This window comes from Polycladomyces zharkentensis (genome assembly GCF_016938855.1).
In the GTDB taxonomy this organism is placed as follows: Bacteria; Bacillota; Bacilli; order Thermoactinomycetales; family JIR-001; genus Polycladomyces; species Polycladomyces zharkentensis.
The window spans coordinates 57,672-115,342 of the sequence record NZ_JAFHAP010000006.1; the positions used below are offsets into that span (position 1 = coordinate 57,672).

General features: G+C 53.8%; 57 protein-coding genes, 3 tRNA genes, 1 pseudogene and 2 other annotated features (2 of these 63 cut by a window edge). Of the genes and pseudogenes, 40 read left to right on the forward strand and 21 right to left on the reverse strand.

Going from position 1 to position 57,671, the window contains the following annotated elements; translation table 11 throughout:
• A protein-coding gene (locus JQC72_RS05725) for a UDP-N-acetylmuramoyl-tripeptide--D-alanyl-D-alanine ligase (RefSeq protein ID WP_205493662.1) crosses the window boundary here: on the reverse strand, positions 1-376 show its beginning. It extends 1,016 nt beyond the left edge of the window; only the first 376 of its 1,392 coding nucleotides appear in the window; its start codon is at positions 374-376; its stop codon lies beyond the left edge, outside the window.
• Positions 377-730: 354 nt separating this feature from the next.
• Between JQC72_RS05725 and JQC72_RS05730 the strand changes: the two genes are divergently transcribed.
• The gene (locus tag JQC72_RS05730; protein WP_205493664.1) at positions 731-943 is read left to right on the forward strand and encodes a hypothetical protein; all 213 of its coding nucleotides are present in this window, start codon (positions 731-733) and stop codon (positions 941-943) included.
• Positions 944-999: 56 nt separating this feature from the next.
• On the opposite strand, the gene JQC72_RS05735 is transcribed toward JQC72_RS05730, so the two are convergent.
• Positions 1,000-1,116 (reverse strand): sporulation protein YjcZ, encoded by a 117-nt coding sequence (locus JQC72_RS05735; protein ID WP_205493666.1) that lies wholly within the window; start codon positions 1,114-1,116, stop codon positions 1,000-1,002.
• Between the two features lie 402 nt (positions 1,117-1,518).
• On the opposite strand from JQC72_RS05735, the gene polA reads away from it, so the two are divergent.
• The 13 genes from polA (at position 1,519) to JQC72_RS05800 (ending at position 12,776) form a co-directional block, all read left to right on the forward strand.
• Complete coding sequence (polA, locus tag JQC72_RS05740) at positions 1,519-4,173, forward strand: DNA polymerase I (protein ID WP_205493668.1); 2,655 nt, start codon at positions 1,519-1,521, stop codon at positions 4,171-4,173.
• A 22-nt stretch (positions 4,174-4,195) separates the two neighbouring features.
• Positions 4,196-5,020 carry a DNA-formamidopyrimidine glycosylase gene (mutM, locus tag JQC72_RS05745; RefSeq protein WP_205493670.1) on the forward strand — a complete coding sequence of 275 codons (825 nt, stop codon included), beginning with the start codon at positions 4,196-4,198 and terminating at the stop codon, positions 5,018-5,020.
• A 75-nt stretch (positions 5,021-5,095) separates the two neighbouring features.
• On the forward strand, positions 5,096-5,743 hold the full coding sequence (gene ytaF / locus JQC72_RS05750; RefSeq protein WP_335342407.1) for a sporulation membrane protein YtaF: 648 nt from the start codon (positions 5,096-5,098) through the stop codon (positions 5,741-5,743).
• A gap of 253 nt (positions 5,744-5,996) precedes the next feature.
• The gene (gene coaE / locus JQC72_RS05755) at positions 5,997-6,611 is read left to right on the forward strand and encodes a dephospho-CoA kinase (protein WP_205493672.1); all 615 of its coding nucleotides are present in this window, start codon (positions 5,997-5,999) and stop codon (positions 6,609-6,611) included.
• Positions 6,569-7,180, forward strand: a complete 612-nt coding sequence (locus JQC72_RS05760; RefSeq protein WP_205493674.1) for a lytic transglycosylase domain-containing protein — start codon at positions 6,569-6,571, stop codon at positions 7,178-7,180. The genes coaE and JQC72_RS05760 overlap by 43 nt, the downstream gene beginning before the upstream one ends.
• Before the next feature lie 269 nt (positions 7,181-7,449).
• Complete coding sequence (locus JQC72_RS05765; RefSeq protein WP_205493676.1) at positions 7,450-8,490, forward strand: glyceraldehyde-3-phosphate dehydrogenase; 1,041 nt, start codon at positions 7,450-7,452, stop codon at positions 8,488-8,490.
• A gap of 200 nt (positions 8,491-8,690) precedes the next feature.
• The gene (gene nrdR / locus JQC72_RS05770) at positions 8,691-9,155 is read left to right on the forward strand and encodes a transcriptional regulator NrdR (protein WP_205493678.1); all 465 of its coding nucleotides are present in this window, start codon (positions 8,691-8,693) and stop codon (positions 9,153-9,155) included.
• Positions 9,156-9,257: 102 nt separating this feature from the next.
• The gene (locus tag JQC72_RS05775) at positions 9,258-10,742 is read left to right on the forward strand and encodes a replication initiation and membrane attachment family protein (protein ID WP_205493681.1); all 1,485 of its coding nucleotides are present in this window, start codon (positions 9,258-9,260) and stop codon (positions 10,740-10,742) included.
• Complete coding sequence (gene dnaI / locus JQC72_RS05780) at positions 10,739-11,686, forward strand: primosomal protein DnaI (protein WP_205493683.1); 948 nt, start codon at positions 10,739-10,741, stop codon at positions 11,684-11,686. Before JQC72_RS05775 ends, dnaI begins: the two co-directional genes overlap by 4 nt.
• Positions 11,687-11,772: 86 nt before the next feature.
• Positions 11,773-11,848 (forward strand) — tRNA-Phe (locus JQC72_RS05785).
• Between the two features lie 9 nt (positions 11,849-11,857).
• A tRNA-Gly gene (locus JQC72_RS05790) sits at positions 11,858-11,932 on the forward strand.
• A gap of 14 nt (positions 11,933-11,946) precedes the next feature.
• A tRNA-Leu gene (locus JQC72_RS05795) sits at positions 11,947-12,035 on the forward strand.
• Positions 12,036-12,185: 150 nt separating this feature from the next.
• Positions 12,186-12,776, forward strand: coding sequence for a nitroreductase family protein (locus JQC72_RS05800; protein ID WP_205493684.1), 591 nt, complete (start codon positions 12,186-12,188; stop codon positions 12,774-12,776).
• A 483-nt stretch (positions 12,777-13,259) separates the two neighbouring features.
• Here the strand turns inward: JQC72_RS05800 and JQC72_RS05805 are convergent, their stop codons facing one another.
• From JQC72_RS05805 to queD, 4 genes are all read right to left on the reverse strand, one after another.
• Positions 13,260-14,735: a thioredoxin-like domain-containing protein gene (locus JQC72_RS05805; protein ID WP_205493685.1), complete on the reverse strand. Its 1,476-nt coding sequence runs from the start codon at positions 14,733-14,735 to the stop codon at positions 13,260-13,262.
• Between the two features lie 421 nt (positions 14,736-15,156).
• Positions 15,157-15,843 carry a 7-cyano-7-deazaguanine synthase QueC gene (gene queC, locus JQC72_RS05810; RefSeq protein ID WP_205493695.1) on the reverse strand — a complete coding sequence of 229 codons (687 nt, stop codon included), beginning with the start codon at positions 15,841-15,843 and terminating at the stop codon, positions 15,157-15,159.
• A gap of 21 nt (positions 15,844-15,864) precedes the next feature.
• A complete protein-coding gene (locus JQC72_RS05815; protein WP_205493697.1) occupies positions 15,865-16,581 on the reverse strand; it encodes a 7-carboxy-7-deazaguanine synthase QueE in 717 nt (238 codons plus the stop codon).
• Positions 16,578-17,048 (reverse strand): 6-carboxytetrahydropterin synthase QueD, encoded by a 471-nt coding sequence (gene queD / locus JQC72_RS05820; protein ID WP_205493948.1) that lies wholly within the window; start codon positions 17,046-17,048, stop codon positions 16,578-16,580. Before queD ends, JQC72_RS05815 begins: the two co-directional genes overlap by 4 nt.
• A 792-nt stretch (positions 17,049-17,840) precedes the next feature.
• On the opposite strand from queD, the gene JQC72_RS05825 reads away from it, so the two are divergent.
• Together JQC72_RS05825 and JQC72_RS05830 are read left to right on the forward strand one after the other, a co-directional pair.
• Positions 17,841-18,539: a thermonuclease family protein gene (locus JQC72_RS05825; protein WP_335342408.1), complete on the forward strand. Its 699-nt coding sequence runs from the start codon at positions 17,841-17,843 to the stop codon at positions 18,537-18,539.
• A gap of 53 nt (positions 18,540-18,592) precedes the next feature.
• Complete coding sequence (locus JQC72_RS05830) at positions 18,593-19,513, forward strand: sporulation protein (RefSeq protein ID WP_205493700.1); 921 nt, start codon at positions 18,593-18,595, stop codon at positions 19,511-19,513.
• A 198-nt stretch (positions 19,514-19,711) separates the two neighbouring features.
• Here JQC72_RS05830 and JQC72_RS05835 read toward each other — a convergent pair whose 3' ends face one another.
• The 3 genes and pseudogenes from JQC72_RS05835 to JQC72_RS16470 all read right to left on the reverse strand — a co-directional run.
• On the reverse strand, positions 19,712-21,028 hold the full coding sequence (locus JQC72_RS05835) for a hemolysin family protein (protein ID WP_205493701.1): 1,317 nt from the start codon (positions 21,026-21,028) through the stop codon (positions 19,712-19,714).
• A gap of 188 nt (positions 21,029-21,216) precedes the next feature.
• Entirely contained in the window at positions 21,217-21,420 is a 204-nt protein-coding gene (locus tag JQC72_RS16465) for a TipAS antibiotic-recognition domain-containing protein (RefSeq protein WP_335342409.1), read from the reverse strand.
• 20 nt (positions 21,421-21,440) lie between these two features.
• A pseudogene (locus tag JQC72_RS16470) lies at positions 21,441-21,539 on the reverse strand (MerR family DNA-binding transcriptional regulator); the annotation flags it as partial.
• Positions 21,540-21,695: 156 nt separating this feature from the next.
• On the opposite strand from JQC72_RS16470, the gene mqnC reads away from it, so the two are divergent.
• The 3 genes from mqnC (at position 21,696) to JQC72_RS05855 (ending at position 23,916) form a co-directional block, all read left to right on the forward strand.
• Positions 21,696-22,805, forward strand: a complete 1,110-nt coding sequence (gene mqnC / locus JQC72_RS05845; protein ID WP_205493705.1) for a cyclic dehypoxanthinyl futalosine synthase — start codon at positions 21,696-21,698, stop codon at positions 22,803-22,805.
• A 117-nt stretch (positions 22,806-22,922) separates the two neighbouring features.
• Positions 22,923-23,594, forward strand: a complete 672-nt coding sequence (locus tag JQC72_RS05850; protein ID WP_205493708.1) for a metal-dependent hydrolase — start codon at positions 22,923-22,925, stop codon at positions 23,592-23,594.
• Positions 23,595-23,718: 124 nt separating this feature from the next.
• Positions 23,719-23,916 carry a CmcI family methyltransferase gene (locus tag JQC72_RS05855; RefSeq protein ID WP_335342413.1) on the forward strand — a complete coding sequence of 66 codons (198 nt, stop codon included), beginning with the start codon at positions 23,719-23,721 and terminating at the stop codon, positions 23,914-23,916.
• A gap of 207 nt (positions 23,917-24,123) precedes the next feature.
• Here JQC72_RS05855 and JQC72_RS05860 read toward each other — a convergent pair whose 3' ends face one another.
• A complete protein-coding gene (locus JQC72_RS05860; RefSeq protein WP_205493711.1) occupies positions 24,124-24,648 on the reverse strand; it encodes a PH domain-containing protein in 525 nt (174 codons plus the stop codon).
• A gap of 182 nt (positions 24,649-24,830) precedes the next feature.
• Between JQC72_RS05860 and ytxC the strand changes: the two genes are divergently transcribed.
• The 5 genes from ytxC to rplT all read left to right on the forward strand — a co-directional run bounded on the left by ytxC (position 24,831) and on the right by rplT (position 29,323).
• On the forward strand, positions 24,831-25,721 hold the full coding sequence (ytxC, locus tag JQC72_RS05865) for a putative sporulation protein YtxC (protein ID WP_205493712.1): 891 nt from the start codon (positions 24,831-24,833) through the stop codon (positions 25,719-25,721).
• 342 nt (positions 25,722-26,063) lie between these two features.
• On the forward strand, positions 26,064-27,992 hold the full coding sequence (thrS, locus tag JQC72_RS05870) for a threonine--tRNA ligase (protein WP_205493715.1): 1,929 nt from the start codon (positions 26,064-26,066) through the stop codon (positions 27,990-27,992).
• A 55-nt stretch (positions 27,993-28,047) separates the two neighbouring features.
• Positions 28,048-28,167 (forward strand) — a sequence feature (ribosomal protein L20 leader region).
• A 32-nt stretch (positions 28,168-28,199) separates the two neighbouring features.
• Positions 28,200-28,712 carry a translation initiation factor IF-3 gene (gene infC / locus JQC72_RS05875; protein WP_205493950.1) on the forward strand — a complete coding sequence of 171 codons (513 nt, stop codon included), beginning with the start codon at positions 28,200-28,202 and terminating at the stop codon, positions 28,710-28,712.
• Positions 28,713-28,724: 12 nt separating this feature from the next.
• Positions 28,725-28,922, forward strand: coding sequence for a 50S ribosomal protein L35 (gene rpmI / locus JQC72_RS05880; RefSeq protein WP_205493717.1), 198 nt, complete (start codon positions 28,725-28,727; stop codon positions 28,920-28,922).
• A gap of 41 nt (positions 28,923-28,963) precedes the next feature.
• On the forward strand, positions 28,964-29,323 hold the full coding sequence (rplT, locus tag JQC72_RS05885; RefSeq protein ID WP_205493719.1) for a 50S ribosomal protein L20: 360 nt from the start codon (positions 28,964-28,966) through the stop codon (positions 29,321-29,323).
• Between the two features lie 313 nt (positions 29,324-29,636).
• On the opposite strand, the gene JQC72_RS05890 is transcribed toward rplT, so the two are convergent.
• The 4 genes from JQC72_RS05890 to JQC72_RS05905 form a co-directional block, all read right to left on the reverse strand.
• Complete coding sequence (locus JQC72_RS05890; protein WP_205493721.1) at positions 29,637-30,941, reverse strand: ArsB/NhaD family transporter; 1,305 nt, start codon at positions 30,939-30,941, stop codon at positions 29,637-29,639.
• 183 nt (positions 30,942-31,124) lie between these two features.
• Positions 31,125-32,213, reverse strand: a complete 1,089-nt coding sequence (locus JQC72_RS05895; RefSeq protein ID WP_335342410.1) for a thermonuclease family protein — start codon at positions 32,211-32,213, stop codon at positions 31,125-31,127.
• 134 nt (positions 32,214-32,347) lie between these two features.
• Positions 32,348-33,976 (reverse strand): MDR family MFS transporter, encoded by a 1,629-nt coding sequence (locus tag JQC72_RS05900; RefSeq protein ID WP_205493723.1) that lies wholly within the window; start codon positions 33,974-33,976, stop codon positions 32,348-32,350.
• Between the two features lie 75 nt (positions 33,977-34,051).
• Positions 34,052-34,468, reverse strand: a complete 417-nt coding sequence (locus JQC72_RS05905) for a MarR family winged helix-turn-helix transcriptional regulator (protein ID WP_205493724.1) — start codon at positions 34,466-34,468, stop codon at positions 34,052-34,054.
• Positions 34,469-34,707: 239 nt separating this feature from the next.
• On the opposite strand from JQC72_RS05905, the gene JQC72_RS05910 reads away from it, so the two are divergent.
• Entirely contained in the window at positions 34,708-35,538 is an 831-nt protein-coding gene (locus JQC72_RS05910) for an aldo/keto reductase (RefSeq protein ID WP_205493725.1), read from the forward strand.
• A gap of 580 nt (positions 35,539-36,118) precedes the next feature.
• Here JQC72_RS05910 and JQC72_RS05915 read toward each other — a convergent pair.
• Together JQC72_RS05915 and JQC72_RS05920 are read right to left on the reverse strand one after the other, a co-directional pair.
• On the reverse strand, positions 36,119-36,778 hold the full coding sequence (locus tag JQC72_RS05915; RefSeq protein ID WP_302104550.1) for an SdpI family protein: 660 nt from the start codon (positions 36,776-36,778) through the stop codon (positions 36,119-36,121).
• 5 nt (positions 36,779-36,783) lie between these two features.
• Positions 36,784-37,056, reverse strand: coding sequence for an autorepressor SdpR family transcription factor (locus JQC72_RS05920; RefSeq protein ID WP_205493954.1), 273 nt, complete (start codon positions 37,054-37,056; stop codon positions 36,784-36,786).
• 165 nt (positions 37,057-37,221) lie between these two features.
• Here JQC72_RS05920 and ilvD point away from each other — a divergent pair, with 165 nt between their 5' ends.
• From ilvD to JQC72_RS05955, 7 genes are all read left to right on the forward strand, one after another.
• The gene (gene ilvD / locus JQC72_RS05925; RefSeq protein ID WP_205493727.1) at positions 37,222-38,892 is read left to right on the forward strand and encodes a dihydroxy-acid dehydratase; all 1,671 of its coding nucleotides are present in this window, start codon (positions 37,222-37,224) and stop codon (positions 38,890-38,892) included.
• A 738-nt stretch (positions 38,893-39,630) separates the two neighbouring features.
• Positions 39,631-41,346, forward strand: a complete 1,716-nt coding sequence (gene ilvB / locus JQC72_RS05930) for a biosynthetic-type acetolactate synthase large subunit (RefSeq protein ID WP_205493957.1) — start codon at positions 39,631-39,633, stop codon at positions 41,344-41,346.
• On the forward strand, positions 41,343-41,849 hold the full coding sequence (ilvN, locus tag JQC72_RS05935; RefSeq protein ID WP_205493733.1) for an acetolactate synthase small subunit: 507 nt from the start codon (positions 41,343-41,345) through the stop codon (positions 41,847-41,849). The genes ilvB and ilvN overlap by 4 nt, the downstream gene beginning before the upstream one ends.
• Positions 41,850-41,907: 58 nt before the next feature.
• A complete protein-coding gene (gene ilvC, locus JQC72_RS05940) occupies positions 41,908-42,921 on the forward strand; it encodes a ketol-acid reductoisomerase (RefSeq protein WP_205493735.1) in 1,014 nt (337 codons plus the stop codon).
• Between the two features lie 19 nt (positions 42,922-42,940).
• A complete protein-coding gene (locus JQC72_RS05945) occupies positions 42,941-44,491 on the forward strand; it encodes a 2-isopropylmalate synthase (RefSeq protein WP_205493737.1) in 1,551 nt (516 codons plus the stop codon).
• A 24-nt stretch (positions 44,492-44,515) separates the two neighbouring features.
• Positions 44,516-45,634 (forward strand): 3-isopropylmalate dehydrogenase, encoded by a 1,119-nt coding sequence (gene leuB / locus JQC72_RS05950; RefSeq protein WP_205493739.1) that lies wholly within the window; start codon positions 44,516-44,518, stop codon positions 45,632-45,634.
• Positions 45,635-45,790: 156 nt separating this feature from the next.
• The gene (locus tag JQC72_RS05955; protein WP_205493741.1) at positions 45,791-46,612 is read left to right on the forward strand and encodes an AAC(3) family N-acetyltransferase; all 822 of its coding nucleotides are present in this window, start codon (positions 45,791-45,793) and stop codon (positions 46,610-46,612) included.
• Between the two features lie 492 nt (positions 46,613-47,104).
• Here the strand turns inward: JQC72_RS05955 and JQC72_RS05960 are convergent, their stop codons facing one another.
• Positions 47,105-47,533: a hypothetical protein gene (locus JQC72_RS05960; RefSeq protein ID WP_205493743.1), complete on the reverse strand. Its 429-nt coding sequence runs from the start codon at positions 47,531-47,533 to the stop codon at positions 47,105-47,107.
• Between the two features lie 196 nt (positions 47,534-47,729).
• Between JQC72_RS05960 and JQC72_RS05965 the strand changes: the two genes are divergently transcribed.
• The gene (locus JQC72_RS05965) at positions 47,730-47,870 is read left to right on the forward strand and encodes a hypothetical protein (protein WP_205493745.1); all 141 of its coding nucleotides are present in this window, start codon (positions 47,730-47,732) and stop codon (positions 47,868-47,870) included.
• Between the two features lie 59 nt (positions 47,871-47,929).
• Here JQC72_RS05965 and JQC72_RS05970 read toward each other — a convergent pair whose 3' ends face one another.
• The 3 genes from JQC72_RS05970 to thiD form a co-directional block, all read right to left on the reverse strand.
• Positions 47,930-48,967: an aldo/keto reductase gene (locus tag JQC72_RS05970; protein WP_205493746.1), complete on the reverse strand. Its 1,038-nt coding sequence runs from the start codon at positions 48,965-48,967 to the stop codon at positions 47,930-47,932.
• 117 nt (positions 48,968-49,084) lie between these two features.
• Positions 49,085-49,738, reverse strand: a complete 654-nt coding sequence (thiE, locus tag JQC72_RS05975; RefSeq protein WP_205493748.1) for a thiamine phosphate synthase — start codon at positions 49,736-49,738, stop codon at positions 49,085-49,087.
• A 16-nt stretch (positions 49,739-49,754) separates the two neighbouring features.
• Positions 49,755-50,552 carry a bifunctional hydroxymethylpyrimidine kinase/phosphomethylpyrimidine kinase gene (gene thiD, locus JQC72_RS05980; RefSeq protein WP_205493750.1) on the reverse strand — a complete coding sequence of 266 codons (798 nt, stop codon included), beginning with the start codon at positions 50,550-50,552 and terminating at the stop codon, positions 49,755-49,757.
• Between the two features lie 483 nt (positions 50,553-51,035).
• Here thiD and JQC72_RS05985 point away from each other — a divergent pair, with 483 nt between their 5' ends.
• The 3 genes from JQC72_RS05985 (at position 51,036) to JQC72_RS05995 (ending at position 53,141) form a co-directional block, all read left to right on the forward strand.
• Entirely contained in the window at positions 51,036-51,185 is a 150-nt protein-coding gene (locus JQC72_RS05985) for a hypothetical protein (RefSeq protein WP_205493752.1), read from the forward strand.
• Positions 51,186-51,257: 72 nt separating this feature from the next.
• On the forward strand, positions 51,258-51,707 hold the full coding sequence (locus JQC72_RS05990) for an Hsp20/alpha crystallin family protein (RefSeq protein ID WP_205493754.1): 450 nt from the start codon (positions 51,258-51,260) through the stop codon (positions 51,705-51,707).
• Between the two features lie 375 nt (positions 51,708-52,082).
• On the forward strand, positions 52,083-53,141 hold the full coding sequence (locus tag JQC72_RS05995) for a M42 family metallopeptidase (protein ID WP_302104573.1): 1,059 nt from the start codon (positions 52,083-52,085) through the stop codon (positions 53,139-53,141).
• A gap of 82 nt (positions 53,142-53,223) precedes the next feature.
• On the opposite strand, the gene sspI is transcribed toward JQC72_RS05995, so the two are convergent.
• Entirely contained in the window at positions 53,224-53,457 is a 234-nt protein-coding gene (gene sspI, locus JQC72_RS06000; RefSeq protein WP_205493757.1) for a small acid-soluble spore protein SspI, read from the reverse strand.
• Between the two features lie 98 nt (positions 53,458-53,555).
• On the opposite strand from sspI, the gene JQC72_RS06005 reads away from it, so the two are divergent.
• The 4 genes from JQC72_RS06005 to pheT all read left to right on the forward strand — a co-directional run.
• Positions 53,556-54,212, forward strand: a complete 657-nt coding sequence (locus tag JQC72_RS06005) for a potassium channel family protein (RefSeq protein WP_205493758.1) — start codon at positions 53,556-53,558, stop codon at positions 54,210-54,212.
• Between the two features lies 1 nt (position 54,213).
• On the forward strand, positions 54,214-55,011 hold the full coding sequence (locus tag JQC72_RS06010) for a TrmH family RNA methyltransferase (RefSeq protein ID WP_205493760.1): 798 nt from the start codon (positions 54,214-54,216) through the stop codon (positions 55,009-55,011).
• A 58-nt stretch (positions 55,012-55,069) separates the two neighbouring features.
• Positions 55,070-55,345 (forward strand) — a binding site (T-box leader).
• Between the two features lie 48 nt (positions 55,346-55,393).
• Entirely contained in the window at positions 55,394-56,428 is a 1,035-nt protein-coding gene (gene pheS, locus JQC72_RS06015; RefSeq protein WP_205493762.1) for a phenylalanine--tRNA ligase subunit alpha, read from the forward strand.
• A gap of 15 nt (positions 56,429-56,443) precedes the next feature.
• Positions 56,444-57,671 carry the 5' portion of a phenylalanine--tRNA ligase subunit beta gene (pheT, locus tag JQC72_RS06020; RefSeq protein ID WP_205493763.1) on the forward strand. The gene runs 1,196 nt beyond the window's last position, so the window shows 1,228 of its 2,424 coding nt (coding positions 1-1,228); the start codon lies at positions 56,444-56,446; its stop codon lies off the right edge, out of view.

Below are 57,671 nucleotides of genomic sequence, written 5' to 3' on the forward strand. Positions count from 1 at the left end.
TGGTCGTCGATTTGCCGCAACTGCCGGTCACGCCGATTACCATCGGTTGATGACATTGTACGTATTGCCATTTGGCCAGTTTCAAGGCGGCCACAAACGGATCGGAAACGCGGATGACTGCATGCCCGGCGGGAATTCGGTGTTCCCAGCCCGCAGGGACGACGATACAGCCGGCCCGCGTGGCCCGCAAATTCCGCATCACCGCTGCCATATTTTTGATTTTCTTCGGGTCGAGAAAGAAGACAACGCCCGGACGGACATATTTGGAGCTGTACTGGATGGCGGAACGAATGGCTTTGCGCGGGGAGCCGCGGTAAATGCGTCCGCCGATGATGGCGGCCAATTGCTTCATCTGAATCGGATACAACTCCGTCACCCCAATAAATTCTTGTCCTGACACGTTATTGTATGGTGGTATCGTCCTTGTTGAATGGGGATAATGCCATACAATGACACAAATTAAACACAGGCCCAAGCGGATGTGTGAGCGCCGGCTTCAGACCTGGCGGGGATCTGTAACGGAGGTTATCGTTCTTTTTTCCGTCGCAACACCGCGTTGAAAACGGTGATGTGTTTTTCCCGCTCATCAGTGTTTCGATATCGGGATCGCAACAGGTTATTCAGCGAAGACAGCGATTCAAAGGAGTGTCATTTTGTAACCAATCTTCCCGGGGGGGATTATGATGGTAGAGAATGGGCAAACAGCGTCAAATGATCGGGGGACGTATGTATGAACATTCCTTTTATCGTCAAGGTGAACAACGTTTCGTCCCGAGGGGATGTGAATTTTGGCCTCAATCTTCTCTTGCAGCAGGATGCGTTTCAAAAAAACAATTCACCTGTTTCCAACTACGGTGACGGAACGCTGTTCTTCGTGTTCTCACCGGTAAACGATCCTGAAGCAATCGATACGCAAGTCAACCAGGTAAAGCTGTTTCCATGATCGAAAGAAGAAGCACCCCATGCGCATGCACGGGGTGCTTCTCGGTTGGAAGCAAATCAGTAACCGAAGCCCACTCCGGCAAAGACGAAGATGGTGGCGATCACCAACAGGAAGATCAGCAGACGGCGCAGACCGAATCCGAAGCCATATCCACCATATCCGAAACCGCTCATGGAATCCAACTCCTCTCTGTGCTTTCGTGTTAATGTATTAGGGAGAAGGAGGAAGGGGAACCGTATTTGTCCCGATTTGAATAAAATCGGGCGGGGATGTTTGGATGGACCAACACGGCCTGAAGCGAGTATGGTCAGAGTAACAGCGCCGAACGGGCGTTTCGCAGGCACAACGCAGTCCATCAAGAGAGTCTGTTTGTGCCCAACGGCCCACTCGGGGTACAATGGACATGTGCGCAAATGAACGGTCAGGTCGTGTCCGGGTCAGGGCGACATCGGGAACCATTTCCCGGGGAGCGACTTCACGTTCCCCATTGGACATGCTTGTACCCACGGATTGACCGACACGACCCAATAACAGTTGGATGACTACCGACCGAAAGATTGCGGGGGAACGGTTGTATGGACAAACTGGTATTGATCGACGGCAACAGCATCGCGTTCCGTGCGTTTTTCGCCCTGCCGCGCCTGACCAATTCGGCGGGCGTCTACACGAACGCGGTGTATGGTTTTACGATGATGTTGATGAAGGTGCTGGAAACGGAAGCACCTTCCCACATACTCGTGGCGTTTGACGCAGGCAAGACGACGTTTCGACACGACGATTATCAGGAATACAAAGGAAAGCGGGAAAAGACGCCGAGTGAGTTTTCCCAGCAGATCCCGCTGATCAAAGAGGTGTTGGATGCGTTCAGCATTCGCCATTTTGAGTTGGAAGGGTTTGAGGCCGACGACATCATCGGCACATTGGCCCGCCGGGCTGAACGTGCCGACCTCGATACACTGATCGTCACCGGAGACAAGGATTTGCTGCAACTGGTGACCGACAAGGTGCATCTGTTGCTGACGCGCAAGGGTGTTACCGAGACTGAGCGGTACGATGTCGAAGCGGTGAAGGAACGGTACGGCTTAAAGCCGGAACAGATCGTTGATTTGAAAGGGCTGATGGGTGACCCGTCGGACAATATCCCGGGTATTCCGGGAGTGGGGGAAAAAACGGCACTCAAACTGCTTCATCAATTCGGCTCCGTTGAAGCGGTGTTGGAGCATGTGGATGAACTGTCGGGCAAAAAGTTGCGGGAACGGGTGGCCGAACACCGGGAACAAGCCCGGCTCAGCAAAAAGCTGGCCACCATTCATTGCGATGTTCCCCTCCCGTTTGAACTGGAGGATATCAAATTTGTCCAATATGACCGACAACGGGTGTTGGAGCTGTTCAAGCGGTTGACCTTTCAATCGCTGATCGATCGGTTGGGGGGCGCGGGGGAGCCTGCCGAACGGGACGATGCGCAAGACGGTGCACAGGAGGTCGACGTCCGGATCGTACACGAATCGGATGCGCGGTTGGACGAGCTGCTCACACGGGATCGTCTCGCCTGTCACGTTGAATTGAGCGAGGCGAACTACCATCGCGCTGACATCATCGGTGTGGCGTTATCCGATGGAGAACGGCATGTTTACCTGCCATGGGAAACCGCCCGTCAACACGATGTGCTGCTGTCGTGGTTGGCCGATTCATCCAAGACGAAGATCGGGTATGATGTCAAGGCCGCCACCGTTGCCCTGCGACGGCACGGGGTACGAGCCGCCGGGTTTACTTTCGATATTTTGCTCGCATCCTACCTGCTCAACCCGTCGGAATCGACCCATGAACTTTCTGACGTGGTGCGGCGCAAACTGGACGGCAGTCTGCCGGACGACGAATCGTTCTACGGCAAAGGACAAAAGCGGCGCCAACCGGAACAAGACGAGTTGGCCCGCCATCTGGCGCGCAAAACGGCAGCGATGGTGCGTCTCCATCCCTTGCTGGTCGAGGAATTGGACGACGCTCAGATGATGTCGTTGTTTGCAGAGCTGGAGATGCCGCTCTCCCGCGTGCTGGCTGACATGGAATGCGTTGGGGTGAAAGTGGATCGGGAGCGGTTGGTGAGGCTGGGTGAGGAACTGAAAGAACAATTGGATTCCTTGACCCGAGAGATTTACGATTTGGCGGGCACCGAGTTCAACATCAATTCGCCCAAACAATTGGGTGAAATCTTGTTTGACAAATTGGGTCTGCCGGTATTGAAAAAAACCAAAACCGGTTATTCCACCAGTGCCGACGTGCTGGAAAAGCTGGCCCCCCAACATGAGATCGTGGAGAAGATCTTGCATTTCCGCCAGGTGGGCAAATTGATTTCCACCTATGTAGAGGGATTGCTGAAGGAGATCGACCCGGAGACAGGCAAAATCCACACCCGGTTCAACCAGACCATCACGGCGACGGGGCGCCTGTCCAGCACGGAACCCAATTTGCAAAACATCCCGATCCGCTTGGAAGAGGGACGCCGCATCCGTCAGGTGTTCGTGCCGTCCGAACCGGATTGGCTGATCCTGTCCGCCGATTATTCACAAATCGAGCTGCGCATATTGGCTCATCTGTCCGGAGACGAAAACCTGAAAGAAGCGTTTGTACGGGATATGGACATCCACACCAAAACGGCGATGGATGTGTTCGGTGTGTCAGAGGAGGAAGTGACACCGTTGATGCGCCGCCACGCCAAAGCGGTCAATTTTGGGATCGTCTACGGGATCAGTGATTACGGATTGTCGCAAAACCTGAACATCCCCCGTAAAAAAGCAGCGGAGTTCATCGAACGGTATTTTGCGAGCTATCCGGGTGTCAAAGCGTACATGGATCGTGTCGTGGAGCAGGCCAAACAAGACGGTTACGTTACCACGATGCTGAACCGGCGCCGCTATCTGCCGGACATCCGTTCGCGGAACTACAATCTGCGCAGTTTCGCCGAACGGACGGCGATGAACACCCCGATCCAGGGAACGGCGGCAGATATCATCAAGACGGCGATGGTACGCATGGATGAAGTGTTGAAGGCAAAGGGCGCTCAAAGCCGCATGTTGCTCCAGGTGCATGACGAGTTGATTTTTGAAGTGCCGACATCCGAGCTGGATTGGATGAAGGAAACGGTTCGGGAAGTGATGGAGGGGACGATGGCGTTGTCCGTTCCGCTTAAAGTGGATGTTCATCACGGTCCCACATGGTATCAAGCGAAGTAATGGATGCAGGAGGGGTTGAACGTTGCCGGAATTGCCCGAAGTGGAGACAGTGAGACAAACGCTGGAGCAATTGATCGTCGGAAAAACGGTGGCGGATGTCGCCGTTTTCCTGCCCAAAATCGTAAAGGAACCGCCGGATGTCGACCTGTTTGTCCAGCGGTTGATCGGGACTGAGGTGACCGGAGTGGGGCGCAGGGGCAAGTTTCTGCGCATCTTTTTCGGTGATTGGGTGCTCGTCTCCCACTTGCGCATGGAAGGCAGGTATTCGCTCGCACAACATGATGAGCCGGTGGAAAAGCACACGCATGTGATTTTCCGTTTTACCGACAAAACGGAGTTGCGGTACCGCGACGTGCGGCAGTTCGGTACGATGCATCTTTATCCGGCGGGGGAGGAGGAACAATACCCCCCGCTCAACAAACTGGGTCCGGAACCGCTGTCGGACGACTTTACGCTGGACGTGTTCCGCGCGCGGCTGGCCGGACGCAAAACCAAACTGAAAGCGCTCCTGCTCAACCAAGAGTTTCTGGTTGGTTTGGGCAACATCTATGTCGATGAAGCGCTTTTTTCCGCAGGACTGCATCCCGAGCGACCGGCAGATGCGTTGACCGAAGCGGAACAGAAGCGGTTGTACAAAAGCATCCGCTCCACCTTGGCCGAGGCGGTGCGGTTGGGCGGCTCGTCCGTTCGATCGTATGTCAACGGCAAGGGAGAGATGGGGATGTTTCAATTGCAAATTCAGGTATATGGACGCAAGGGCGAGCCCTGTATGCGCTGCGGGGAACCGATCACGCGGCTGGTCGTCGCCGGTCGGGGTACGCACGTTTGCTTAAAGTGCCAGCGGTGACGACGGGATAAGCACTTCCCATTCCCCTTTCCAATATGATAGGTTGGAATACCTGACGAGAAAGGGGAGAGCGAAGTGTGGTCAACTTTATCGATGTGGTTGCTGGCCTGTGCAGTCAGCTTTGACGGATTCGTGGCCGGCTTGACCTATGGTATGCGGAGAGTGAAGATTCCTGTTGTATCGGTCGGTGTCATAGCAGGGTTCTCCGGTGGATTGATGTTTCTCTCCCTGCATGCGGGACATTGGATCGCACATGGTTTCTCTCCGTTTTGGAGTCGATTGTCAGGTGCACTCATTTTGATCGGGATCGGCGTATGGACGTTGTTCAACAAAGGACAACGGGAGGAGGAACCGGTTCTGCGGCAGGCGGAGACGGGCAAGACCGTACTGTCCTTTGAAATCCGGATGCTCGGGCTGGTCGTACAGATTTTGAAAACACCGATGGCGGCAGATGTGGACCGGTCCGGTGTGATTTCTCCCATGGAAGCCGTATGGCTGGGATTGGCGCTCTCCTTGGACGCTTTCGGGGCCGGTTTGGGAGCGGCGATGGTGGGGTATCCGCCGTTCCCTCTCGCATTGGCGATCGCCGGAACCAGTGCCCTGTTTCTGTTGACCGGCATTCGGACAGGATGGAAAGTGTCGGGACGACGATGGGTGTCTTCGGTGGAGTACCTGCCCGGTTTGCTGATGATCGCCATCGGACTCTTTCGTCTGATTGACTAGGGCGTGTTTGTTCATTCCGTAAGGGAGCAATGTTTTCCCGGACGAGCGACTGACCAAGCCCTGACTGAACGAAGACTCGGGAAGCGCAGGATGGAAATCGCGGTCAATTTCCTCCAAGCGAAGCGTACTTTGCCCGCGACCTGGGCTGACCGGGTCGGAGCGGTAATCATCTGCATTCCTGCAGGGCGCAGGTGGAGCGAGCCGGGAAAGCACTGTGGACAACACCAGACACACTCTGGAAGGAGGGAAGCATGTGATTGTCGGATTGACCGGCGGGATTGCAACGGGGAAAAGTACGGTTTCCCGGATGTTGGCTGAACGGGGGGCACATATCATTGATGCCGACCAGGTGGCGCGGGAGGTGGTGGAACCGCACACCGAAGGATGGCATCGGATTCGTGTCCGGTTCGGCGAAGAGGTGTTCCACCCCGACGGGACATTGAATCGGCAGGCGCTGGGAGCGCGGGTGTTTCGTGATACCGCGGCACGGGAAGAGCTGAACCGGTTGTTGCATCCCCTGATCGTGGAACGGATGCAAATACTGACGGAGCAGTGCCGGGCGCGCGATCCCGACGGCATCGTTGTTTGGGACACCCCGCTGTTGATAGAAGGAAATTTGACGAAATCGGTCGAAAAAGTTATCGTGGTATATATCCCGGAATGGTTGCAATTGCAAAGGCTGATTGCCAGGGATGGTTTGAGCGAAGAGGAGGCTAGGCGACGGATTGCCAGTCAGCTGCCCATTGAAGAAAAAAAACGCTTTGCCGATATTTTGATTGACAATTCAGGAAGCTTGGCAGAAACGGAAAGACAGGTTGATCAACTATGGAAATCGCTAAACTCAAAAAATGGTTACGACCGGCGCTAGTTGCCCTGCCTCGCAAGCGGACGATGCTGATCGCGTTTCTGACAGTGGCAGCGGTCTTGTTGGTGGCACTTCCCTTGTTTGTACGTTGGATGTACCCGTTGAAATATGAGGAGCAGATTTTTTACAGCTCTGAGGTGAACGGTGCCGATCCCTTTTTGGTGATGGCCATTATTCGGGTGGAAAGCAAATTTGACCCTGACAAACGATCCGTCAAAGGAGCCGAAGGATTGATGCAGTTGATGCCCAGTACAGTGGATTGGGCCATTCAACACGGCAAATTTCCGTCGACGTTTCGGGAGAACGTGAAAGATCCGGCGATCAACATACATATCGGCACTTGGTGGATCGCCGGTTTGACCCGGGAATTCAAGGGTAACAAGGTGGCTGCGGTTGCCGCGTACAATGCAGGGCCGGGCAACGTGCAAAAATGGCTGAAGCAGGGGAGATGGGACGGAACCAAAGCGAACATCCGAAAGATTCCCTACGGTGAAACCCGACATTACATCCAACGGGTGATGTTTTTCTACGAAAAATACAAGACGATTTACGGACCGCTGGCACCCGAATAAATCGCTCAATCTCCAAATGGTATGACACAATCAGAGGGCGCGCTTGGATCCATCCATTTCGATCCGGGCGCGCCTTTCCTTTTGCACCCGGACTTCGTATCCCCGGCTCATGGCGGGGCATGTCGGGGATCGATCGCGTGTGTCAACCGACTCATCCCGCCAAAATCAGGGCGGGGTTTTCTCTCTTTTCTGCGTTGCAAAATGTGACATACTGATTATAATATATAGGGGAATGGTATGTTATATAAAGGACGGGAAGGGGAATTATTATGCCACTAAAAATGGCAATCAATGGATTCGGACGGATCGGGCGGATGGTATTTCGTAAGGCGATTCATGATCCCGACATTGAAATTGTGGCCGTCAACGCCACCTATCCGGCGGAGACGCTGGCCCATCTGATCAAGTTCGACACCGTGCACGGCATGATGATGGACGACGTGCGCGCGGTGGACGACGGGATCATTGTAAACGGATACAAAGTGAAACTGGTGGGTGATCGTGACCCTTCCCGGTTGCCATGGGCGGAACTGGGCGTGGATGTCGTGGTGGAGGCGACAGGCAAATTCCGCGACCGGGAGGGTGCCGGACTGCACTTGCAGGCGGGTGCGAAAAAAGTGGTGATCACAGCTCCGGGCAAAGACGAAGATGTGACCATTGTCATGGGGGTCAATGAAGGTGATTACGTTCCGGAGAAACACCATATCATCTCCAATGCTTCCTGCACCACCAACTGCTTGGCACCGGTGGTGAAGGTACTGCATGATGCGTTCGGTATTGAAAGCGGGCTGGTGACGACGGTACATGCCTATACCAATGATCAAAAAAACCTGGACAATCCGCACAAGGATTTGCGCAGGGCCCGTGCTTGCGCCCAATCGATCATACCGACCAAAACCGGCGCGGCCAAAGCGATCGGCAAAGTATTGCCAGAGCTGAACGGCAAGCTGAACGGGTTGGCATTACGCGTACCCACTCCCAACGTGTCGGTGGTGGATTTGGTGGCCGACCTGCGCGTGCCGGTCACGGTCGAAAAGGTGAACCGAGTGCTCAAAGAAGCGGCGGAAACCGCGATGAAAGGATACCTCCAATACTGTGAACTGCCGCTGGTCTCCTCCGACTTCAACGGCAACGACCATTCAGCCATCATTGATGCGCCCTCGACAATGGTGATCAGTGAGACGCAGGTGAAAGTGCTGGCGTGGTACGACAACGAATGGGGCTACTCTTGTCGTGTGGTCGATTTGGTCAAGCATATTGGTTCGTTTTTGAACCATGAAACGAAAGTGAGACAGGAAGCTACGGTCTGATAATGAGTTCCCCGCCAATCTCACCATGTTGACCGGCAAGTGGGAGGCACGGACGCCTCTCACAGCCGGTTTTTCTTTTTTTCCCACGTTGATTTCCTGTTGCAAATTTCCTGTAAGATGGAATACTATCAAAGCGACGGACTGGGCAAAGCGCGTTACATACGAAACAGTCAACGGTCCAATACGGGGAGGAATGTTGCATGCGGTGCCCTTTTTGCGGGAGCATGGGAAGCCGGGTTTTGGACTCCCGTCCGGCCAACGAGGGAAAATCGATCCGTCGGCGTCGCGAGTGCGAGGCGTGCGGCAGGCGGTTTACCACCTTTGAAACCGTGGAGGAAAAACCACTGATGGTGATCAAGAAGGACGGGGGCCGGGAAGTATTCAGCAGGGAAAAAATCCTGCGGGGCTTGTTCCGCGCGTGTGAAAAGCGTGAGGTGCCGCTGGAACGGCTGGAAGCGCTCGTGGATGAGATTGAACGCACCTTGCGTGAGCGGGGGGAAACGGAAGTTCCCACCAAAGTGATCGGAGAAATGATCATGGAGCGACTGGTGGATGTGGACGAGGTGGCATATGTGCGGTTTGCATCCGTCTACCGACAATTTCAGGATATCGATGCATTTGTGCGGGAATTGGAGGATTTGTTGAACAGGACGGGAAAATCCTGATCTTGTCCCATCCGGTGTGTTTCAGTGGCGGTTGTGTCGCTTTCTTTTTCTTATGATAAAATAAGAGGATGATTTTGGACGAAGCGACGGGGGGCTTGGTGGATGTCAATGTTATGGAATCAGTGCACACCGCGCGACGAATGGATCTGCCGAACCCGCCGCCCCATTCATCTGGCGGATATTATCGGATTGTTGCATTTGTATCAGCCAATCGTCGGTTCGACCGCCATCGCCCTGTATCTTACCCTGGCGTATCAGGCACCGCCGGATCGGGCTGGTCGATCGGATGCCCATCCTCATTTGTATCTGATGAATCTGTTGTCCGTTTCTTGGCAGGATTTGTTGGAAAGCCGATTTTTACTGGAAGGTGTGGGTCTGCTCAACACGTATGAGGTTCGCGAAAACACGACCCATCGGATTGAATACGAGCTGGTGCCGCCATTGGTTCCGGAGCGTTTTTTCCAGAGTGATGTACTCAGTATCACGTTGTATCATCGTTTGGGCAAAGATTCCTATCTGGCACTCCGCCGGCAGTTGCTGAACAGAGAAGAAGCTGCGGGGGAGCCGGATGAGCGAGTAAATGTCACCAAATCGTTTCAGGAAGTATTCGGATGTTTGTCTCCCTCGGAAGTGGCGGCTGCACAGTCGGATACCCCATCGTTATTGCCGATGGAAGGGGAGCCGACGGGGGTGACGGATGGACAAGCCCCGCCGTTTCACTGGGATGAGGCTTCGTTTGACATGATCCGGTCCCGTTTGAAAACGGTGATCCCGGATGAGGCGTGGACGGATGAGGTGAAGCGGCAAATTCAGGAGATCCGCTTCCTGTACGGACTGAGTGATCCGGACTTGCTTCGGGCGCTGCAAAATCCGTATATCACCAGGGGCGGTGAGATCGACATCGAGCGATTGCGCCGGTTTGTCAAAAAGGAATACCGGTTGCAGTACGGCGAACCGCCGATGATCAAAAAGAAAGCGTTGGTGTCGGAGGAAGGGAAAAAGGCGCCCTTACCCGAACCGGAGAAATCGCCGGAGGAAATGACGGACGAAGAGAAACATATCCGGGAACTGGAGCAACTGTCACCCTTGGAATTATTGTCGTATTTTCAAGATGGTATGCGCATTCCGGATGCCGATGTCGAGCTGGTCGCCCGTCTGATGCACGAATACGGATTGCCGCATGGGGTGATCAACGTCCTGCTGGAATACGTGTTGTATACGCATGACTACAAACTGCCAAAAGCCTTGGTGGAAAAAATCGCCGGGCATTGGAAGCGGCGAAAAGTACAAACTGCTCGGGAAGCGATGGAAATCGCCCGTCAAGAGTTGAATTGGGAGTGGAAAAAACAGCAGGGCAACAGACACCTTACCTCAAGGGGAACCCGGACCAAATCGATTCGGGAAGAGAAGCTCCCCCACGCAGTGGCCATGCAGATGGAACGTGCCCAACAACAGGCTTCCCAGCCACGGGAAAATGCCCGGGACGTCGAAAAAAACTCGGAAAGTCTGGCTGAAAAACGGGCCCGGATCCAAGCGAAACTCATCCAGATGCGCAAACGCCTCGGTGAAAAGGGGAATCGTCAGTGAATTCGATTGACAAATACGTCAGTCAATGGAAAAAACGGCTGAAAACCGATCCGGAACGACAGTTGCGGACCTTGTTGTCACACCCTTCTCTACAAGTATTTGTCCAGCGTCATCCGGATATACCGATGGAAGTGTACCGCCGTTCTTTGTCCCGTTTGCACCAGTACGTGCAGGAGCAGGAACATTGTTCCCGTTGTCCGGGATTGAACAGATGCCCCAACCTGGTGCAGGGACACCGGTCGGAGCTGTCTGTTTATGCGGGATATCTTGATTTCCGGATGACGCATTGTGAGAAGTGGGAGGCTCATCAAGAACAGCAAAGACGCAGCCGTTTGATCCGCAGTCACCATATCCCGCAAGACGTGTTGTCAGCCACGTTTGAGTTGATCGAACAGGATGAGCATCGAGCCGACGTCATTGAAGCGGCGATCGATTTTTGCAGTCAGTTTTCTTCTCATGGCAAGCCTCGCCGCGGATTATATCTGTATGGACCGCTGGGTGTGGGCAAAAGCCGGATCGCGGGTGCGATCGCACAGGAATTGGTCAATTACAATGTGGATTCCCTGATGGTCTATGTGCCCGAATTTGTGCGTGAGTTACGCGAAGCCATCAACGAGGGGTCCGTAGCGGACAAATTGGATGCACTCAAAAAAGTGACCGTGCTGGTACTGGACGATATCGGTGCGGAAACACTGACGCCGTGGATTCGCGATGAGGTGCTGGGGGCGATATTGCAATATCGCGTAGCCGAGGGGCTGCCTGTCATTTACACCTCCAACCTGTCGTTGGACGAGCTGGAAGATCATTTGGCCCATTCCAACAAAGGCGGTGTGGAGCGGATGAAAGCCAAACGGATCATGGAGCGGATTCGTCATTATGTCGACGTGTATTTCGTGGACGGCCCCAACCGGAGAGAAACCCAACGATCATCCGATTGTCCGTGACCCTGTTTTTTTGAAAAAGGGTATTGATTTCTATGGACGGGCGTGATAAAATAATCATCGTCAGTCGAATGAAATTGGATGACAGTGGTTCGGTAGCTCAGTTGGTAGAGCAGAGGACTGAAAATCCTCGTGTCGGCGGTTCGATTCCGTCCCGAACCACCATCTCAATGAGCGGAAGTGGCTCAGGGGTAGAGCACCGCCTTGCCAAGGCGGGGGTCGCGGGTTCGAATCCCGTCTTCCGCTCCATTTTTTTATCCTTTGCCGGGGTGGCGGAATTGGCAGACGCACAGGACTTAAAATCCTGGGGTGGGTTTCCACCGTGTCGGTTCGAGTCCGACCCTCGGCACCAAACCGTCATGCCGAGGTATATGACAAGATCTTGCGGGATCACAATCAAAGCCTTCTTTCCAACGGGAAGAGGGCTTTTATTTTTGGAACAGGCATTTTGATCGAAAATGGTATACAATCAAGGGTAAAAGGGTTGAAGGAGGGGATTCGGTTGGATATTTGGACAGCAATCCGTACACGTCGAAGCATCGGCGTGATGAAACCGGACCCGGTGCCGCGGAAGATGATTGAGCAATTGCTGGAGGCGGCGGTGTGGGCGCCTTGTCATCATATGACAGAGCCTTGGCGGTTTTTCGTGTTGACCGATGAGGGGCGCCGTCCATTGGCGCGTACGCTGGTGGAAATTGCCCGGGAAAAGATGACGGACCCCGATACGGACGAAAACCGGGCCAAATTGGCAAAAGAAGAGCAAAAGCCGTTTCGTGCTCCGGTGGTGATCGCGGTAGCGGTGTCCCCGTCCGACGATCCCAAAGTGGAAATGGTGGAGGAACTGGCGGCCGTTCACGCGGCTGTGCAAAACATGTTGCTGGCCGCCCGTGCAATGGGATTGGGGGCGATCTGGCGCACCGGTATGCCGTGTTATCATCCGAAAATGAAGGAATTGTTCGGTCTGGGTGAAAAAGAACAATTGGTCGGCTTTGTATACGTCGGCTATCCCGCCATCGACGCTCCCGTCAAAAAGCGGACTCCTGCCAGTGAAAAAACGCGGTGGATCGATAAGGATGGACCTTATCATAAATGACAGCCTGCATGGGAAATACGGGGCTCCGATTTCCCGTCTCCGCTCCGTAGCGACAGCGAGAGTTGCTCGGCGGGAAATTCGGACCCGCTCCTCTCAATAAGGGTGGCTGTTTTCCCGAGCTTGCCGTAAGAGGAGCGAGAGGGAAAAGCTCAACCGACATGTGATGGTAGACCAATAAAGAGCGATCGGGAAAACCGAGCCCTTTTAGGGTTGGGATGAAAGCGGGCGTCGGACGCGGGAGGGCTTCCGCTCTCGCAAGTCCGACAGAATTGGTACAATCAAGTCGGGAAATGCGAAAACACCGAAAACGACGATGCGAGCAAAGACTCGTGAAACCAGAAATCACCCGGGCGTGGACGAAGCCATCGTAGATGGATGTGGTAGCCACGCCCGGATGAAGCGAGAAGGCCTCTGGTGCTTTATCCGTGCGGAACAAGTCAGGTCAGCAGCCAGCCCGCAACACGCGGGCTGTTTGTTTGGCCGCTATTCCGCCAATTCCAGCGTGTCCAACTTCCGCGCGGTCAAATCGAACACGCGGAGCAAGTGGTTGTTGGTGTCGGTAATATACAGTTTGTCTTCATGAAACAGCACGTCGTTGGGTTCGTTCAACGGTAACTCGTTGCAGGCTTCGTCACCGATCCGGCAGGTTGTGGCATCGCTTCTCGCGATCAGCGTTTCGATTCGCTGCGTGGTCAGATGGGCGACACGGATGGCGTGGTTATAGGTGTCGGCGATATACACCCGGTCTCCCGCGACGTCCACGCCCAATGGATGCTGAAGCAGGGCGGAATCGAAATGGCCGTCCTTCATACCGAAGACAAACAGTCCCCGACCGATCAGGGTATGCACTTCTCCGGTTTGCAAATCGCACGTGCGCAGGGCAGAGACTTCGCTGTCGGCAAAATAGAGACGTTCACCGTCGTGCGAAATCCCGCTGGGTTGGGCCAGTTGCGCCCGTTCGGCGGAGCCGTCGACGATGTTTTCCCAGCCGCTGCCCGCAAACACTTCCACCTGTCGGGTGGTCAAATCCAGTTTCCACAATTGGTGCGGTCCGGCCATGGCAATGAATAATTGATCACCGACCAGGGTGCAATCCCAGGGTGAATTGAGCGGAGTGTCGGGACCGTATCCGCCCGTTGCGCCCCAACGGGCCTGTTCCCCTGTGCCGGCCAATGTTTCAACTGTGCGGGAGGCAAGATCCAGTCTGCGGATCATATGGTTTTCCGTATCGCAAACATAGAGGAATCGGTCGGTGACGGCCAATCCCTGCGGGCGGTAAAAGGTGGCGGTGTCAAAGTCCCCGTCCTTTGCCCCGATTTGGCCGGAACCGATCGTTTGCACGATTCGGGCGCGGTTACCGTTCACCTTCAGCTCCAAAATCCGGTTGTGGTTGGAATCGGTGACGAACAGATGCCCCGATGACGGATGTAGAGCCAGTTTGCCGGGAAACGACAGCGGATGTTCCGGGATAGGCGGGCGTCGGATGTCCATTTTCCGTTCTGCCAAGATCCCTCGATTCCGCGCTTCTGCGAGCGCTTGTCCGATATGGCGGTCCAGCGCATCTCGCAGTCCTTCTCCCGACCCCTTGGCCACCACGCGTCCATCGGCACCGATCAGAATGAATGTGGGCCAGGCGTTTACTGTGTAGGCATCCCACACCCGGTGATCCGAATCGACATACACCGGGTGTTCGATTTCGTATCGGGCAATGGCATTTCGTATGTTATCCGGGTCCCGCTCGTTGTGGAACTTGGCCGAATGTACGCCGATTACCACGAACGGTTCCGCTTCGTATTTTTTCTCCAAATAGGCCAAGTCCGGTATCACATGAATGCAGTTGATGCAACAGTAAGTCCAGAAATCCAACAGGACCACGTGTCCACGCAATGCCTCCAGGGAGAGCGGACGGTCCGTGTTGAGCCATATACCGTCTCTGGGGAATTCAGGTGCCCGAACCATAGACAAGCCCCCTTCGGGATGGTTTTGATTGTAGCATACACCATCGGCCGAAAAAAACGAAACACGGGTAGTATCACCCGTGTCAAGACTGCTGACAAGTGTTCATGTCGTTTCGGATGAGTCAGTCCGCCTTCGTTTTCCCTGATCGCTCCATCTGTGCCCTGCAAGGAAGCCGGTCTTGGCCGCTCTGAACCGCGGAGCGCGCAGGATACGGGCAAAGTACGCTTCGCTTTAAAGAAATTGCCCGCGAATGAATTCCTGCGCTTACCGGTTCTCCGCTCGGCAGGGCTTGATAAGTCGCTTTCCTGGAAAACGTTGCGTCCTGATGGAATTACCGGGACAAAGAGACGGAAAAATCGGTTCCCACGGACTTTGTCAACCATCTGACAGGGGTAGTATCACCCGTGGTCAGTTCACCATGTCATGACGGTTGACGCGTCACGTACGGAATCGGGTCTTCCACACCCGCTTCGGCAAACCCTTTCAGCCGCAGTCGGCAACTGTCACAAACGCCGCAAGCCGGACTTTGTCCCTGGTAACAGGAAGTGGTCAAGTGATACGGTACACCCAGTCGGGTGCCCAGCCGGATCGTATCCGCCTTGGACAAATGAACGAGCGGCGCTTCGATCACGATGGGTCGTTCCTGTTGCGACGTTTTGGTGACGCGGCGGATCGTTTCGTTCATCGATGCGATGAATTCCGGACGGCAATCCGGATACCCGCTGTAATCGACGGCGCTGACGCCGATGAAAATGGTGCGGGCTCCGACCACTTCAGCATAAGAGGTGGCCAGTGATAAAAAGATCAGATTGCGGCCAGGCACATAGGTGACGGGAATGTCGTCCGTGACTCCTTCGGTTGGCACCTCCATCTCCGGGTCGGTCAAAGCACTGCCGCCGATCTGGCGCAGGAAATCCAGCTTCACGATCCGATGCTGTTTGACGCCGTAAAATTGGGCCACGCGTTTGGCGTGTTCCACTTCGTGCCGGTGGCGTTGGCCGTAATCGAAGGTGAGGGCGTATATTTCATACCCTTTGTCGGCGGCGATGCCCATGCAGGTAGTGCTGTCCAATCCGCCGCTCAAAATGACGACCGCCTTTTCGTTCATGTTTTTCCTCCTTCCTTTCCGTCACACGCCCCGTTTGTCAGGGTCCCAGATGTATTTGTGCGTTTGCAGGTTCAGTTTGATCCGTTTGTTTTCACCGGCCAAGATCCATTCCACCAGCTGACTCGGGGGGAGCGTCTCCCACACCGGACTGAAAAGAATGTTCCCCTTCCGCACACAACGGCGGACCACTTCCATCGCCTCATCGAACTCTTCCCGGTTGGCGATGACGAACTTGATTTCATCCCGTTCATCCAACAGATGAAAATTGCTCTCGATCATCTTTTCCCGCTCACCGGAAGACGTCAGTTTGTAATCCATCACAAACCGCACTTTTCTTCCTTCCGGAACGCTTTTTCGCCATGTATCGAAACGGTCGAGGCGGATGGCGCCGTTGGTTTCGATATGAATGTCTTCCACCGATGGGAGAGCAGCCAACTCCTGAATCAACGCCAGTGCTTTCTCTTCATACAAAAGCGGTTCCCCGCCGGTCAGGCAAATGCAGGGATTGCCGTAGCGCTCTGCCTGTTCCACGATTTCACCGATGGTGGCGGTAAATTCGGGTGGGTATGGCGCGTAACTGTACTTGGTGTCGCACCAGGTACAACGAAGATTGCAGTTGTACAAGCGGATAAAGGTGGTGGGATAGCCCGCCTTCAATCCTTCACCCTCCACAGTCTGAAAGATTTCCACCATCGGAAGGGTGAGGGTTTTTGCATCCTGATCCTGTGTCTGCATCATGCTTCCACCATCCATTCGCGCTTGAGAAAAGCGGAGCTGGTGGGTGTCTCGTACAGACGCAACCATTCGAGACGCAATTCCTGCTCCGGCTTGCCCATGTCCGCCAACCCTTCCTCCAACTGTTCCCACATCCAGACGATCATGTTTTCCGCGCTGGTGTTCATGGGCGGCAGCACTTCATTCAGATATTGATGGTCCAAAGGTTTCATGATTCGTTCCTTGACCAATTGTTTCAGATCCTTGAAATCGACCACAATGCCGATTTCATTGACATATCCGCTCACTTGCAACACCAACCGGTACGTGTGGCCATGCAGGCTTTTGCATTTGCCGTCGTACAGATGGAGATGGTGTGCCGCGTCGAAGGTGAACGATTTTTCCACAGCCACGCGACGGTGGTGGTATTTCAACTGTTCTTTTTGAATATCCCGACCGAATACTTGCAGTTTTGGCGGAAAACGGTACATACCCGGCGCGGGGGATTCCCCTGCCGTCCCGGTTCCGTTGTCCCGCAGACGTTTTTCACTCATGTTAATCGCTCCCTAGTGTTGTTTTAAGAGTGGTGGGTTCTCGACACTCTTGGATAGACAAAGGGATTTCGCGGTTCAATCGCCACGAAAAAGGCCCGTTTGCAAACAAATATGCAAACCACGGGCCGGAAAAGCTTTTCTCGTGGTAAGTGTAACATATTTTCACGGCTTTTGTGCTGCACTTTTTGGCAAGTGACTTGCTCCGCACGGCTAAAGCACCAGAGGTACTCTCTTCGGTCGCCGTGGGCTTCTCGCTTCATCTGGCGTGGCAACCCACATCCATCCACGATGGCTTCGTCCAAGCCTGGGTGTTTTTAGGTTTAACGAGTCTTTGCTCGCATAGTAGTTTTAAGTGTTTTCGCACTTCTTGACTTGATTATACCAAAATTCGTCGGACTTGCGAGAGCTGAGGCCCTCCCGCGTCCGACGCTCGCTTTCATCCCAACCCTAAAGGGCTGGGTTTTCCCGCTCGCTCTTTATAAAAAACGGGAAGTGATTTCATCCCTGATCGATCCGATTGCCAGTGTGTAGGGTGTTTTCCACTTTGACCGTATTCACCAAAATTCACGAGTTCAATTAAACGATCATTTCAAATCAATGATAACTCATAGGGATATTGAATAAAATATTAAATTAATGTTCATAAATCCTTGTTCATTTTTTTGATATCATACATCATAAAATCGGTCAAACCGGTAAGAGAAGAGGTACATCAGGAGGATGTCAACGGTGACGAGGAGGTTGTATCTTTCACTCTTCCTTTCTTTTCTCAGTCTTTTTTTGATGCTGTCCGGATGCAGTGAAGGGAAGCATGAAGTGAAGCGTGTAGCAATTCCGGTTGATTCTGTCACTGTGATTGATGGAGATACGATCAAAGTGAAAATGAATGGAAAAGAGGATACGGTTCGCCTGTTATTGGTGGATACCCCGGAAACCCATCATCCTCGTCTTGGAAAACAACCGTTCGGAGAGGAAGCCAAGCGATTTACGGAAAGGATGATTGAAAACGCCAAAACAATCGAACTGGAAAAGGATGTTTCTGAACGAGACAAATTTGGGCGATTCCTTGCCTATGTATATGTGGACGGAAAATCATTGCAGGAAGAATTGCTGAAAAACGGCTTGGCGCGTGTCGCTTATGTGTATCAACCCAATGTCAAGTACGTTGATGAGTACGAAAAAATTCAGAAAGAAGCCCAAAAGAAAGGGGTCGGCATTTGGCAGTGGGAAAACTACGTTCAAAAAGATGGATTTCATAGAGAAGCAGTTGGGTTTGTGGCCAGTAAAAACAGTGATGTGTATCATCCGGCTGATTGTGATGTGGTGAATGAAATCAAACCGGAAAATCGTATCTACTTCATGACCGAACAAGAAGCCCAAGCCAGTGGACGACATCGGAGCCAGGTTGAAAAATGTTGGGTAAATTGATTGCGATTGTCGATAGGACAGATTACATCATACAGGGAGGAGATCCATAAGATATGTTGAAGAATTTGATGGCTCGACTCGGTCACGGAGCTGCCAAAGTGGATTTGGTGTTAAACCGAAATCAGTTTGCTTTGGGAGAATTTGTAGAAGGAACGTTGGTCATTCAGGGAGGAACGGTTCAACAATCCATCAACAAAATTGATGTTCGTCTGATGGTGATCGTGCGTTCACATGAAAGTGAAGCGACTCATCTGGTTACCTCCATCCCGTTTCATCAATCTTTCACGATTCATCCCGGGGAAAGAAAAGAGTTTCCGTTTCAATACCAATTGCCGAATGACCTTCTGCTTTCGGGGAATTATGTGACATACTTCTTTCAAACGGAACTGGATATTGCAGGTGGAGTGGATCAAACGGATCGGGATTATATCGAAATTCTCCCCCCGCAATCGTTGCAGCAAATCCTGTTGGCGCTGGAGCAATTGGGATTTCGTGAAAAACATGATTCCAGAATGTTCAACGGGTACGTCCAGGAATTTGCGTTTTTCCCCACCTCATATTTGAATGGTCAGGTTCAGGAGTTGGAATTTGCGGCCACTCTCCTCCCTGAAGGGGTTCGTTTGCAATTGGAGCTGGATTTGTATTCGCACGGGCGTGAACAAGAGGTGAAACGCGAGGTATTCATCTACAATGACCAGCTTCAATCCGTTTCAGAATTAACCTCGTTTATTCAAGAAATTTTGGATGAGATGGTCCAACACCCTCATTCCGCTTATCATATGGAACACCATTATGGATACCATGAACACCATGGATCTGGAATGGGAGAAGCAATCGGAGGCTTTATAGCTGGAGCTGTTGGTGGAATGGCGGTTTCGGAGTTGCTCGATGATGATGACAAGGACGATGATAAAGAAGAAAATGAGGATGATGAAGGCTTTTTGGAAGATTTATTTGAAGAGGACGATGATTGATGTTATTGTCGGGATGGAGTCATAATAGCTCCGATGAAGGAAAAAGGCATGGAAATCGAGTTTGAAGACGGTGAGCTGGAAATCGAGATTGGCGGATTGAAAATCGAAATCGGTGATGACGCGAAATAAAGCGGGATGACTGATATTGATCCGATTCACAAAACAGCTGCCCCTGGGGCAGCTGTTTTGTGATTGGTTTTACGATATGCTCTCGATTTCTTGTTTCACATCGGGATCGGGTATGACCGACAAACGGGTAACCCGTCTTTGCTCCACATCTTTTACAACAAAAATCCAACCGTCGTATACGACTCGATCTCCCTTCATGGGGATCTTATCCAGTTGGGAAAATACCCAACCTCCGATTGTATCGTTATCGGGATCTTCGATCGCAATCCCGAAATGATCGTTCACTTCGTCAATCAGCAATCGCGAGTCGATGATCGTTTCGTCTCCGATTTGTTGTATGGCAGGTTGTTCGTTATCAAACTCATCCTGGATTTCCCCGAAGATTTCCTCCACAATATCTTCCGTTGTTACCAGACCGGAAGTTCCGCCAAATTCATCGACGACGATGGCCATTTCGGAGCGTTTTTTCTGTAAAGTTCGGAGAATATCTTTCAACTCCATCGTTTCGGGAACCAAAATGGCCGGACGGACCAATTTTTCCAGAGCGGGTTTTTGGTTGTTCAGCATTTGCTCATATACGTCCCGGATATGGATAATCCCGATGATGTCATCTTTATCCGCCCCGCATAAAGGAAAACGGGTATGGTGAGATTGACGGATGATTTCCCAATTTTCCTCAAACGTGTTGTCGCGGTACAGCACCTTCATGTTGACTCTGGGAACCATGATCTCCCGCGCACGGCGATCGGAAAACTCAAAGACATTATCAAAAAGATCCAGTTCCGTTTCGTCTATGATGCCGCTTTTATGGCTCTGGGAAATCAATAAGCGGATTTCTTCCTCCGTATGGGCCTGTTGATGATCTGACAATTCAATTCCCATCCATTTGAGAATTCGGTTGGCCGTACCGTTGAGGATCACAATAAACGGCTGAAACACGTAGTAAAAGGCGTATAATGGGCTTGCCGTCCACAAGGTGGTTTCCTTCGCCCGCCGGATGGCGAGGGATTTGGGTGCCATTTCACCCAATACGATATGGAGAAAAGTAATGATCGTAAAAGCAATGGCAAATGAGATCGTATGGATGAGCCAGGAAGGCATCCCGAGGTAGGAGAGGGCCGGCTCGATCATCTCTGCGATGGCGGGTTCTCCGATCCATCCAAGTCCCAACGAAGCCAGCGTAATTCCCAATTGAGTTGCGGACAGATAGGGGTCCAAATTCGACAGGACTTTCTTGGCGATTTTTGCGCGCCTGTCTTGTAATTGGGCAATTTGTGTGGAGCGAACCTTTACAATCGCGAATTCGGCCGCTACAAAAAATCCGTTCAACAGTACCAGAAAAACCACCAGAAACAGTTTGAACGTGGTACCTAGAACACCGTCCAAAAGAACATAACCTCCTGAAAACAGCTGAAATCCAAATGGTATTGATCATCCCTTACTGTTAATCATACACAAATGAATACGGAAATAAAGGAAAAAAGATGACAGAAAATGAAACAGGCCGGTGTATAACCGGCCTATGGTTGACCAACGCTCATCCGGGGGAAAGTGACAGATACCGGAGTGCGATGTCACCGAGGGGGCTGGGTGCCGTTTCCGTCTTGGTCTGCGGCCATGGCTTTGCCGATATACGCAAAGATCTCCTGATCCAGCCCCATCTGCGCCCCGAAATCCGGATTTTCTTCATACATGCGTTGCAGGGACTGCCGGATGCCGGGATCGCCACCGGTGAACATCTCGACCAGCTCTTTCCACCGACGGGCCAACTTTTGCACGTTTTCATCGTGTGGCGGGACGGTTTTAACAGTCCGATCTGATCGTAGTAATGCAAGGTTCGGACGGTAAGACCGGACGCTTGGGCCAGCTCCCCGATTTTCCACTGGCGCTTTTCCACAGTGGCTCCCTCCTTTCTTCGGTTTCAGCATACAACCTGACGTCGCGTCAGGTTCAAGCCTTTTTTCATTGTCAAGACAAATCGGCGTGGTTTGTGGTAGGATGAATGTGGAAGGTATGTACGGTCCGAGATCCTGAACAGTTGGAGGATGATCGTATGGCCAAAATAGACGCGCTGCTTGAGCGCGCATTGAACGGGGAACGGCTCGGCTTGGAAGAGGGAATCGCCCTCTGGGAATCTGACGAGATCGAAAAACTGGGTTGGGCGGCCAATAAACTGATGGAACGCCGTCACCCGGAACCGATTACCACGTTTGTGATCGGACGCAACATCAACTACACCAATGTGTGTGACACCTATTGTCGGTTCTGTGCATTTTACCGGGCGCCGGGATCGGATGAAGGATATGTGCTGTCCAATGAGGAGATTTTTCGCAAGATCCAGGAGACGATCGACGTGGGCGGCACGGAAATTTTGATGCAGGGTGGGACCAATCCCAACTTGCCGTTCTCGTATTATACCCAATTGCTGAGGGAGATCAAAAATCGGTTCGACATTCATATGCATTCGTTCTCCCCGGCGGAGATTTTGAAGATGAAAGAAGTTTCGGGTCTGCCTCTGGAAGAGGTGATCCGTCAATTGAAAGAGGCCGGGTTGGACTCCATTCCCGGTGGCGGAGCGGAAATCCTGGACGACCGAACCCGTCGGAAGATCAGCCGGTTGAAAGGATCATGGCGCGACTGGATGGACGTGATGCAGACGGCGCACCGCCTGGGTATGCACACCACGGCCACCATGGTGATCGGTTTCGGCGAATCGTTGGAGGAACGGGTACTGCACCTGTTGCGCATCCGCGAAGCACAGGATGAGACAGGCGGATTCCTCGCTTTCATCGTATGGACTTTCCAGCCGGAAAACACCTATCTCCAACGGGAAAAGCTCCCGCCGGAAGAGTATCTGAAAGCGGTGGCCATCTCCCGAATCATGCTGGACAACATTCCCAACTTGCAATCGTCCTGGGTGACGATGGGACCGGAGATCGGGAAATTGTCACTCTCATACGGATGTAATGATTTCGGCAGTACCATGATCGAGGAAAACGTCGTCTCCGCCGCTGGCACGACGCACAAGGTGAACACCAACATGATCCTTCGTTTGATTCGCGAAGCGGGCAAGATTCCCGCCCAACGCAACACCAAATATGAGATTTTGCGGATTTTCAGGGAAGATGAATCGGTGGAAAAGGACTTTGTGATGCAAAACTGAGGCAATCAACGGGTGAGTGGATTCACGAGCGCCGGAGCGGACCGACCGCGCCCGGTGCTTTTTCCTCCCTTCAAAACCAAACATATGTTTCCATAACTGTAAATGGAGGGAAGTAAAGTGACCGGAAAAACCCATCTGGCGGTCGGGATCGCAACCGGAACAATTGTGGCCGGTGTGACAGGGGTTTCCGACGAATTGATCCCGACGGTGACGACCATTGCCGTCGCCGGCTTTGCGTCTTTGTTGCCGGATATCGACGAAGACGGCAGTATGCTGAATAAGTGGCTGTTCCGATTCGTCCCCAAAACCTGTCAACTTCGCTCCATTTTGCTGGCGCTTCTGGGAGCGGTGGTCTTATTCCTTTCCTACTTGTATAAATGGCCTGATTGGGCATGGGCTTGCGGGATTTGGGCGATGGTAGTCGCCTTCGTTCCGCATCGGACGATTACACATTCGATAGTTGGCACGGCTATTTTGGCGTGGGTGATGCAGCAGGCATGGCCCCAATATGCTTTGGCAGCGGTGGCCGGCTACGGTTCCCACTTGCTGACGGACGCCATGACGCCGAAAGGGATTCCGCTTTTTTGGCCGTGGAAATTGAAAGTCGGCTTCAAGGCGTTGGGGATTCGCGTGAAAACCGGTGGCGGCTTGGACAAGGTGTTGGGAATCATCGCTTTGTGGTGTGCTTGTCTGTTGATGGTATGGTTTGTATTCTCTTTTTTTTATCAAGAAGCGGTGGCCGCGGGACTGTTTTCGCTTCCCCAACCAGGTGAGTTGCGTTGTCGTTGACTGAGGCACAATGCCGTCATGAAGTGCTGTTTTTCGGGAAAACATTCCGGGAAACAGCTCTTTTTTTTGGGATGATTCCCCGAAACGGATTGGTTCCGTCAGCAAAATTGGGGCAACAAAGGAAATCGGCCAGGCAGAAACCGTGATGGTGATTCTGGACTCGGATCACAGCCGGGAAAACGTGAAAAAAGAATTGGAGCTGTACAGCCGGATCGTAACGGTGGGCAGCTATTTGATCGTGGAGGATACCACATCCCGTTTATCCGGAGCTTGGACCGGGGCCGATGGAAGCGGTGGGCGATTTTTTGGCCGGTCACCATGACCGTTTTGTCGGACAGCATGCGGGCAAAGTATTTCATCACCACCAATCCCAACGGCTTTTTGCGGCGAATTCGGTGAGTACAACGGAGTTCCGGTAAGCGACTTTTCAGATGGGGAAACAGGAGCAAACAAGAAAAAGGGCCCACCCGATGTCACGAGGATACGGAGCGGAGCCTGGATACTGCTTATCAGGTATGACATCTGCGGATCAGCTGACCAAGATCCGCTTTTTTTGTTCCAACAGTTCTTCGTTGGTGATCACTCCCTGCTCTTTTAACTTGGCCAGCCGTTCCAATTTGATCAGGATGTCATCATCCAGAGGCCCGTTTTCTGCCGATTTGGCCGATTGCACAATACGTTGACGTATAGTGGCGACGAGTGGTTGGATGCGCGTTTTGTCGATGCCGTTGATGCGGAGATGATTGCCGGAAACATGGATCTCCAATGAGCCGAACAAAATACCGGTGGAAAAGCCGACAGCGGCGATTTTGTGATAATCGAACGTCTCGACGTGCAGGGAGAACAGCCGTTTCTCCAGAAAGATCAACCGTTGGTCCGTGGCCACCAAAATGCCGTGACGATACTGGTACCGACCATACACCAGGAATTCGATGTTTTCTCCTTCCAAAAGCACTTGCGGCAACTGCTTGATTTCCCGCAAAACCATCCATGAACGAACTCGATTGAATCCCAACCGCTTGATTTGTGCACGTACTTCCTGCGGGGTCGGCATCGCTTATACCTCCTTTTTCACAAGGGGGGAGATGACTTCATCTTAAAAGATAAACCGATTTCAGTCTATTGCCAAAAGGTATTAATTTTCCTTTCGTCAGCCGTATGATTGATTCATGTATACCTCCGCCATCGCGTCCATATACTAGGAATAACACTTGTAGGACAAAGGAGCGGACGGGGATGGCGGCGTATCTGATCACATTGCCCAATCAAGCGAGGAATGAAGTGGATCAGCTCAGGCGCTGCCTGAACCGCAGGCAGGAACACCTTACTGCTGCCGGGTGGGACTGCCGGTTGCAGGAATGGGAAACGCCGGATCGCGTCGTGTTTCGGTTTTCCTGTCTCAAACGAGGTACAGAGGCGGAAAAAACCGTATGTCGGGAACTGGGGAAAGGGATTGCCCACTTTATCTTGTCATGTCGGGAACCGGCCATGATCCGGAGCTTGATCCGGCGCGGTTATCAGGCACATCAGCCGGGTGAAATCGCCCGGATTGAAGCGTATGCGGACCGGATCGCCAATGAGAAAAACAAGTCGTCTCGCCTGCGTTTGCAGAGAAAGGAAAAAATCGCCCGTCACCTGGAACGTTTTCTTCATACGAGCTCCATGCTATCTGTCGATGGGTTTATCACTTTCCGCTTAAAGTCGTATCTGCGGGCGTTGCGCAAACTGGTGAATCACGCCATTGATGAATATCTCCTGGACCAGGAATACAAGGAATTTATTCAACTCTTGCGCTACTTCGTATCCATGCAAAAACCAAAAGTCCAGTTGGTCCATGTATTGCATGAAGGGGATCGATGTTTTCAACTCCTGCAATCGGATGGGAAACCACTCATCGTTCAGGAAGCGGACAGTACGATTGATGAGTTGATGGAACAAGCGTTTTCGCACGAAGACCTGATCGTCAGCACGCTGCTTACTGTCGCACCCGAACAAGTGATTTTGCACACCCGTCACGAAGAGGCCAATGTTGTCCGTACGCTGAAGCAGGTGTTTGAAGGCCGGATCCATATGTGCCGGGGGTGCGCACGCTGCGGGGAGGAAGCCCATTCGCATTCGGATGCTTGACTGGGGTTTCCTCCTGTCTTATAATACATACAAATTTCACGTACAAATCCATTGAGGACAGGCCATGACGAGGACATGAAACGGTCACGCATGGTTGCCAGAGAACGGGGGCCATCGGCTGGAAGCCCTCGAACCCGCTGGTGATCGTTTTACCACCTCCGATGCTGCAACCGGGAACGTTCGTTTGGGGACGAATCAGTATCGGTTGCCGGGTTCACGCCGTTATCCGTGACGAGAGGGGCATGCCCGAGTCGGGCTTGTCCGAAAAAGGGTGGAACCACGACAACCACGCTCGTCCCTTTGGGCCGGGCGTTTTTTATTTGTCGAAAAGGAGGAAGAAGCATGAGCGTAGCGGTCAAATTGCCTGACGGTTCGGTTCGCGAGTATGATCGGCCGGTTACGGTGGAAGATGTCGCCGCTTCGATCAGCAAAGGATTGCACAAAAAAGCGGTCGCCGGGATGATCGACGGCAAGCCGGTCGATCTTTCCGCCGAGGTGCCGGATCAGGCGGAGGTGAAGATACTCACCCTGGACGATCCGGAAGGGTTGGAAGTGTATCGTCACAGCACCGCACACCTGATGGCTCAGGCGATCAAACGGCTGTATCCCGATGTGAAACTGGGGATCGGCCCGGTGATTGAGGATGGGTTTTATTACGACATCGATCTGCCGGTTCGCCTCACCCCGGAAGATCTGCCCAAAATCGAGGCGGAAATGGAGAAGATCGTCAAAGAAAATCTCCCCATCAAGCGCAAAGTCGTCTCGCGTGAGGAGGCGATCCGGATTTACGAGGAAATCGGCGATCATCTGAAACTGGAGATCATCCGTGATTTGCCGGAAGATGCAACCATCACCATCTATGAGCAGGGAGAATTTTTTGACCTGTGCAGAGGGCCGCATCTGCCGTCGACCGGGAAGATCAAAGCATTCAAACTGCTCAGCATCGCAGGCGCATATTGGCGGGGAGACGCCAACAACCAGATGTTGCAACGCATCTACGGCACCGCATGGCCGAAGAAATCGCAACTGGACGAGTATCTGCAACGGTTGGAAGAAGCCAAACAGCGGGATCACCGCAAGCTGGGCAAAGAGCTGAAAATTTTCACCCTGTCGCCTGAAGTGGGGCAGGGATTGCCGCTGTGGTTGCCCAATGGCGCGACCATTCGCCGCGTGATTGAGCGCTACATTGTCGATCTGGAGGAACGGCTGGGGTATCACCACGTGTACACGCCCCATCTGGCCAATGTGGAGCTGTACAAAATCTCCGGTCACTGGGATCATTATCATGAGGACATGTATCCTCCGATGAAGATGGACAATGAAGAATTGGTACTTCGCCCGATGAACTGTCCGCATCATATGATGATTTACAAAAGCGAACTGCGGAGTTACCGCAATCTGCCGGTGCGGATCGCTGAGCTGGGCACGATGCACCGTTACGAGATGTCCGGTGCCCTGGCCGGTCTGCAACGGGTTCGTTCCATGACGCTCAACGATGCCCACATTTTCTGCCGACCGGATCAGATCCAGTCCGAATTCACCAAAGTGGTACGGCTGATCCGGCAGGTATACGAGGATTTCGGCATCAAGGATTTCTGGTACCGTTTGTCGTTCCGAGATCCGGCAGACAAGGAGAAATACGTGCAAAACGACGAGATGTGGGACATGGCGCAACAGATGTTGAAAAATGCCATGGACGATCTCGGATTGGAATACGTTGTGGCTGAAGGGGAAGCGGCTTTCTACGGACCCAAGCTGGATGTGCAGGTGCAAACCGCATTGGGCAAAGACGAAACGCTGTCAACGGTTCAATTGGATTTCCATCTGCCCAACCGGTTTGAACTGGAATACATCGGCGAAGACGGTCAGCCGCATCGTCCCGTGGTCATCCATCGTGGCATCGTCGGGACGATGGAACGGTTTGTTGCCTTCCTGCTGGAATATTACAAAGGAGCCCTGCCGGTCTGGTTGTCTCCCATTCAGGCGCGTGTATTGACCATCTCTGAGTCGTTCAACGAATACGGCCAGCAGGTGGTTGATCGCCTGAAAGAAGCGGGCATCCGCGCCGAGCTGGACAACCGCAACGAGAAAATCGGATACAAGATTCGTCAGGCTCAGCTTCAAAAAATCCCGTATATGCTCGTCGTCGGCGAAAAAGAGCAATCCGCCGGCACGGTGGCCGTCCGTCACCGGTCCGAAGGAGATCAGGGTGCCCGGCCGGTGGATGATGTGATCGATCGGATTCGTCGGGAAATCGAAGCGAAGAAGTGATCATTGCGAAAGGTTGACGCTTGACAAATAAAACCGCCCATGATATGATTGAGCGGTGATCAAGCAGAAGCGCCCCGCTTCTCACCTTTCGACGCATATTTGCGCAGTTGGAAGGTTGTCATCGTCGATGATTCGGAAGCAAAGTGTGGGCGTGTGCCCGCACTTTTTTTCTTATCCAGCCCAAATACCCCTCGGAGGTGGCAGGTTATCAGCAGGGAACATCAGGTCAATGAAGCGATTCGTGCCCGTGAGGTCCGATTGATCGGCCCCAACGGAGATCAGATCGGGGTCGTACCGCTTAGGGAAGCGCTCCGCATGGCGCAGGAGGCCAACTTGGATCTGGTCAACGTTGCGCCGCAAGCGAAGCCGCCGGTGTGTCGGATCATGGATTACGGCAAATTCCGCTATGAACAGAGCAAACGGGAAAAAGAAGCGCGCAAGAAGCAAAAAACCATCCAGGTCAAAGAAGTTCGGCTCAGTCCGTCCATCGAGGAGCACGATTTGCAGACCAAACTGCGCAATGTGAAGAAGTTCTTGCAAAGCGGGGACAAAGTGAAGCTGACCATCCGCTTTCGCGGACGGGAGATCACGCACCAAGAGATCGGCCTGGGCATCCTGAACCGGATGGCCAAGGAAGTGGAAGATCTCGGTCAAGTGGAGCGCCAGCCCAAATTGGAAGGGCGCCAGATGATCATGATCTTGAGTCCGAAACAGCAGTGAGGAGGAGCTTGCATGCCGAAAATGAAGACTCGCCGCGCTGCGGCCAAACGCTTCAACAAAACGGGAACTGGAAAAGTAAAACGCAATCATGCGTTTAAAAGTCATTTGCTGGAAGGAAAGGCCATGAAACGTAAACGGAGACTGCGCAAAAGTGCCATCATGGCCAAAGGTGATGTGAAACGGATCAAGCAACTGATTGCCTACAAATGAGGTTTCACAATTTGTTGGATTGATTTCGGGAGGGATTGTTTGTGGCACGTGTAAAAGGCGGGGTAGTGACGCGCCGTCGTCGGAAAAAAGTGTTGAAACTGGCCAAAGGTTACTTTGGTTCCAAACATACATTGTTCCGCACTGCGAAACAACAAGTGATGAAGTCGCTGATGTATGCGTATCGCGACCGTCGTCAGCGCAAACGCGATTTCCGCAAATTGTGGATCACCCGGATCAACGCCGCGGCACGGATGAACGGTTTGTCCTATAACCGGTTGATGTACGGCTTGAAACAAGCGGGTGTGGAAATTAACCGCAAAATGTTGGCCGACTTGGCGGTGAACGACCAAAAAGCGTTTGCCGAATTGGCCAACCTGGCGAAAGAAAAACTGAACGCTTGATGAATGCGATCACCCCCTCGTCCTATGGGCGAGGGGGTTTTGATTGGAGGATCAACGTCCACATGAAGGGGACATATCCCAGAGTGTGTCTGGTGTTGGCCACAGTGCTTTCCCGGCTCGCTTCACCTGCGCCCTGCAGGGATGCAGATGATGACCGCTCCGACCCGGTCAGCGCAAGTGGGCAAAGCACGCTTCGCTTTGAGAAATTTGCCCGCGATTTTAAATCCTGCGCTTCCCGTGTCTTCGCTCAGTCAGGGCTTGGTCAGTCGCTCGTCCGGGAAAACATTGCTCCCGCGGAATGACCGGACACGCCCTAGAAGTGCATCAAATAGCGGAGGTACAGATACACTTGCGCGATCGCCAAAGACAGAAGCGTGATGGGGGCGCCCACTTTCAGGTATTCCACGTAGCTGAAACCCTTGCCTTCCCGGGCCGCGATGTTGGCCACAATCACGTTGGCGGAAGCGCCGATGATGGTGCCGTTTCCACCCAGGCAAGCGCCCAACGCCAACGACCACCACAGTGCATTCGTTTCCGGAGAGTTGACGGGAAGTCCGAGAGTGGCTGTCATATCCTGAATCAGCGGGATCATCGTGGCCACGAACGGAATGTTGTCAATGACACCCGAAGCGATCCCGGAGACCCACAAGATCAGCGTAGCGGCCAATGGGATGTTCCCTTTCGTGAAATCCAACAGTTGAACGGCCAAATGCTTGATGACACCCACTTCCTGCAATCCGCCCACGAGTGTAAACAATGCGGCGAAAAAGAAAATGGTTTCCCACTCCACATAATCAAATGCCTCTTCGATTTTCTTTTTGTCCAAGCCGATGAGCATCAGCACCGTCGCTCCGGTGATGGCGATGACGGAGGCTTCCACATGGATGACGGAATGCAATACAAAACCGAGGATGGTCAACCCAAGAACGAACAATGATTTTTTGGCCAATTTCCGATCCTGAATATAGGATTCTTCGTCCATCTCCATCAATCGGGAGACATGTTCCTCATCGGTGACCAATTGTTTTCGATAGATCCAGTACAACAGCAACAAGCTGACAGCGAGAATCACCAACACCACAGGTCCCAGATGGATCAGGAAGGCATTGAACGTCAGGTGTTCATTGGCCGATCCGATCATGATATTGGGCGGGTCGCCGATCAAGGTGGCGGTTCCCCCGATGTTCGAAGCGATGATTTCCGAGATGAAAAAGGGAACCGGACTTACTTTCAATATTTGGGTGACTGCCAGTGTGATGGGAACCACCAACAGTACGGTGGTCACATTGTCGAGAAAAGCAGATGCCACCGCTGTCAGCAGTGAAAACACGATCAGGATGCGGATCGGGTTTCCCTTGGCCGCTTTGGCGGATTTGATGGCCACATATTGAAAGACGCCCGTTTTGTTGAGAATGCCCACCAGGATCATCATGCCGATCAGCAACGTAATCGTATTCCATTCGATGTAGTATTCAAACACCCGGTGAATGTCCAGCACTCCCGCGAGAACCAGCAATGATGCACCCAACAGTGAAATCACGGCTCGATTGATTTTTTCCGTGACGATCACGGCATAGGTGATCAGAAAAATCGTGATTGCAATGATGGTTTGCCCCATGTTTAACCTCCTCCTGCAAATGGGGAGCTCCTGTCATAAGGGCCCCAAAAAAGCAAAAAGGAGCCCTTGGGTGACAGGCTCCTCCGATAGTCAAAAAGTTATTCATTTCTTTCACCAGTATAGCGAGAGACGGGCCGGGAAGTAAATGAAGAAATGGTGAACGTTTGGATTTAACCGCAGATTTTATTGATTGGATGCAGCTTTCGTCGGGGTACTGTCCTGGGTAGCGGACCAGTTGCCACCGTCGGGTTTGCGGTACCAGGACGCATCATAGGCGGTGGAGGAATAAGTATATTGGTCGACGATCGTTCCTGAAGGACTTTTCAATGTGACATCATCACCGGTATTGTTGAAATAGTTGCTGGTTTCCCATACCCAGTATCCATGGGCGGGGATGGTGGTGCCTGACGGGATCGTGTAGGGAGCGGAACCGCCGCCGACGATGTCATCGATGATATAGCCGCCGATATTGACCGGGTTGTCGGACGGATTGTACAATTCCACGAATTCCTTGGTATATGCCGTTTGGGGGGCCGGCAGAACCTCATTGATCAAGACCGGGCCGGTGTTTCCCCCGTTGTCGCGCGTGTAGCCGGCTGATTGCGCATCGGCTTCCGTCCAGAAAAAGACGCGGTTTTCAACCGGAATTTGTTTGTAGTTGGCCGGGTCTACGTAGGTTTTGGTGTAATAATCACCTACGTATTTGTCCGGTTGGCGGCCACCGATGCGCAAGCGAAATTCAAACGGCAGTTCCGTCAGCGGGTCGGCCGGATTCCAGATTCCCCGTCCCGCCTGTTTCGCTTCGAGCATTGCGGCGCGGTATTCCTCGTAATACTTCATGTTGGGATAGATGTAATACGTCACGGCATGGCCTTGGCGCAAGATCTCCTTGTTGACGTCGAGATTGCCTTTCCATACATGACCCAGTACGCGGCCGTAGCTGTCCTTTTCTTCCACGTCGGTCTCGATGGTGACTGGCGTTCCCGGAGGCAACAGCTGTTTGAGATAGTTGGATGCATCGTAGGCGTGGTGTCCCTGATTCTGCCCGTTGTAATTGGTTTCCGGGGTATCGACGGACACCAGACGAACAGTAGTGGACCCCAGTACCGGTGTTTGCAAATGAATGGTGTCACCATCCACCACATCCGATACGACGGATGTGTAAGTGGCGGCCTCTGCCCGATGGGCAGGGAACAGGAACGGCATCATCCCGAAGACCGCCAACAATAGGACCAGCCCAACAATCGTCCGCTTCCAACCAAGATGATTCACGAAACATCCTCCTTTGGTCTTGGGACTTTCGTCTCTCTCTCTCTTTTTATCATCACTTTTCGATTTTTTCGTAAAGTCCTTTTGTTTTTTTCATAAAAAAACACCTGCCCTGATGGACAGGTGAGAGGGTCGGGTTACGGACTGGCCTGCTCCTGAACAACATGACTCGCTGATTTTTCTCTTGGTGGCGTGTCGCCCCCTTGATTGGAGGTGCGCAGTGGAATCTCTTTCAGCCACAAGGTGAAGATCAGTGCGGCGAACAGCACGATCGCTCCTGCAAAAAATACGCTGTCCAGTGCATGAGCCAGTGTCGTCCTCAACATTTGGAGAATATGGTCAAACATCCCCGCCATGGATTCCGGAAGGCTGTTCCGAATTTGCGCCAATCGGTCCGGGTTCAACAGGATTTGTGGGTTGTTCAGGTCACTCAGTTTCTGCGCCAACACAGGGGACGGGGCCGGTTGTGCAGGATGTTGTGCCGTCAACCGTGACATTTCGTCTTTCATGTGGCCGGACAGAATCGTTCCCATCACGGCTACGCCAACGGTGCCTCCCATTTGCCGGAACAGTTGGCTGGAAGAAGTGGCCACACCAAGATGGCGGTGTTCCACAGCGTTTTGCACCGTCAGCGTGAAAATGGGAAAAGCGATTCCCAATCCCGTCCCGATGATGATCATATAGAGGACGACCGCGCCGTTTGTGGCATCGGTATCCAATAATGACATCAGATACATGCCGACCGCCATGAGCAAAATGCCGAACAGGGCCAGTCCTTTGTACTTCCCTGTGCGTGAGACGATTTGACCGCCGATGATACTGGCGACGACCATGCTCAAGGTAAGCGGAATGGTCACGAAACTGGATCGGGTGGCAGAAGTGCCGATCACGCCCTGGATGAAGAACGGGGTATAGATGATCGCCCCGAACATGCCGACTCCCAATGTGAAATTCACCAGGTTGGACAGGGTAAACATGGGGTTACCGAACAGATGCAGGGGTAGGACCGGATTTTTCGCTTTTCGCTCCACCCAGACGAACAAAATCAACGCCAGTATCGAACCGCCGAACAGGCCGATGATGGTGGGAGAGGACCAGGCATATTTACTCCCTGCCCAAGAGAAGGCCAGCAACAGCGGTGTGATGGTCAACGCAAGGAAAACCGACCCCGCTATGTCGATCGGTTCGTTCTCTTTGCGGCTGACCGACGGGAACAGCCACCAGATCAACAGAAAGGCCACCAGACCGACGGGAAGAAAGATCCAGAAGATCCAGTGCCATTCCCAATGATCCACGATATACCCGCCCAATGTGGGTCCCAGCACGCTGGCCACTCCAAACGCGGCACTCAGGGCACCCTGCCAACGTCCCCGTTCGCGGGGCGGAAACAAATCCCCGACGGAGGTGAACGCCGTGGACATGATCATCCCTCCGCCCAATCCCTGAAACCCGCGATACAAAATGAGTTGGAAAATATCAGTAGCAGTGCCGCACAAAAGGGACCCCGTCACGAAAAGTCCGATCCCGATCAGCAAAAACGGCTTCCGGCCGTAGATATCAGAGAGTTTGCCGACCAAGATGGCCGTGATGCTGGACGTCAGCATGTAGATGGTGAACACCCAGTTGAAATAGGACATGCCCCCCAGCTTGGAAACGATACGGGGCAACGCGTTGCCGATGATGGTCTGATTCAATGCGGCGAACAACATGGACGCCATGATTGCCACCATAATCGTCAGTTTGCGTTTCGTATCCAAATGCTCCATCCATTCCCCTCCTTCTATTCATTAGACCACAGAAAAATTGATTAAGTGAAATAATCGCCAAACGAAACGCGTCTGTCAGATTAATTTCCGAAACAGACGCGTCATCGTTTCGATTTCTTCCGTCGTCAAACCATCGAACCGACGTTGGAAATAAGCCCGTTTCTTCTCTTCCAGCTCCCGGATGGTCGTTTCCCCTTCGTTTGTGATCCGCAGTTCCACCACTCGTTTGTCGCGACGGGAGCGTTGGCGCTCCACCCAACCTTTGTTCACCAAACGATCGGTCACATTGGTGATGTGGCTGGCGGATACCTCCAATTCCTGGGCCAGTTCCGACACGGTTTGCGGTCCCTTCTCCCTGAGCTGTTTGAGGACGAAGAAATCGCCGCTGGAGATGGTTTCACCCAAGACGACCTGCATTTCCTTCCGCAGTTTGCGAATCAAAGTTCTGAGGGAAATCTCCAATTCATTCAGCAGTTCCTGCCTGGTACTCACACTGCACTCCTTTCCGACGAATGAAATGTTAACTTAGTTAATTATATAAAAAGAAGGGGAAAAGAGCAATTTTCGATCGGTCGGTTTCACGCTCTGATGGCCGTTTCTTCAAACTACTCTTGATCTTGGATCGGATTTTCTATAAAATAAGAAAAGTAACTTCCTAATATTTAGTTTGTGCAAAGGGGATCAATCTCTCAGGGGAAAGCCCCAACTCAAATAGCGGGAGGAATACATAAATGGCGAAACATATCGCGGATACGACTGTTTTGGCTAACGGCGTAAAATTTCCATGGCTCGGCTTGGGCGTTTGGAAAGCAAAAGAAGGGAGCGAAGTGGAAAATGCGGTAAAAGCGGCGATCCAAATCGGCTATCGCAGTGTGGACACGGCGGCGGTTTACCAAAACGAAGAGGGTGTCGGCAGAGCGATCAAGGAATGCGGGGTACCGCGCGAGGAATTGTTTATCACGACGAAAGTGTGGAATGCTGATCAAGGGTATGAGTCCACCTTAAAGGCATTTGAAACCAGCCGCAAGAAATTGGGTCTGGAATATGTGGATCTGTACTTGGTACACTGGCCGGTGAAAGGAAAATACAAAGAAACGTGGAAAGCGCTCGAGAAACTGTATAAAGAGGGATGGGTGCGGGCAATCGGTGTGAGCAACTTCCAGGTGCACCATCTCAAGGATGTGATGGAAGACTGCGAAGTGAAACCGATGGTGAACCAAGTGGAGTTTCACCCTTACCTGACGCAAAAGGAACTGCTCGCCTTCTGCAAAGAGCAAAACATCCAGCTTGAAGCCTGGAGCCCGCTCATGCAAGGGGAAGTGGTCAACGTTCCGGAGATTCAGGAGCTGGCAAAAAAATACGGCAAAACGCCGGCGCAAATCGTGTTGCGTTGGGATCTCCAGCATGGTGTGGTCACCATTCCCAAATCCGTGAAAGAACATCGCATCAAAGAAAATGCGGATATCTTTGATTTTGAACTGACGGCGGAAGACATGGCGAAACTGGATGCGTTGAACAAAAACCACCGCTTTGGCCCCGACCCGGACAACTTTGATTTCTGACGTGAAAAATCATCTAAACCAACGGAATGGTTACTTTTCAGATATGGTGAACTTGTTGAGCCGTTGCGGTACTTCAGGAACGCTCAAACACACGAAAGCTACCCCTTTCCGGGGTAGCTTTTCCCATTTATCAGGCAGACAGCACCTTCATTCACAATTGGCGAGCCGTTTCAGAGATCGCGATTTTCCTGGATTCCCGTTTCTGGCGTATTTGTCCTGAGCACACAATCATCCCGAAAACAAACCGGGATGGTTGGATCAACAAGCTGACCAGAAACAAAGCAAGAGACCAAGAAGTGACTGAACACGATTGAAAACAGGGATGGACAGTCATCAGCGTTTGGGAACACAGTTTGAAGCAGCCAACACAGAAAAGCTACCCTTATTCTGCTCTTGGTTAGCTTTTCCTGTTTTTTGAATGTTAGAAGAGCGAAAAACGAATCAGGACTCCGATTTCCCGTCCGAAGTTCAGCACTCGACGGGAAATTCAAACCCGCTCCAGAAAGCGCGAGTGTTCAACCGTTTTTTCAACAGAGATGAAGGATCGGAAAGGTTGGCACCTGAATAACGTGCGATGAATTTACCGATGACGTTTTCGGTAGACAATGAGCGAATAAACGGCCGGAATCATAGCCGTAAGAATGATTGCCGCAACCAACATCCCCACTGACATCCAGCCGGGCAGAAAAGCGGAGATGAGCATCAACCCGCCGGCAATCATCCAGAGAGGAGCCGCCAAGCGGTGGGTGCGTCGCCATACCTCTTCGTCCGCCAGTGTCCAAGGGGTCCTGATCCCAAAGAAATAGTTGAACCGGACCTGACCCAGGAAATTTCCGATCACCATCCAGATCAATCCGACCATCAGCAATACGGCCATCTGCATATGGATGCGGTATCCCAGGTTGAAAGCCAGGATCAAGCCGAACATCACGGCCAGAAACGTGGTGATCGTCAAGCGGAAGATCTCATAAAAACGGCGAAATTTGGCGTAGTTTTCCCGTTTTGGGTCCAGGACGGGCAGATATTTGGTCAGCAGGGGAATGGCCGGCAATAACAATGACTGACTGATCAGAAAGATGCTTTTGGGCTGGTATCCGTCAGGTTGACCGGAGAACCCGAAATGGACGGCCATCTTGGGCGGCAGGGCGGGATACAACGTCCATGCAATCAGGAGCGGGAGGATTGCCACCGCCAGTGACGCCCAGTCACACCAACGCCAATGCCGATCATTTCCAATCATGCTCATCATTCCTTCCGATTGGGAGTGTCACTGATCTCCATCAGCCAACGCAAAACCTCTTGGACAACGGTGGTGTTGAGCGAGTAGACGATATACTGGCCTTTTCGCTCGCTCAATACCAGGCGTGCCTGCTTCAGCAGGTTGAGATGATGGGAGATGCTGGGTTTGGTCATGTTGAAATGTCCGGCAATTTCCCCGGCGGTCAAATCCCCCTTTCGCAACAGACGGAGAATTTGCCGGCGCGTGGGATCAGCCAATGCTTTAAACGTGTCGTTCAGGAATATCACCTCTAAGATGATTAGATAAATATCTAAATACAGTATATGCCGGTTCGTGTATTTTGTCACGATTGCAAAAAAATCAGATCCCCCCCTGTGGACAGATTGGTGATTTTATACTAAGATTGTCAACAATATTTCTTTTATTGAGAAGGGGGCGAACTGATGCGAAGCGACAAAATCAAAAAGGGTTTTGACCGGGCGCCGCACAGGAGTTTGCTCAAGGCGACGGGACTGAAAGATGAGGATTTTGACAAGCCGTTTATCGGAATTTGCAACTCATTTGTGGAAATCATCCCAGGGCACAAACATCTGGACGAATTTGCCCGCGTGGTGAAGGAAGCCGTTTGGGAAGCGGGCGGTGTGCCCTTTGAATTCAACGTGATCGGTGTGGACGATGGGATCGCGATGGGTCACATCGGCATGCGTTACTCTCTGCCCAGCCGGGAGCTGATTGCGGATTCCCTGGAGACCGTGGCCAATGCGCACTGGTTTGACGGTCTGATCTGTATCCCCAACTGTGACAAAATTACACCGGGAATGATGATGGGGGCGATGCGGGTCAACATCCCGACCATCTTCATCAGCGGCGGGCCGATGGCTGCCGGGCGGTTGCCGGACGGACGCACCGTCGACCTGGCTTCCGTCTTTGAGGGAGTGGGTGCCTATAAGGCCGGGCGCATCGATGAGCAGGAGTTGAAACTGCTGGAGGATCACGGCTGTCCGAGCTGCGGCTCGTGTTCGGGGATGTTTACCGCCAACTCGATGAACTGTCTGGCCGAAGCGCTCGGGATCGCCCTGCCGGGTAACGGCAGCATCCTGGCAACCACGCCGGAGCGGAAAGAGCTGGCCCGACGCGCGGCACGGCAGATTCTGAAGCTGATCGAGGCGGATTTGAAGCCGCGCGACATCGTGACACTCGAATCGCTTGACAACGCGTTTGCGCTGGATATGGCGATGGGTGGTTCCACCAACACGGTGCTGCACACATTGGCCATCGCGCATGAAGCGGGCGTGGAATATCCTTTGTCCCGGTTGAACGAATTGTCGGAACGGGTGCCCAATCTGTGCAAGGTAAGTCCCGCCGGGCAATGGCACATGGAGGATATCGATCGTGCCGGAGGGATTTCGGCGATTCTGAAAGAGCTGAGTAAAATTGACGGTTTGCTCCACCTTGACCGACCGACGGTCACCTTGAAAACGCTGGGTGAAAATATCGCCGATGCCGAAATTCGGGATGAAGAAGTGATCCGTCCGCTGGAAAAAGCACATAGCAAGACGGGTGGATTGGCCATCCTGTATGGCAACCTGGCGCCGAACGGTGCGGTGATCAAAACGGGTGCAGTCGATCCCTCGATTCAGAAGTTCCGCGGTCCGGCGGTCGTGTTTGAGTCGCAGGAAGATGCGTTGGCCGGGATTATGCTTGGCAAGGTGAAATCCGGCGATGTCGTCGTGATCCGCTACGAAGGTCCCAAAGGCGGTCCCGGTATGCCGGAGATGCTGGCGCCCACGTCGGCGATTGCAGGCATGGGACTGGGCAAGGAAGTGGCATTGATCACGGACGGACGTTTTTCCGGCGCGACGCGTGGCATCAGTATCGGTCATATTTCTCCCGAGGCGGCGGAAGGTGGTGTGATCGCCGTAGTGGAGCCGGGCGATATCATCGAGATCGACCTGCCCAACCGGCGCATCCATCTGGATGTTCCCGACGAAGTGATCCAGGAGCGTCTCGCCAAATGGCAGGAACCGGAACCCAAAGTGAAAGGCGGCTATTTGCGGCGTTATGCGCGGTTGGTCACCTCCGCGAGCACGGGAGCTGTGCTGCGGGAAATCTGATTTGATCCATTGTCACAAAAAGTTTGAAATCTGGATTCACCTCACCCCAAGCTGATGGAATCGCTTTCACAAAATTTTTAGACAAAAAGAGTAATTGAACCGGTTGACATCCGCAAACCGAGGTGACTATAATAACACCTAAATAATCGAAATGGTTCAGTAAATCGGACAACGAGCAGTTCTGGTTGGGAGGGTGTCTAGGGTTCCGCCCGCGAGGGGACTGTGACCGAGCGACACCAGCACTCGCCGGACGGCGGGTGTACACCGTGAGGATAAAAGCCTCTGCGGCAGGTTCTGACCAGACTCGGTACCTGTGTGTATTTTGTGCTGGGGATCGAGTCGTCCACCTGTTGGAAGAGGCTTGTTTTTATTGACGAAAAAAACTGATGAGTCCAAAGGCTGTGAAAAGGACGGGAGCCGGATGGCGTGTCACAGAAAGTCCCGGGTTGATGAGACGGGATCACGCGCCGGTTGTCCCTCTCACCTTGGAGCCGACCATCGAAACGGGATGTAACGGTGCATCCCCGAGTAGGTGTTCTCCGGTTGTCGCCGTTATCGACGCGGTGTGCTCGCCGAGAGTGCACCGGTGGAGGCCGTTCGCCGCGAGGCGGCGGTGAAGTTGGGTGGTACCGCGAACCTTTCGCCCCAATCTAGACGACAGGTGTGTTCGCTGTTGTCAACGGGTGAAAGGTTTTCATTTTTTCAAAGGGGGTTCCAGAATTGTCCACGACAGCAACGATGACGACGGATCAGAAACAAGCGTCGACTGATCGTGAGCTGACCGGTTCCGAGATTTTGCTTCGTTGTCTGATTGAAGAGAAAGTGGAATTTATTTTCGGTTATCCGGGTGGAGCGGTGCTTCCGATTTACGATTCACTGTATTACGGGAGCATCAAGCACATTTTGTACCGCCACGAACAAGGGGCGATACACGCCGCGGACGGATACGCAAGGGCAACGGGCAAGCCGGGTGTGGTGATTGCCACGTCCGGACCGGGGGCGACCAACTTGGTGACGGGGATTGCCACCGCACAGATGGATTCAATCCCGTTGGTGTGTATCACCGGCAACGTCCCGCAAAATCTGATCGGTACGGATGCGTTCCAGGAAGCGGACATCACGGGCATTACCATGCCGATCACCAAGCACAGTTATTTGGTGCAGGATGTCAGAGACCTGCCGCGGGTGGTGAAAGAAGCGTTTCATATCGCCACCACCGGCAGACCGGGTCCGGTGCTGATCGACATCCCCAAGGATGTCTCCAATGCCAAGGCGCCTTTTTCCTATCCGGAGACGGTATCCATCCGTGGGTATCAGCCCACGACAAACCCGCATCCGCTGCAGATCGAGAAATTGCAACAGGCGATCGCCGAGTCGAAACGACCGCTGATTTTGGCCGGTGGAGGAGTGGTCACCTCCGGAGCCGATCAGCAATTGATCGCGTTCGCGGAACGGGCGCAAATTCCGGTGACGACCACATTGATGGGAATCGGTGGCTTCCCCGGCACGCACCCGTTGTGGTTGGGGATGCCTGGGATGCACGGGACGGTGGCGGCCAACCGCGCGTTGCTGGAATGCGATTTGCTGATCGGAATCGGCGCCCGGTTTGATGATCGGGTGACCATGGGGCGGATCGACAAATTCGCCACGGGGGCCAAGATCGTTCACATCGATATCGACCCCGCAGAAATCGGCAAAAATGTCGACACCTACATTCCGATCGTCGGTGATGTGAAGCGGGTGTTGGAAACGGCCCTTAAGGACCCGCCGGTCAGTCAGTCCCAAGCTTGGTTGGAAAAACTGAAGGGGCTGAAACAGCAGTATCCGCTCACCTATAAACAAAGTGACAACATGCTGAAACCGCAATGGGTCATCCAACACCTGTATGAAACGACGGGTGGGGATGCGATCGTCACCACTGATGTGGGTCAGCATCAGATGTGGGTGGCGCAATATTTCCGCTTCTCCCGGCCGCGTTCGCTGATCAGCTCGGGTGGCCTGGGCACGATGGGCTTCGGGTTCCCCGCCGCGATCGGTGCGCAGTTGGCCTATCCCGACCGGACGGTGATCTCCGTGACGGGAGATGGTGGTTTCCAGATGACCGCCCAGGAACTGGCCGTGGTGGCGCTGGCCAACATTCCCGTCAAAGTGGCCATCATCAACAACCAATGTTTGGGCATGGTCCGGCAATGGCAGGAAGTGTTCTATCAACGCCGCTACAGTGAAGTGGACTTGTCCGGCAGCCCGGATTTCGTCAAGCTGGCGGAAGCTTACGGCGTCAAAGGTTTGCGGGCACGTACGGTGGATGAAGCACGTCAGGCTTGGCGGGAGGCCCTGGATCATCCCGGCCCGGTCGTAATCGACTTCCAGGTGGACCCGGAGGAAAACGTCTATCCGATGGTGGCGCCGGGAGCAGGACTGGATGAGATGATGCTGGGGGATGAAAAAGCATGAGACACATCATTTCGATTCTGGTCAACAACCAGCCGCGCGTGCTGGCACGGGTGGCCAGCCTGTTCGGCAGACGCAATTTCAATATCGAGAGCATCAGTGTCGGTGAGTCCGAAGAACCCGGTCTGTCGCGGATCGTGATCGTGACTCACGGAGATGCCCGGACGATGGAACAGGTTTCCAAGCATTTGCACAAATTGATCGATGTGATCAAGGTGCAGGATTTGAGCATCCAACAGTCGGTGGCCCGGGAGCTGCTGCTGGTGAAGGTGGGGGCCACTGCCTCCAATCGGGCGGAGATCCAGGGGATCATTGAACCGTTCCGGGCGTCGGTCGTCGATGTCGGCATCAACAGCTTGATGATCCAGGCAACCGGTGACCGCGAAAAACTGGATGCGCTCATCGAACTGCTGCGTCCGTACGGCATCAAGGAACTGGCACGGACAGGGATTACCGCCCTGCCGCGCAGCATGCAGATTCAACCCAAAGCGCAAATGCATGCGTAAGGACTTCATCAAAGCGGATCCGTTCACATCACATACATTTTACGGGGAGGAATGCAACATGGTGAAAATGTACTATGAACAAGATGCACAACTGGACGCATTGAAAGGGAAAACCGTCGCAGTGATCGGGTATGGCAGCCAAGGTCACGCCCAAGCGCAAAACCTTAGGGACAGCGGCGTTCACGTCATTATCGGCCTTCGTCCGGGGCGCTCTTGGGAACAGGCGGAACAAGACGGGTTTGAAGTGTTTGAGGTGGACGAGGCCGTTCGCCGCGCGGACGTCGTGCAACTTCTGCTGCCGGATGAAGTGCAGGCCAAGGTGTATCAGGAACAGGTAGCCCCTCATTTGAAATCGGGATCGGCCCTGTTCTTCTCCCACGGGTTCAACATTCATTTCGGTCAGATCCGGCCGGCAAGCGACGTGGACGTGGTGCTGATCGCGCCAAAGGGACCGGGTCACCTGGTACGTCGCGTCTACGTAGAAGGTTTCGGTGTTCCGGCATTGATCGCGGTACATCAGGACGCCAGCGGTCAGGCCAAGGAGCTGGGATTGGCTTATGCCAAAGGCATCGGTGCCACCCGGGCCGGCGTGATCGAAACCACCTTCAAAGAGGAGACGGAAACGGACTTGTTCGGCGAGCAAGCCGTGTTGTGCGGTGGTGTGAGCGAGCTGGTCAAAGCCGGGTTCGAAACGCTGGTGGAAGCGGGTTATCAGCCGGAAATCGCCTATTTTGAGTGTTTGCACGAATTGAAATTGATCGTCGACCTGATGTATGAGGGCGGTTTGGCCAACATGCGGTATTCGGTCAGCGACACGGCTGAGTACGGTGACTATTCCAGCGGCAAACGCGTCGTGGGAGAAGCTTCGCGTCAAGCGATGAAAGAAGTGTTGAAGGAAATTCAGGACGGCACCTTCGCCCGCAACTGGATCGACGAAAACCGGCAAGGGCGCCCCAACTTCCAACGTTTGCGGGAAGAGGAGAGAAACCATCAACTGGAACGGGTGGGAGCGGAATTGCGCCGTATGATGGCCTGGCTGGACGATAAGAAAAAAGAACCGGTACAGTCTTGAGGACGAAGGGGGGATGGCCATGCGAACGGTTCAGATCTTTGACACCACTTTGAGGGACGGCGAACAATCGCCCGGCGTCAATCTGAGCACGGAGGAAAAGGTAGAAATCGCTCTGCAGCTGGAACGGTTGGGTGTAAATGTGATCGAGGCGGGGTTCGCCGCCTCTTCCCCCGGCGATCATGCGGCTGTCCGCGAGGTGGCGCGGGTGGTGACCGATGCTTCCGTGGCCAGTCTGTCGCGGGCGGTACAGCGGGATATCGACGCGGCGTGGGAGGCGTTGAAAGAAGCGAAGCAGCCCGCCATTCACATCTTTCTCGCCACCTCGCCCATTCACCGTAAATACAAGCTGAGAAAAACGAAAGAGCAAGTGTTGGAGCAGGCGGCAGAGGCGGTGCGGTATGCCAAACGGTTTTTTCCCGTCGTGGAGTTTTCTCCGGAAGACGCGGGGCGCACGGAGCTCGACTTTCTCTGCGAGGTGGCGGACGTCGTCATCCGGGCCGGTGCCGACGTGCTCAACATCCCGGATACGGTGGGATACCTGACACCGGATGAATACGCCAACATCTTTGTGCAACTGCGAGAGCGGGTACCGGCTGTGGAGCGGGTGAAACTGAGCGCACACTGTCACGATGACCTCGGATTGGCTGTGGCCAACAGTTTGGCCGCTGTCCGGGCCGGAGTGGATCAAGTGGAGGGAGCCATCAACGGGATCGGAGAACGCGCAGGCAACGCGGCATTGGAAGAAGTCGTGATGGCATTGTATACGCGTCAATCCTATTATCAAGTTACGACTACGATTCGACCGGCTGAAATTGCACGGACCAGCCGGTTGGTCAGCAAACTGACGGGGATGCCTGTGCCTGCCAACAAGGCAATCGTCGGTGCCAACGCCTTTGCTCACGAATCGGGCATTCATCAGGATGGCATGTTGAAACACCAGGAAACATACGAGATCATCCGGCCGGAGACTGTCGGATTTTCTCAGACCAAGCTGGTCCTGGGCAAACACTCGGGGCGGCACGCATTTCGTGAACGGTTGGAGGCTTTGGGTTATTCGTTATCCGATGAACGGATCAATGCCCTGTTTGTCCGTTTCAAGGAATTGGCGGACCGTAAAAAGACACTTACCGATGAGGACTTGGTCGCGCTGGCGGAGGAAAAGCAAGGCGAGGTTGCGGAGATTTTCGAACTGGAATCGATCCAGCTCTCCTATGGCAACCATGCATTGCCGACGGCATCGCTTCGTTTGCGAAACCGTCAAACAGGAGACCAAGTGGAAGAAGCGGCATGCGGCAACGGCTCGATCGATGCGATCTTCAAAGCGATCGATCGGGCGACGGGCGAAGAAGTGGAATTGCTCGACTACAAAGTGGCTTCAAACACACAGGGTACGGATGCACTGGGTGAAGGGTACGTCCAACTGCGTCAAGGTGAGATGACCGTGCAGGGTCGGGGGGTAAGTACCGACGTACTGGAAGCGAGCGCACGGGCGTATATCGATGCAATCAACCGTCTGCTGACGCGGAAGCAGGCGAAAAAGGATGCTGCGCTGAATGCGGTGTTGGGATGAAGGCAAACGGAGGGAGAGAAGCATATGGGAACGGTGAAAAAAATCGCAGTGCTTCCCGGTGACGGAATCGGTCCGGAAATCATGGAGGAAGCGCTGAAAGTATTGCGAAAGGTGGAAGACCAATTCGGTCATTCGTTTCAGTTTACCTTCGGGATGGCGGGAGGAGGGGCGGTTGACCGCGTCGGCAACCCGCTTCCCGAAGAGACGCTTTCGCTCTGTCAACAGTCGGATGCCGTGTTGCTGGCGGCGGTCGGCGGTCCCAAATGGGACAACAACCCGCCGGAGTTGCGCCCTGAGCAGGCATTGCTGGGATTGCGCAAGTCGCTGAACTTGTATGCCAACCTGCGGCCGGCCGTTCTGTTTGAGGGATTGGAGAATGCCTCCACCCTCAAGCCGGAAGTGGTGAAGGGTGTCGATCTGCTCGTGGTGCGCGAGTTGACCGGCGGCATCTACTTCGGTGAAAAGAAACGGGAGCGGTTGGAAGACGGCGAACAGGCAACGGATACGCTGGTGTACCACGAGCGCGAAGTGGAGCGGATCGTGCGGCGGGCTTTTGAGATTGCGCGCGGTCGCCGGAAAAAGCTGACCTCCGTAGACAAGGCCAATATTTTGGAAAGCTCCCGCCTGTGGCGGTCGGTGGTGGACCGCGTGGCACGAGATTATCCGGATGTGCAGGTGGAGCATGTGTTGGTGGACAACTGCGCCATGCAGTTGATCCGCCGTCCGGCCGACTTCGACGTGATCGTCACCGAGAACATGTTCGGCGATATTTTGAGTGATGAAACCGCCATGCTGACGGGTTCCATCGGATTGTTGCCGTCGGCCAGCCTGGGTGAGGGCACGACGGGACTGTACGAACCCGTTCACGGTTCCGCGCCGGACATCGCCGGTCAAAGTGTGGCCAATCCGGCTGCCATGATCCTGTCAGCGGCGATGATGCTGCGCCATTCTTTCGGATACGAGGAAGCGGCGACAGCAGTGGAGCAGGCGGTACGCAAGGTGCTGGCCGACGGGCATCGTACCGCCGACCTCGCCGGACCGGGTGCGTTGGCGGTCAGCACGGAAGAATTCGGCGATCTCGTCGTGGAAGCGATGAACGCCTATGAACCGGACCCGAAAGTGCCGATGGAAGCCGTCATGTAATGATATGGAAATCAAATGGTTCCCTCTGGTTCTGAGGAGAATGACACCCGGCGGAAAAACCGCTGGGTTGTTTTGTTTTGGGCCGATATTTTTGACAAAAAAACATCATTTTCAGAAACAATAAAAATCGAACGTTATTGGAAAGGGAGCTGCGATATGAGTCAACAGAAGAACATGTTGTTTGGGGAAGTCACCCTGACGCGCGACAGTATCGCTGAGGATCTCCGTCGCCTCGGTTTGCAACCGGGAGCGACCGTCATCGTACACAGTTCGCTTCGGTCGTTGGGATTCGTCTGTGGCGGACCGGTGGCACTGGTGCAGGCATTGATGGATGTGGTGAGGGAAGAGGGAACCATCGTCATGCCCACATTCACCGGTGATGTTTCCGATCCTGCGACGTGGGAGAATCCGCCCGTGCCGCAGGCGTGGTGGCCGATCATCCGTGAAACGATGCCCGCTTTTGATCCGCGCATCACTCCTGCTTGGGGAATGGGAAAAACGGTGGAAGTCTTTCGCACTTGGCCCGGCGTGCTGCGCAGTGCGCATCCCGCATTTTCGTTTGCGGCATGGGGGAAGGAAGCGGAGGCAATCACCCGGTCGCATTCACTCGATTACGGTTTGGGTGAATCATCCCCGTTGGCACGGATTTATGAGCGGGATGGTCAGGTTTTGTTACTGGGGGTCGGTTTTGATAACAACACCTCGTTTCATCTGGCCGAATACCGCGTGAGAGGGGCAAAAACGACGATCGCCGGCGCCCCCGTTTGGAAAGAGGGTGGGCGCAAATGGGTCACCTATCAAGAGATTCAACACGAAACGGAGCGGTTCCTCGAATTGGGCGAAGCATTTGAGCGGGAGACGGGATGCGTCATCAAAGGCAGGGTGGGGTTGTCGGAGGCAAAACTGTTTTCACAGCGTGCGGCGGTCGACTTTGCCAAGGAGTGGTTGGAACGACAGCGGCAGAAAGAAACATATTGACCTCCACACGGCTGAAGCCACCAGAGGCGCATCTTCCGGTCTCGGTGAGATTCCGGGGTGGTTCATGCCTCAAGTCAAATAACGCGTCATCCACTCTCCCCTATGATTTTTTCGTGCCTGTTACCGTACGCCGGTTGGTTTTCCCTTACGCTCATGGCAAAAGGATCACCGTATCATCGGATGATCGATTACGTTTGAAACCCGATACAACCCTTCGTTTTAGGGCGTGTCCGGTCATTTGGTAAGGGAGCAATGTTTTCCCGGACGAGCGACTGACCAAGCCCTGACTGAGCGAAGACTCGGGAAGCGCGGGATTGAAATCGCGGGCAATTTCCTCAAAGCGAAGCGTACTTTGCCCGCGATCTGCGCTGACCGGGTCGGAGCGGTCATCATCTGCATCCCTGCAGGGCGCAGGTGGAGTGAGCCGGGAAAGTATTGTGGACAACGCCAGACACACTCGAAGCGGACGGAGGGGGTGTATCGGGCGAATCGTCAGAAAACACGGAGAATATTTTCCCATAAAGGTAGTCTGCGCACGTCTTTTTTTCGTCTCTGTTCTTTACCCAATTCACGGGCGGGCTGGATGAACCGATGCAAGGACGGTGCCCACTCTTTCAAAAGTCGAATTGCCAGTTTTCTTTGTTCCGTGGTTTTGCATGGTACGACAACACCGCGCACCATCAATTTAACGGGTGTGCCCATCGGCGTGACGGTCGTTTGCGTTTCCACTTGTTCTCCATTGTAATGAGTGACCATGATCCTGCGACCGTTTTCTGAGTTCCACGCTTGGATGACGAGGGAATCACTTCGGTTTGCGGACGAGATACGAACCCGGAAATTGTCGGCATGCTCAAAATCTCGATATTCTCCCACTTTCTTGACGATCATCTTGACAGTATCAAGAAAATCCATAATGTTCAACACGCCATCCTTTCAGCGTTATGGTGCGTACCTGTCTGTTCACCCCTATTGACGATCTGGCCTGGCCGATTGTTGCACGGTTTGGGAAAAAATCAGGGGAAAATCTTTTGATGGAAGGAAAAATTGGGGAGCTTTCAGAAATGATTATACATATAAATAAGAAAGAGATGCTGGCCGCATCGAAGGAGGGAAAGCCATGTCTGCCATAGGGATTCTGATTTTTCTGACCGCAGTGGGCGTGGCGTTGTTGGTGGGATATATCGTGAATGATTTCGTCGGAAGGTGGAAAGCAGGCGAGCATGAGCCGGCAAGAGGAAAGGACGACCGGGGAAGATAACATGGGAAACCGACAGGCGGGGAACATTCCCCGCCTGTGATTTTGTGCCATTGTGACGTTCAGCGTGCCGCCACGGGTGTCGGCTTGTTTTTGCTGTTGGAAAAGGGTTGTTTCAGTTGTTCCTTCAAGCCGCCTTCCCACAGCTCTTCGATCTTCTTCATTTCTTCCTCGGACAGCGGTGTTTTCTCCGGCGCTTGTGCAAATTCGCGCAGGTTCTCTTCGCTCGTGATGTTGGGCAATACCGACTTGATCGCCGGACTGGCCAACGAGTAGAGGATCGCCGCTTGTCCAATGGTCCGGTCAGTACCTTCGTACAGGAATTTCATCTGACGCACCGCATCCAGACCGGCTTGCATCCACTTGATCGGACGGTGCGAACGATGGTCGTGTTTGTCGAAGTGCTTGTCCGGATCGTACGTACCGTCCAACAGGCCGGACGCATGAGGAACGCGGGCGATCAAGGCTTTGTTTCGTTTTTCCGCCTCCTTGATCAGTTCGCGGGCGGGGTCCTGCTCCAGCAGGTTGTTGATGATTTGGGCCATGTCGTACCGTTCCTCTTCCAGCGTGGCCAGTCCTTCATCCCGCCAACCGATGTCCGGTCCCAGCGCGACGCCGTATGTGCGAATCTTTCCTTCTTCCTTCAACCGTTCCAGCGTCTCCAGCACTTCCTCGCTTTGGATGGCTTCCATCCGTGCGTTGTGCAATTGATAAATGTCGATTACATCGGTTTTCAGCCGGCGCAGGCTCTCTTCGCAGGATTTGCGGATCGAGGCGGCATCCCACCGCTGGGGCAATTCGGAGTGTCCGCCGTGTCGGTCGCCCCGCTTCGCGTAGATGTCGTACCCGAACTTGGTGGCAATCACCACCTTGTCGCGAAGTCCTTCCAGCGCTTCGGCCAAGAGGGTTTCCCCCTTGCCCTGACCGTAGACGTCGGCAGTGTCAAAGAAAGTGATTCCGTACTCTTCGTATGCCATGCGCAACAAGCGTTTGCCGAACGCATCATCTTTGACCCCCCACCAAGGGGTGGCGACGGACCAAACGCCGAAGCCCACTTCGGATACCGGTGTGTCAATGCCGGGTAGATTGCGGTATTTCATCGGGAAACCTCCTTCTCATATCTCAACATCGCACGGAGGCGATCGGGTGAACCCACCTGTTTTCGTCGTCAGTACCTATTGTACCATTATTGCCGCGACGGAAACGAACGGGAGGTATTACATTTTTGTGGAGCCGACCGCCTGCGCCAATGCTTCGGCTGCCCGCCTGGGGTTTTCCGCTTTGGCGATGGCGGAGATCACGGCGACGCCGTCCGCACCGGCAGCCATTACTTTATGCGCATTGGATGCGGTGATTCCCCCGATGCCCACGATGGGGAAAGGTTCCTCCAATTGCTCGCGAATCGCCTGAAGCGCCTCCGGATAGATGGGAAACCCGGCATCCGCTTTGGAAGACGTCAAAAACATGGGTCCCACCCCGATGTAGTCCGCTCCGTCCTCGATGGCTTGCCGCGCTTCCGCGACATTTTCAGCCGACACCCCGAGGATTTTGTCGGGTCCGATCAGGCGACGAACTTCCCGGGCGGGCAAATCTTCCTGTCCCACGTGTACACCGTCGGCATCCAGGATGAGCGCCAAATCGGCCCGGTCGTTCACAATGAACGGGATGTTGTGTTGGCGGCAAATCTCACGCAGGTGACGTCCCAAAGCGACGGTTTCGCTCAGCGTAAGGTCGGAATTTTTTTCGCGAAACTGGAACATCGTGATACCGCCTGCGATCGCTTGTTCGAGCACGTCGATCGGGTCTTGGTCGGGGCAGTCCTGACTGCCCATGATAAAGTACAGGCGCAATTGGGATGAAGTGAAGGACATCCATCAACCCACCTTTCTATTTGAATTGCCGGTAAGCCCAATGGTTGGTGGGACCATGTCCCTGCCCGAGGTCAAGGGGGTGGCGAATCGCCTCCGTAATAAAGGCTTTGGCCGTTTTCACCGCCTCCCACAATGATTCGCCTTTGGCCAACTCGGCTGTGATGGCCGCGGAAAACGTACAACCCGTACCGTGGGTGTGGCGCGTATGAAAACGGGGCGCCGACAGAGTGCGGAATTCCCGTCCGTCATAAAACAGATCGACGGCTTCCTCGTCGTCGGTGTGCCCCCCCTTGATCACGACGGCATGTACCCCCATATCCAACAACCGTTTGGCCGCCTCCTTGCGTTGTTCCATGGTGGAAAGCGACATGCCCGTCAACACTTCCGCTTCCGGGAGATTGGGTGTGATCACGGTTGCCAGGGGAATCAACAGGCGTTTCAACGCATCCCGTGCGTCCTCTTTCAACAGTGCATGTCCACTTTTGGCGATCATCACCGGATCAATCACCAATCGGTGGATGCGATGTTCTCTGACTTTTTCCGCAATCACTTCCATAATCTCAATATTGGCGATCATGCCGGTTTTGGCCGCATCCACTCCCAGATCCGTGGCCACGGCGTCAATTTGGCGCGCGACTGCTTCCGGGGGGAGTTCGTAAATGCCTGTCACGCCCAATGTGTTTTGCGCAGTAACCGCCGTGATCGCGCTCATACCAAACACGTGCAATTCCTGAAATGTTTTCAGGTCTGCTTGGATGCCGGCGCCTCCGCCACTGTCCGAACCGGCGATGGTGAGTGCCCGAGCGATGGTCATGTGCGTCCTCCTTTCACTCTGTGGCGTGTCTGGTGAATACTGTCCCATTGTTTTCCGGGTTGCTCCGCCTGCGTCCCGCAAGGAAGCGGATAGGGCCACTTCAGAGCTGGAGTACAGGACGCGGGCTAAGTATGCGTCACTCAGCGGAAATGGCCCGCGATTTCATTCCTGTGCTATACGGGTTTCGCTCGGCCGGGCTTGGTCAGTCGCCCGCCTGAGAGAACATGGATCGTTTCAATGACCAGACACATCCTATCTTCTATATCGTCAGCAAACATCATTTTCCCGATCCATATTTCCGCATCGGGGGATTCTGTTCCATCGTGAAAGGCCTCATCTCATCATAGACATACCGGAAAGAGGGTGTCAACGGAGCTCCGCCCGACGAAGATTCCGCTGAATAACGGGTCATCTGTCTATACGAACCGGAATGGACGGACATATGTTGTTGAAGACTCCAACTTGTGGAAAGGAGGTTGCGGTGTGAGTCAGGGGGCGAAAACCAGTAGCTTTTTCGGCCTGTTCGGTTTTAAATGGGTGATCGTGGTCATCGTGATCCTGATCATCCTCGGCGTTTTATTCTTTTCGTTGTTTGGAGGCTTCGGGTTCACGCCGTTCTTCGGCGGTTTTTAAACAAAATGCACATACGCCTCCGGCAACGGAGGTTTTTTTAATTGATGTTTGGGGTGAAAAGGGGCGATGATGATGCCTTTTGAGCCTTTGCCGTTTCGCCGTTTCTCTTCGTTTGTCTGGCGCGATTGGAGAGCGATGTTTCGGGAGATGGAGAAATGGATGGACGATTTTCCGGGGTTTGGCCGCGTGGTGAGCCGGATCACTCCGACTGCTCACGGTATGGTGATCCAGACCCGGATTGGTGTGGTCGAAGAAGATGATGTGATCGATGTGCGGATGGAGGGACCGTTTTTGGTGATCCGCATCAATTCCCATGTCGTGCAGGATTCAGACCCGGTGAACCAGCGGCGAATTGACCGGCAACGCATGTTCACCCAAAGTTTTCGCATCCCGTTCCCTGTCGATGAATCGCGAATCCGGACCACGTGGCGGGATCGAATACTGACAGTGTTCGTTCCCAAACGGAAACCGGATAGCCCGTCCCACAAACCATCAACCCGGTGGCCCGACCGGACATCGTGATCCCTTTTTTGCGCGCAGGGCAGTTTTCAGTGTTTGGGCACTTCCCGACTTGATTGTTTCCAAATGCTGTTGGACTTACCGGAGGGACAAGGATCTCCCGCGTCCGGCGCTCGCTTTCAACCCAACCCTGAAGGAAGGGGTTTTTCCGCTCGCTTTTTCATAACCACTGCGAGAGCCGCCCGATAAGCGAAGAATTCGTTTTCTTCGCTTTTTTTCTGTTGAACGGAAAGGAAATGACTCCGTTTTTCCTTTTCCGCTTGCGGTGTGGTAAGATAGGACTCACAGCGGTGGTGATGAGGGTACGTTTGGATGAATCCATTCCGCACAAACGGGAGACAAGGGGGAAGCAAAAGGGTGACGGATGAGCTGCGTTCGATGTTGGCGGAGCTGACAAATGCGGGCGGTCCACCCGGACATGAGGGAAACGTTCGTGAAGTGATGCGGCGCTGGACCACACCCGTGGCCGATGAAGTGACGACCGACCGGCTGGGCGGTTTGATCGCCTGGAAAAGGGGAACGGAGGATGCACCGCGTGTCATGGTGGCGGGACATCTGGACGAGGTCGGCTTCATGGTGACGCGGGTAACGGACGACGGATATCTGCGGTTCCAGCCGTTGGGCGGTTGGTGGAGTCAGGTGTTGCCGGCCCAGCGTGTGGAGGTACATACGAAACAGGGAATCGTCATCGGTGTGATCGGTTCCAAGCCACCGCATCTGATGCCGCCGGAACAGCGAAACAAGCCGGTCAAAACGGAAGATCTGTTCATCGATGTGGGGGCTTCCAGTCGGGAAGAAGCGGAATCGTTCGGCATCCGGCCGGGAGATCCGGTGATCCCGCATTCTCCGTTTACGGTTTTGAAGAACGAAAAACTGTGGTTGGCCAAAGCGATGGACAACCGGGTCGGATGTGCGGTAGCTGTTGAGGTGTTGCGTCGGTTGCGGCATGCTGAACATCCGAATGCCGTGGCGGCTGTGGGTACAGTGATGGAGGAGGTAGGCCGGAGGGGAGCCTTTACAGCATCCGCCGCCGTCAAGCCGGATGTGGCGTTCGCCGTGGATGTCGGCATTGCGGGGGACACGCCGGGTGTCAGCAAGGACGAAGCCGCTTCCCGGTTGGGGGAGGGTCCGACCGTGGTGTTGGCCGACGGAGGACATCTCGCTCACCGCGGATTGTTGGCACTGGTGCAAAAGACGGCAGAGGAAAAGGGAATCCCGCTTCAGCCCGATACGCTCCCGCGGGGAGCCACGGATGCCAGTCATATTCACCTCCACGGCCGCGGGGTCCCGGCGTTGACCTTGGGTATTCCCGCCCGGTACATTCACAGCCATGCTTCCATTATCCACCGGGATGACTTGGAGAACCTGATCCGGCTGCTGGTCGAAGTGATCCGGAAATTGGACCGTTCGACGGTAAATCGCTTGTGTCATGGATAAAATAATGGGGAGAACGGGAGCCGGCCCGCGTGCAGGGAGAAACGGCTCCCTCCCTTCGCCGGGGCCGGAAGAAGAAACGGTTTTACGGCCGGGGTGGAATGGCCGTTTCATTGGGCAGGGCGCTGTGCAAGGTTTGAATCATGTGTTCTTGCTCATCCGGTTGGCTGTTTTTCCAAATCACTTCAAAAACGACCCCCAGTCCGGGCAAGAGTTTTTCTTCTCTTCGCTGGATCGAGTCAACCACCATCTCTTTCAATTCTTGCGGGTTCATCTCTTGAATATTGTGGATGACGGCTCCACGGATATCGATGTTCACTGACAACAACCTCCTTTTGTTTCTATTGTGAGCCGTCCGTCATCGAGTTATCCCTGGATGAGGCAGCAAATCCAACACAGATAGGTGGGTGAACAGAGGTGAGTAAGCAGTTTGCCGTAATCGGATTGGGACGCTTCGGCGGCAGTGTGGCCAATACCTTGAGCGAAATGGGATATGAGGTGTTGGCGATCGATCAGGACCCCCAGCGGGTGCAGGATTTTTCCCAAGTCGTCACGCATGCGGTCGAGGCCGATTCCACCGATGAGAATGCACTGAAGGCATTGGGTATCCGCAACTTTGACGTGGTAGTGGTGTCCATCGGTGAAGATATTCAGGCCAGTATCATGACCACGTTGATTTTGAAAGAGCTGGGCGTAAAAAAGATCGTTGTCAAAGCCCGCAATGATCTGCATGGAAAGGTGTTGTACAAAATCGGCGCAGACAAGGTGGTTTATCCGGAACGCGATATGGGCGTCCGGGTGGTGCACCATTTGATTTCTCCCAACATCCTGGACTACATCGAATTGGCGGAGGGGTACAGCATCGTGGAAATCAGCGCCGGCGACTTTTTTGCCGGCAAAACGTTGCAGGAGTTGGACATTCGGGCCCGCTACGGTTGCAATGTGATGGCGATCAAATCGCGAGACGGCAAAATCAATATCGCTCCGGCGGCAGGGGATGTCATCCACAAAGGAGATGTGCTGGTGGTGATCGGTAGCAATGACAATCTGAAACAATTGGAGGAGCATGCATAATTTGAAACCGATCATTGTCACGTCGCAGCACAACGACCAGGTCAAACGCTGGAGGAAACTTCAGTCGCGCAAAGGTCGCCAGTCACTGGGTACTTTGTGGATCGAAGGGGAACATTTGCTGGAGGAATCCGTCAAGGCCGGATGGCGAGTGAGGGCATTGATTGTCGATCAGAGTCGGGAAGCCGAGCATCGACCGTGGTGGGAAAAGCGGAACAAAAACGCGCCGGTGTACTTCCTTCCGTCCCGGTTATATCGCACTTTGGCGGATACGGAAACACCGCAGGGAATCGCCGCGGAAGTGGAAATCCCCAAAGGTGAGGCGGATCGGGCGATTCCCGCCGAAGGCGTGTTGTTACTGTTGGATGGCGTGCAGGACCCCGGCAATGTGGGAACCATGTTGCGAACCGCCCGGGCGGTGGGTGCGGCTGGCGTATGGTTGGGGAAAGGAACCGTCGATCCTTATAACCCGAAAGTGGTCCGGGCCGCCATGGGTGCGCTGTTCCATGTGCCCATTCGTATGATCGATTTACATGAGGAACTTCCGCGACTGCGATCCGCCGGTTACTGTGTGGTGGGAACCCATCCCCGGGGGGAGCACGTCCACTTTGATGTATCGTATCCGGGTCGTACGGCCTATTTGCTGGGCAACGAAGGAAGGGGTGTGGATCCCGCGCTGATGCGGTGGGTAAACAGCGAAGTCTCCATTCCGATGCCGGGAGGAGCCGAATCGCTCAATGTTTCCATCACTGCATCGTTGCTGTTGTATGAGTACCTGCGCCAACATCGCGGGGGGCACTAAACTGTTGAAACGAAACAAGGTTTTCGTTATACTGAAAAAGAAATTTTCTTCATAATTTTAATCGGCTGTGAAGGAGAGGAGTAGGCAGTGCGCCCTTGACAGGGAGGAGGTGCCGCGACTGAAAGCACCTCCAGGAAGCGGCTCGCCGAAATTCGCTCCGGAGCTGTCCCCTGAACCTGCAGTAGGGGGTACCGGCGGTGCTCGTTATCGCACGAAAAGCGGGATGACGAAGACTGGGCGTATCCTGATTCATCGGCCCGAGAGAAGGGGCCGGTTTCATGTTAAGACTTTCGTCGTCCAAAAAGGGTGGTACCGCGAATCTCTCGTCCCTTTGGGCGCAGAGATTTTTTTATTACATAGGCATAAGAAGGGAGTGTCCGTGATGCGTGAGCGGTTGGAAGCCTTGAAAGCGGAAGCGGAGCAAGCGATTCAGGGCGCAAAGGATCTGGAAGCGTTAAAGCAATTGCGTGTCAAATACTTGGGCAAAAAAGGGGAACTGACCGCCGTTCTGCGCGGAATGGGCGAGTTGTCTGAAAAAGAGCGTCCCGTGATCGGGAAGTTGGCCAACGATATTCGTCAAACGCTGGAGCGGAAATTGGATGAAAAAGAGTCTGCGCTGGAAGCGGCGGCCATGGAAGCGCGACTGAAAGAGGAAACAATCGATGTCACCCTTCCGGGCGTGCCCCGGCCGTTGGGGGCGATTCACCCGTTGACCGCAGTGATCCAGCAGGTGGAAAACATCTTTATCGGCATGGGGTTTGAGGTGGCCGAAGGACCGGAAGTGGAAAAGGATTGGTACAATTTCGAAGCGCTCAACATGCCCAAAGATCATCCGGCCCGGGATACGCAGGATTCTTTTTACATCACGCGGGAGATTCTGCTCCGGACGCAAACTTCGCCGGTGCAGGTGCGCACGTTGCAGGCCAAAGAGGGCAAAGTGCCGGTACGCATGATTTGTCCGGGAAAAGTGTATCGGCGGGATGATGACGACGCTACCCATTCGCACCAATTTATGCAAATCGAGGGATTGGTCGTCGATCGCGGCGTATCCATGAGTGAGTTGAAAGGGACGTTGCTGGCGTTTGCGAAACAGATGTTCGGCGAGGATCATGAATTCCGGTTCCGTCCCAGCTATTTCCCGTTTACCGAACCGAGTCTGGAAATGGACATGTCGTGCATGGCGTGCGGTGGCGAAGGATGCCGCATTTGCAAGGAAACCGGATGGATCGAAATTTTGGGGGCGGGGATGGTGCACCCCAACGTGTTGGAAAAATCGGGTTACAATGCCGAGCGATATACCGGTTTTGCGTTCGGAATGGGCGTGGAGCGCATCGCGATGCTCAAATACGGGATCGATGATATCCGTCATTTCTACACCAACGACCTGCGCGTCTTGCGGCAATTCCAATCGGTTTGAGGGAGGAGACGTGGCATGCTGGTATCTTATGAATGGCTGAATGAATATGTGGATCTGGAAGGGCTGTCACCGGAAGATGTCGCCCACGCTTTGACGCAGAGCGGTGTGGCCGTGGACGTGATTTACACACGGGACACGGGGATTCGCAATGTGGTCGTGGGGAAAGTGTTGGCGACCGAGTCCCATCCGCAGGCGGACCGGTTGAAAGTATGCCAAGTGGATGTCGGTAAGGATCAGCCGTTGACCATCGTTTGCGGCGCGGCCAACGTGGCTGAGGGACAACTGGTTCCCGTCGCTTTGGAAGGGGCGTCCCTGCCGGGCGGGGTCACCATCAAGCGGACCAAACTCCGCGGCGTGGAGTCGCAGGGGATGATTTGCTCCGCGCAGGAGTTGGGATTCCCGGAAAAAGTGTTGTCCAAACAACAGCGGGAGGGCATTATGGTATTGCCCGACGAGGCTGAAATCGGTACCGATGTGCGCACCGTGTTGGGCATGCACGATCAGGTGTTGGAGCTGGACCTGACGCCCAACCGTTCCGACTGTCTCAGCATGATCGGCGTGGCTTATGAAGTGGCTGCCGTGTTGGATCGCGAAGTACGTCTGCCGGAGCCGGAAGCGCTGGAACCGACGGGGGACGGAATTGGCGTGGACATCACGGTGGAATCGGATGAAGATTGTCCGCTCTATGCCGCGCAGGTGGTCGATAACCTGAAAGTGGGTCCATCTCCGCAGTGGATGCAAAACCGGCTGATTTCCGCCGGGATTCGTCCGATCAACAATATTGTGGACATCACCAACTATGTGATGATTGAGTACGGTCAACCCCTGCACGCATTTGACTTTGATAAACTGTCCAACGGCGGGCGCATCGTCGTACGTCGGGCACAGAACGGTGAGACGATTGAAACGCTGGACGGCGTCACCCGGGCGTGCGACGAGGAGACATTGCTCATCACCGACGGCAGCCGTCCGATCGGCATTGCAGGGGTGATGGGAGGCGCCAACTCCGAGGTGTCCGAGGGAACGACGCGTGTCCTGCTGGAAGCAGCCTTTTTCTCCCCGCCTGTCATTCGACGGACCTCGCGCAAGTTGGGGCTGCGCTCGGAAGCGAGCACCCGCTTCGAAAAATCTGTCGATCCGGAACGCATCATTCCCGCTCTGCAACGTGCGGCGGAATTGCTCGTTCTTTACGCCGGCGGGCGGGTTGTATCCAAGGTGGCAACAGAGCGCGTCGGGGATGTCG

Coding starts and splice junctions, on each gene's coding strand:
- JQC72_RS05900 (WP_205493723.1), bottom strand. CDS start 33,976: ATGGAGCATTTGGATACGAAACGCAAACTGACGATTATGGTGGCAATC.
- JQC72_RS05815 (WP_205493697.1), bottom strand. CDS start 16,581: ATGATGCAGACACAGGATCAGGATGCAAAAACCCTCACCCTTCCGATG.
- ilvB (WP_205493957.1), top strand. CDS start 39,631: ATGACGACGGATCAGAAACAAGCGTCGACTGATCGTGAGCTGACCGGT.
- queC (WP_205493695.1), bottom strand. CDS start 15,843: ATGAACGAAAAGGCGGTCGTCATTTTGAGCGGCGGATTGGACAGCACT.
- JQC72_RS05760 (WP_205493674.1), top strand. CDS start 6,569: ATGGAAATCGCTAAACTCAAAAAATGGTTACGACCGGCGCTAGTTGCC.
- JQC72_RS05830 (WP_205493700.1), top strand. CDS start 18,593: ATGTTGAAGAATTTGATGGCTCGACTCGGTCACGGAGCTGCCAAAGTG.
- JQC72_RS05860 (WP_205493711.1), bottom strand. CDS start 24,648: ATGCCGACCCCGCAGGAAGTACGTGCACAAATCAAGCGGTTGGGATTC.
- polA (WP_205493668.1), top strand. CDS start 1,519: ATGGACAAACTGGTATTGATCGACGGCAACAGCATCGCGTTCCGTGCG.
- JQC72_RS05765 (WP_205493676.1), top strand. CDS start 7,450: ATGCCACTAAAAATGGCAATCAATGGATTCGGACGGATCGGGCGGATG.
- JQC72_RS05990 (WP_205493754.1), top strand. CDS start 51,258: ATGCCTTTTGAGCCTTTGCCGTTTCGCCGTTTCTCTTCGTTTGTCTGG.
- JQC72_RS05730 (WP_205493664.1), top strand. CDS start 731: ATGAACATTCCTTTTATCGTCAAGGTGAACAACGTTTCGTCCCGAGGG.
- JQC72_RS05965 (WP_205493745.1), top strand. CDS start 47,730: ATGTCTGCCATAGGGATTCTGATTTTTCTGACCGCAGTGGGCGTGGCG.
- JQC72_RS05945 (WP_205493737.1), top strand. CDS start 42,941: ATGCGAACGGTTCAGATCTTTGACACCACTTTGAGGGACGGCGAACAA.
- queD (WP_205493948.1), bottom strand. CDS start 17,048: ATGTACCGTTTTCCGCCAAAACTGCAAGTATTCGGTCGGGATATTCAA.
- ilvC (WP_205493735.1), top strand. CDS start 41,908: ATGGTGAAAATGTACTATGAACAAGATGCACAACTGGACGCATTGAAA.
- JQC72_RS05995 (WP_302104573.1), top strand. CDS start 52,083: ATGTTGGCGGAGCTGACAAATGCGGGCGGTCCACCCGGACATGAGGGA.
- JQC72_RS05890 (WP_205493721.1), bottom strand. CDS start 30,941: ATGGGGCAAACCATCATTGCAATCACGATTTTTCTGATCACCTATGCC.
- ytxC (WP_205493712.1), top strand. CDS start 24,831: ATGGCGGCGTATCTGATCACATTGCCCAATCAAGCGAGGAATGAAGTG.
- rpmI (WP_205493717.1), top strand. CDS start 28,725: ATGCCGAAAATGAAGACTCGCCGCGCTGCGGCCAAACGCTTCAACAAA.
- thiD (WP_205493750.1), bottom strand. CDS start 50,552: ATGACCATCGCTCGGGCACTCACCATCGCCGGTTCGGACAGTGGCGGA.
- thrS (WP_205493715.1), top strand. CDS start 26,064: ATGAGCGTAGCGGTCAAATTGCCTGACGGTTCGGTTCGCGAGTATGAT.
- mqnC (WP_205493705.1), top strand. CDS start 21,696: ATGGCCAAAATAGACGCGCTGCTTGAGCGCGCATTGAACGGGGAACGG.
- thiE (WP_205493748.1), bottom strand. CDS start 49,738: ATGTCCTTCACTTCATCCCAATTGCGCCTGTACTTTATCATGGGCAGT.
- ilvN (WP_205493733.1), top strand. CDS start 41,343: ATGAGACACATCATTTCGATTCTGGTCAACAACCAGCCGCGCGTGCTG.
- JQC72_RS05910 (WP_205493725.1), top strand. CDS start 34,708: ATGGCGAAACATATCGCGGATACGACTGTTTTGGCTAACGGCGTAAAA.
- nrdR (WP_205493678.1), top strand. CDS start 8,691: ATGCGGTGCCCTTTTTGCGGGAGCATGGGAAGCCGGGTTTTGGACTCC.
- JQC72_RS05775 (WP_205493681.1), top strand. CDS start 9,258: ATGTCAATGTTATGGAATCAGTGCACACCGCGCGACGAATGGATCTGC.
- ilvD (WP_205493727.1), top strand. CDS start 37,222: ATGCGAAGCGACAAAATCAAAAAGGGTTTTGACCGGGCGCCGCACAGG.
- JQC72_RS05970 (WP_205493746.1), bottom strand. CDS start 48,967: ATGAAATACCGCAATCTACCCGGCATTGACACACCGGTATCCGAAGTG.
- JQC72_RS05955 (WP_205493741.1), top strand. CDS start 45,791: ATGAGTCAACAGAAGAACATGTTGTTTGGGGAAGTCACCCTGACGCGC.
- JQC72_RS05805 (WP_205493685.1), bottom strand. CDS start 14,735: ATGGTTCGGGCACCTGAATTCCCCAGAGACGGTATATGGCTCAACACG.
- JQC72_RS05915 (WP_302104550.1), bottom strand. CDS start 36,778: ATGATTGGAAATGATCGGCATTGGCGTTGGTGTGACTGGGCGTCACTG.
- leuB (WP_205493739.1), top strand. CDS start 44,516: ATGGGAACGGTGAAAAAAATCGCAGTGCTTCCCGGTGACGGAATCGGT.
- pheS (WP_205493762.1), top strand. CDS start 55,394: ATGCGTGAGCGGTTGGAAGCCTTGAAAGCGGAAGCGGAGCAAGCGATT.
- JQC72_RS05735 (WP_205493666.1), bottom strand. CDS start 1,116: ATGAGCGGTTTCGGATATGGTGGATATGGCTTCGGATTCGGTCTGCGC.